The 55,928-nt window shown below is 70.6% G+C and carries 54 protein-coding genes, 1 pseudogene and 1 riboswitch (1 of these 56 running past the window's edge); of the genes and pseudogenes, 22 read left to right on the top strand and 33 right to left on the bottom strand.

Annotated elements, in window-relative coordinates; genetic code table 11:
* Both nhaR and VFY73_RS22950 read left to right on the top strand, forming a co-directional pair.
* On the top strand, positions 1-240 hold the final stretch of the coding sequence (nhaR, locus tag VFY73_RS22955) for a transcriptional activator NhaR (RefSeq protein ID WP_329723163.1). It extends 657 nt beyond the left edge of the window; only the last 240 of its 897 coding nucleotides appear in the window; its start codon lies off the left edge, out of view; its stop codon occupies positions 238-240.
* A 32-nt stretch (positions 241-272) separates the two neighbouring features.
* Complete coding sequence (locus VFY73_RS22950; protein ID WP_329723161.1) at positions 273-2,558, top strand: helicase-related protein; 2,286 nt, start codon at positions 273-275, stop codon at positions 2,556-2,558.
* A gap of 37 nt (positions 2,559-2,595) precedes the next feature.
* On the opposite strand, the gene fabB is transcribed toward VFY73_RS22950, so the two are convergent.
* From fabB to VFY73_RS22930, 4 genes are all read right to left on the bottom strand, one after another.
* Positions 2,596-3,810, bottom strand: a complete 1,215-nt coding sequence (gene fabB / locus VFY73_RS22945; RefSeq protein ID WP_329723159.1) for a beta-ketoacyl-ACP synthase I — start codon at positions 3,808-3,810, stop codon at positions 2,596-2,598.
* Complete coding sequence (gene fabA, locus VFY73_RS22940; protein WP_329723157.1) at positions 3,810-4,382, bottom strand: 3-hydroxyacyl-[acyl-carrier-protein] dehydratase FabA; 573 nt, start codon at positions 4,380-4,382, stop codon at positions 3,810-3,812. Before fabA ends, fabB begins: the two co-directional genes overlap by 1 nt.
* A 118-nt stretch (positions 4,383-4,500) precedes the next feature.
* Positions 4,501-5,724, bottom strand: coding sequence for a PepSY-associated TM helix domain-containing protein (locus tag VFY73_RS22935; protein ID WP_329723155.1), 1,224 nt, complete (start codon positions 5,722-5,724; stop codon positions 4,501-4,503).
* Between the two features lie 25 nt (positions 5,725-5,749).
* Positions 5,750-7,906 carry a TonB-dependent siderophore receptor gene (locus tag VFY73_RS22930; protein ID WP_329723153.1) on the bottom strand — a complete coding sequence of 719 codons (2,157 nt, stop codon included), beginning with the start codon at positions 7,904-7,906 and terminating at the stop codon, positions 5,750-5,752.
* A gap of 796 nt (positions 7,907-8,702) precedes the next feature.
* Here VFY73_RS22930 and hemP point away from each other — a divergent pair.
* The 19 genes from hemP (at position 8,703) to VFY73_RS22835 (ending at position 25,030) form a co-directional block, all read left to right on the top strand.
* The gene (gene hemP, locus VFY73_RS22925; RefSeq protein ID WP_329723151.1) at positions 8,703-8,903 is read left to right on the top strand and encodes a hemin uptake protein HemP; all 201 of its coding nucleotides are present in this window, start codon (positions 8,703-8,705) and stop codon (positions 8,901-8,903) included.
* 94 nt (positions 8,904-8,997) lie between these two features.
* Positions 8,998-10,281, top strand: a complete 1,284-nt coding sequence (locus VFY73_RS22920; protein ID WP_329723149.1) for a DUF2325 domain-containing protein — start codon at positions 8,998-9,000, stop codon at positions 10,279-10,281.
* Positions 10,278-10,919 carry a DUF3501 family protein gene (locus VFY73_RS22915; protein ID WP_329723147.1) on the top strand — a complete coding sequence of 214 codons (642 nt, stop codon included), beginning with the start codon at positions 10,278-10,280 and terminating at the stop codon, positions 10,917-10,919. Before VFY73_RS22920 ends, VFY73_RS22915 begins: the two co-directional genes overlap by 4 nt.
* 139 nt (positions 10,920-11,058) lie before the next feature.
* The gene (locus VFY73_RS22910; RefSeq protein WP_329723145.1) at positions 11,059-13,272 is read left to right on the top strand and encodes a TonB-dependent hemoglobin/transferrin/lactoferrin family receptor; all 2,214 of its coding nucleotides are present in this window, start codon (positions 11,059-11,061) and stop codon (positions 13,270-13,272) included.
* A 14-nt stretch (positions 13,273-13,286) separates the two neighbouring features.
* Entirely contained in the window at positions 13,287-14,405 is a 1,119-nt protein-coding gene (locus tag VFY73_RS22905) for a hemin-degrading factor (RefSeq protein WP_329723143.1), read from the top strand.
* On the top strand, positions 14,402-15,262 hold the full coding sequence (locus VFY73_RS22900; RefSeq protein ID WP_329723141.1) for a heme/hemin ABC transporter substrate-binding protein: 861 nt from the start codon (positions 14,402-14,404) through the stop codon (positions 15,260-15,262). Before VFY73_RS22905 ends, VFY73_RS22900 begins: the two co-directional genes overlap by 4 nt.
* The gene (locus tag VFY73_RS22895) at positions 15,259-16,317 is read left to right on the top strand and encodes an iron ABC transporter permease (protein ID WP_329723139.1); all 1,059 of its coding nucleotides are present in this window, start codon (positions 15,259-15,261) and stop codon (positions 16,315-16,317) included. Before VFY73_RS22900 ends, VFY73_RS22895 begins: the two co-directional genes overlap by 4 nt.
* 9 nt (positions 16,318-16,326) lie before the next feature.
* Positions 16,327-17,166 (top strand): ATP-binding cassette domain-containing protein, encoded by an 840-nt coding sequence (locus VFY73_RS22890; protein ID WP_329723137.1) that lies wholly within the window; start codon positions 16,327-16,329, stop codon positions 17,164-17,166.
* Complete coding sequence (locus VFY73_RS22885; RefSeq protein WP_329723135.1) at positions 17,163-17,993, top strand: ChaN family lipoprotein; 831 nt, start codon at positions 17,163-17,165, stop codon at positions 17,991-17,993. The genes VFY73_RS22890 and VFY73_RS22885 overlap by 4 nt, the downstream gene beginning before the upstream one ends.
* 203 nt (positions 17,994-18,196) lie before the next feature.
* Positions 18,197-18,679 (top strand): GNAT family N-acetyltransferase, encoded by a 483-nt coding sequence (locus VFY73_RS22880; RefSeq protein WP_329723133.1) that lies wholly within the window; start codon positions 18,197-18,199, stop codon positions 18,677-18,679.
* Positions 18,676-19,203, top strand: coding sequence for a GNAT family N-acetyltransferase (locus VFY73_RS22875; RefSeq protein WP_329723131.1), 528 nt, complete (start codon positions 18,676-18,678; stop codon positions 19,201-19,203). Before VFY73_RS22880 ends, VFY73_RS22875 begins: the two co-directional genes overlap by 4 nt.
* A 43-nt stretch (positions 19,204-19,246) precedes the next feature.
* Positions 19,247-19,807 carry a GNAT family N-acetyltransferase gene (locus tag VFY73_RS22870; RefSeq protein ID WP_329723129.1) on the top strand — a complete coding sequence of 187 codons (561 nt, stop codon included), beginning with the start codon at positions 19,247-19,249 and terminating at the stop codon, positions 19,805-19,807.
* Positions 19,804-20,874, top strand: a complete 1,071-nt coding sequence (locus VFY73_RS22865) for a DUF2157 domain-containing protein (protein WP_414654514.1) — start codon at positions 19,804-19,806, stop codon at positions 20,872-20,874. The genes VFY73_RS22870 and VFY73_RS22865 overlap by 4 nt, the downstream gene beginning before the upstream one ends.
* A gap of 5 nt (positions 20,875-20,879) precedes the next feature.
* A complete protein-coding gene (locus tag VFY73_RS22860; protein ID WP_329723125.1) occupies positions 20,880-21,308 on the top strand; it encodes a GFA family protein in 429 nt (142 codons plus the stop codon).
* Entirely contained in the window at positions 21,308-22,573 is a 1,266-nt protein-coding gene (locus VFY73_RS22855) for an amidohydrolase family protein (protein WP_329723123.1), read from the top strand. The genes VFY73_RS22860 and VFY73_RS22855 overlap by 1 nt, the downstream gene beginning before the upstream one ends.
* Before the next feature lie 170 nt (positions 22,574-22,743).
* Entirely contained in the window at positions 22,744-23,178 is a 435-nt protein-coding gene (locus VFY73_RS22850; protein ID WP_329723121.1) for a YeeE/YedE family protein, read from the top strand.
* A 9-nt stretch (positions 23,179-23,187) separates the two neighbouring features.
* Positions 23,188-23,610: a DUF6691 family protein gene (locus tag VFY73_RS22845; protein ID WP_329723119.1), complete on the top strand. Its 423-nt coding sequence runs from the start codon at positions 23,188-23,190 to the stop codon at positions 23,608-23,610.
* Positions 23,607-24,290 carry a phytanoyl-CoA dioxygenase family protein gene (locus VFY73_RS22840; protein ID WP_329723117.1) on the top strand — a complete coding sequence of 228 codons (684 nt, stop codon included), beginning with the start codon at positions 23,607-23,609 and terminating at the stop codon, positions 24,288-24,290. The genes VFY73_RS22845 and VFY73_RS22840 overlap by 4 nt, the downstream gene beginning before the upstream one ends.
* Before the next feature lie 11 nt (positions 24,291-24,301).
* Positions 24,302-25,030: an alpha/beta fold hydrolase gene (locus VFY73_RS22835; RefSeq protein WP_329723115.1), complete on the top strand. Its 729-nt coding sequence runs from the start codon at positions 24,302-24,304 to the stop codon at positions 25,028-25,030.
* A gap of 51 nt (positions 25,031-25,081) precedes the next feature.
* On the opposite strand, the gene VFY73_RS22830 is transcribed toward VFY73_RS22835, so the two are convergent.
* From VFY73_RS22830 to VFY73_RS22745, 18 genes are all read right to left on the bottom strand, one after another.
* Positions 25,082-25,666, bottom strand: coding sequence for a histidine phosphatase family protein (locus VFY73_RS22830; RefSeq protein WP_329723114.1), 585 nt, complete (start codon positions 25,664-25,666; stop codon positions 25,082-25,084).
* The gene (cobS, locus tag VFY73_RS22825) at positions 25,663-26,490 is read right to left on the bottom strand and encodes an adenosylcobinamide-GDP ribazoletransferase (RefSeq protein WP_329723112.1); all 828 of its coding nucleotides are present in this window, start codon (positions 26,488-26,490) and stop codon (positions 25,663-25,665) included. Before cobS ends, VFY73_RS22830 begins: the two co-directional genes overlap by 4 nt.
* On the bottom strand, positions 26,487-27,530 hold the full coding sequence (gene cobT / locus VFY73_RS22820) for a nicotinate-nucleotide--dimethylbenzimidazole phosphoribosyltransferase (protein WP_329723110.1): 1,044 nt from the start codon (positions 27,528-27,530) through the stop codon (positions 26,487-26,489). The genes cobS and cobT overlap by 4 nt, the downstream gene beginning before the upstream one ends.
* Positions 27,531-27,539: 9 nt before the next feature.
* On the bottom strand, positions 27,540-28,385 hold the full coding sequence (locus VFY73_RS22815; protein WP_329723108.1) for a cobalamin-binding protein: 846 nt from the start codon (positions 28,383-28,385) through the stop codon (positions 27,540-27,542).
* Between the two features lie 33 nt (positions 28,386-28,418).
* The gene (locus VFY73_RS22810; RefSeq protein WP_329723106.1) at positions 28,419-29,909 is read right to left on the bottom strand and encodes a cobyric acid synthase; all 1,491 of its coding nucleotides are present in this window, start codon (positions 29,907-29,909) and stop codon (positions 28,419-28,421) included.
* The gene (locus VFY73_RS22805; RefSeq protein ID WP_329723104.1) at positions 29,906-30,985 is read right to left on the bottom strand and encodes an aminotransferase class I/II-fold pyridoxal phosphate-dependent enzyme; all 1,080 of its coding nucleotides are present in this window, start codon (positions 30,983-30,985) and stop codon (positions 29,906-29,908) included. The genes VFY73_RS22810 and VFY73_RS22805 overlap by 4 nt, the downstream gene beginning before the upstream one ends.
* Positions 30,982-31,902, bottom strand: a complete 921-nt coding sequence (cbiB, locus tag VFY73_RS22800) for an adenosylcobinamide-phosphate synthase CbiB (protein ID WP_329723102.1) — start codon at positions 31,900-31,902, stop codon at positions 30,982-30,984. Before cbiB ends, VFY73_RS22805 begins: the two co-directional genes overlap by 4 nt.
* The gene (locus VFY73_RS22795; protein WP_329723100.1) at positions 31,899-32,597 is read right to left on the bottom strand and encodes an adenosine nucleotide hydrolase; all 699 of its coding nucleotides are present in this window, start codon (positions 32,595-32,597) and stop codon (positions 31,899-31,901) included. The genes cbiB and VFY73_RS22795 overlap by 4 nt, the downstream gene beginning before the upstream one ends.
* 129 nt (positions 32,598-32,726) lie before the next feature.
* The gene (gene cobO, locus VFY73_RS22790) at positions 32,727-33,296 is read right to left on the bottom strand and encodes a cob(I)yrinic acid a,c-diamide adenosyltransferase (protein WP_329723098.1); all 570 of its coding nucleotides are present in this window, start codon (positions 33,294-33,296) and stop codon (positions 32,727-32,729) included.
* Between the two features lie 14 nt (positions 33,297-33,310).
* Positions 33,311-34,087, bottom strand: a complete 777-nt coding sequence (locus VFY73_RS22785; RefSeq protein ID WP_329723096.1) for an ABC transporter ATP-binding protein — start codon at positions 34,085-34,087, stop codon at positions 33,311-33,313.
* A complete protein-coding gene (locus VFY73_RS22780) occupies positions 34,084-35,067 on the bottom strand; it encodes an iron ABC transporter permease (RefSeq protein ID WP_329723190.1) in 984 nt (327 codons plus the stop codon). The genes VFY73_RS22785 and VFY73_RS22780 overlap by 4 nt, the downstream gene beginning before the upstream one ends.
* A 74-nt stretch (positions 35,068-35,141) precedes the next feature.
* Positions 35,142-36,029 carry a helical backbone metal receptor gene (locus tag VFY73_RS22775; protein ID WP_329723094.1) on the bottom strand — a complete coding sequence of 296 codons (888 nt, stop codon included), beginning with the start codon at positions 36,027-36,029 and terminating at the stop codon, positions 35,142-35,144.
* Complete coding sequence (locus tag VFY73_RS22770) at positions 36,026-36,580, bottom strand: bifunctional adenosylcobinamide kinase/adenosylcobinamide-phosphate guanylyltransferase (protein ID WP_329723092.1); 555 nt, start codon at positions 36,578-36,580, stop codon at positions 36,026-36,028. Before VFY73_RS22770 ends, VFY73_RS22775 begins: the two co-directional genes overlap by 4 nt.
* A gap of 21 nt (positions 36,581-36,601) precedes the next feature.
* Positions 36,602-38,491: a TonB-dependent receptor domain-containing protein gene (locus VFY73_RS22765; RefSeq protein ID WP_329723090.1), complete on the bottom strand. Its 1,890-nt coding sequence runs from the start codon at positions 38,489-38,491 to the stop codon at positions 36,602-36,604.
* 125 nt (positions 38,492-38,616) lie between these two features.
* Positions 38,617-38,870: riboswitch (cobalamin riboswitch) on the bottom strand.
* 33 nt (positions 38,871-38,903) lie between these two features.
* Positions 38,904-39,998, bottom strand: a complete 1,095-nt coding sequence (locus VFY73_RS22760; RefSeq protein WP_329723088.1) for a DUF1513 domain-containing protein — start codon at positions 39,996-39,998, stop codon at positions 38,904-38,906.
* A gap of 11 nt (positions 39,999-40,009) precedes the next feature.
* Positions 40,010-41,185 (bottom strand): imelysin family protein, encoded by a 1,176-nt coding sequence (locus VFY73_RS22755; RefSeq protein ID WP_329723086.1) that lies wholly within the window; start codon positions 41,183-41,185, stop codon positions 40,010-40,012.
* Positions 41,185-42,723: a di-heme oxidoredictase family protein gene (locus VFY73_RS22750; RefSeq protein WP_414654513.1), complete on the bottom strand. Its 1,539-nt coding sequence runs from the start codon at positions 42,721-42,723 to the stop codon at positions 41,185-41,187. Before VFY73_RS22750 ends, VFY73_RS22755 begins: the two co-directional genes overlap by 1 nt.
* An 8-nt stretch (positions 42,724-42,731) precedes the next feature.
* A complete protein-coding gene (locus VFY73_RS22745; protein ID WP_329723084.1) occupies positions 42,732-43,910 on the bottom strand; it encodes an imelysin family protein in 1,179 nt (392 codons plus the stop codon).
* Positions 43,911-44,047: 137 nt separating this feature from the next.
* Here VFY73_RS22745 and VFY73_RS22740 point away from each other — a divergent pair, with 137 nt between their 5' ends.
* Entirely contained in the window at positions 44,048-45,592 is a 1,545-nt protein-coding gene (locus VFY73_RS22740) for a carbohydrate porin (protein ID WP_329723082.1), read from the top strand.
* On the opposite strand, the gene VFY73_RS22735 is transcribed toward VFY73_RS22740, so the two are convergent.
* The 11 genes and pseudogenes from VFY73_RS22735 to VFY73_RS22685 all read right to left on the bottom strand — a co-directional run.
* The gene (locus VFY73_RS22735; RefSeq protein ID WP_329723080.1) at positions 45,589-46,794 is read right to left on the bottom strand and encodes an 8-amino-7-oxononanoate synthase; all 1,206 of its coding nucleotides are present in this window, start codon (positions 46,792-46,794) and stop codon (positions 45,589-45,591) included. The genes VFY73_RS22740 and VFY73_RS22735 overlap by 4 nt on opposite strands.
* Entirely contained in the window at positions 46,791-47,468 is a 678-nt protein-coding gene (gene bioD / locus VFY73_RS22730) for a dethiobiotin synthase (RefSeq protein ID WP_329723078.1), read from the bottom strand. The genes VFY73_RS22735 and bioD overlap by 4 nt, the downstream gene beginning before the upstream one ends.
* Positions 47,458-48,909: an aminotransferase class III-fold pyridoxal phosphate-dependent enzyme gene (locus VFY73_RS22725; RefSeq protein ID WP_329723076.1), complete on the bottom strand. Its 1,452-nt coding sequence runs from the start codon at positions 48,907-48,909 to the stop codon at positions 47,458-47,460. The genes bioD and VFY73_RS22725 overlap by 11 nt, the downstream gene beginning before the upstream one ends.
* Positions 48,910-48,924: 15 nt before the next feature.
* Positions 48,925-49,434 (bottom strand): DUF1993 domain-containing protein, encoded by a 510-nt coding sequence (locus VFY73_RS22720; protein WP_329723074.1) that lies wholly within the window; start codon positions 49,432-49,434, stop codon positions 48,925-48,927.
* Positions 49,435-49,448: 14 nt separating this feature from the next.
* Entirely contained in the window at positions 49,449-49,850 is a 402-nt protein-coding gene (panD, locus tag VFY73_RS22715; RefSeq protein ID WP_329723072.1) for an aspartate 1-decarboxylase, read from the bottom strand.
* Between the two features lie 32 nt (positions 49,851-49,882).
* On the bottom strand, positions 49,883-50,848 hold the full coding sequence (locus VFY73_RS22710) for a pyridoxal-phosphate dependent enzyme (protein ID WP_414654512.1): 966 nt from the start codon (positions 50,846-50,848) through the stop codon (positions 49,883-49,885).
* Entirely contained in the window at positions 50,826-51,851 is a 1,026-nt protein-coding gene (bioB, locus tag VFY73_RS22705; protein ID WP_329723070.1) for a biotin synthase BioB, read from the bottom strand. Before bioB ends, VFY73_RS22710 begins: the two co-directional genes overlap by 23 nt.
* Before the next feature lie 14 nt (positions 51,852-51,865).
* The gene (gene panC / locus VFY73_RS22700; RefSeq protein WP_329723068.1) at positions 51,866-52,705 is read right to left on the bottom strand and encodes a pantoate--beta-alanine ligase; all 840 of its coding nucleotides are present in this window, start codon (positions 52,703-52,705) and stop codon (positions 51,866-51,868) included.
* 7 nt (positions 52,706-52,712) lie between these two features.
* A complete protein-coding gene (gene panB, locus VFY73_RS22695) occupies positions 52,713-53,588 on the bottom strand; it encodes a 3-methyl-2-oxobutanoate hydroxymethyltransferase (protein ID WP_329723066.1) in 876 nt (291 codons plus the stop codon).
* Positions 53,589-53,707: 119 nt separating this feature from the next.
* Complete coding sequence (locus tag VFY73_RS22690; RefSeq protein ID WP_329723064.1) at positions 53,708-54,868, bottom strand: hypothetical protein; 1,161 nt, start codon at positions 54,866-54,868, stop codon at positions 53,708-53,710.
* Between the two features lie 155 nt (positions 54,869-55,023).
* Positions 55,024-55,928, bottom strand: a pseudogene (locus VFY73_RS22685) (hypothetical protein); the annotation flags it as partial.

Below are 55,928 nucleotides of genomic sequence, written 5' to 3'. Positions count from 1 at the left end.
GTGATCGGCGAGTTCGACGACGCGGCGCTGATGAAGGCCTTCGGCGGCGAGGGCCGCGGCGTCTTCATGACGCCGACGGTGCTGGAGTCGGAAACCTCGGCCCAGTATGGCGTGCGGGTGGTCGGTCGGACGTCCGACCTGGTGGAAGAGTTCTATGCGGTGACTGTCGAACGCCAGATCTCGCACCCCTGCATCGCAGCCATCACCGAGCGCGCGCCCGACCAACTGGTCGGCCGCTGACCGGTGCATTGCGGTTACCCTGCCAACCCTACATGCCCAAGACTTCCCACCCCGCGACGCCGAACGGCGCGCCTGGGCCGGCTCACAAGCCCGGCCAGCCTTCGCTGACCCTGCCGAACGCCCGCCACGCCTCGCGCCTGCCGCCCCACATCGGCAAGGCCGAGTTCAACCGCATCCGCCAGGCCGCGTACGCGCTGCCGCAGGTGGTGAAACCGGCCGACTACCTGGCCGAGAACAGCCCCGATTTCGAACAGCACCTGGACAAGCTCGGGCTGATCCTGCTGCAAAAGGCCGCTGCGGGCCAACGCCCGAGCCGGTGGATCGAGCCGGCGCTGCTCGATGCGGCGCTGGCGCACCTGGACGCCGTCGGCACCGGCCCGCAGGCGCGGCCGCTGATGATCGAGCGGGCCACCGCGCTGGAGGCGGCGGCCGTGACACGCCGCGCCGGCCAGTGGTCGCGGCTGATCCGCCATGCGCTGACGGTGCCGAGCAACGGTTGGCGCGTGCCGGTGCTGTTTCGGGTACCGGTCGATCCCGACATCGTCTGGAATTTCTACCGCACAGGCGACGAAGCGGCGCTGCACGCCGCACTGGGCCCGCCGGCGCACTATCCGCACGCGCCCGAGCTGGTGGCGCACATCGAGTCCCTGGTCGAGCGCAGCCGCTCGCTGAACGCGGCGGAGCTCGAATCGCTGCTGCCGCGTCTGCAGGCCGAGTGCAGCGGCCCGCAGGCCCTGGTGACGAACCCGCAGGCGCTGGACGAGTTGAAGGCCGCCTGCAGCCGCGCGCAAGACCGCTGGGAGCACCAGGTCGCCGAGGCCGACACGTTGGCCCGGCTGAACAGCGAGCTGGCCTTCCAGGGCTACCCCGACACCTTCGAGAAGGCGCGCCGCCTGCAACGCAGCGTCACGTTGTACGTCGGCCCGCCGAACAGCGGCAAGACCCACGCCGCCTTCGAACGCCTGTCCCAGGCGCTGGACGGCGCCTACCTCGCGCCGCTGCGCCTGCTGGCACTGGAAGGGCGTGACCGTCTGGTCGCGCGCGGCGTGCCCTGCTCGCTGTTGACCGGCGAAGAGAACGTGCCCGCACCGCAGTCACGCGTCGTCTCCAGCACGATCGAGATGGTCAACACCGCCGCGCCGATCGACGTGGCGGTGATCGACGAAGCGCAGATGATCTTCGACTCGTCGCGCGGCTGGGCCTGGACGCAAGCCATCGTCGCCGTGCCGGCCAACGAGGTGATCATCATCTGCTCGTCCTACGCCGTGGCGGCGATCGAGCGGCTGCTGGGCCTGTGTGGTGAACGCTGCAGCATCAGGCGCTTCGAGCGCAAGCAGCATGTCGAGCGCCTCGCGCATCCGGTACCGCTGTCGCAGCTGAAGAAGGGTGACGCGGTCGTCGCGTTCAGCCGGCGCGACGTGCTGATGCTGCGTGACCAGATCGCGGCGGACGGCCACCCGGTGTCGGTGATCTACGGCGCACTGCCGCCGGAGGTCCGCCGGCGCGAGGCCGAACGCTTTGCACAGGGCGAATCACACATCCTCGTCGCAACCGATGCGATTGGCATGGGCCTGAACCTGCCGATCCAGCGCGTGCTGTTCAGCACGATGAACAAGTTCGACGGCGTCGCCGACCGCGAACTGAACGAGTCGGAGGTGCACCAGATCGCCGGCCGCGCCGGGCGCTACGGCATCCACGAAGAAGGGTTCGTCGGCGTGCTGAAGGAAGCCGAACCGACGGCGGCGCGCGTGCTGAAGGAACTGCTGCCGAAGCAGCCGCGCGCGCCACGCGACTTCAAGGCGCCTGTGGCGCCGAACGGCTGGCACGTCGAAACAATCGCCACACGCCTGGACAAGACGCGGCTGCGCGAGGTGCTGGGCGTGTTCGTCGATCAACTCAAGCTCGACGATGCCCACTTCGCGGTGGCCGAGCTGGACGCGATGCTGGAGCTGGCGGAGCGCCTGGACGACAGCGCCGGGCGCTTGAGCCTGCGCGAACGCTTCATCTACGCCCAGGCCCCGGTCGACACGCGCACCGAAGGCCAGGTGCAGGAGTTTCTCGACTGGAGCCACCAGCACGCGCGCCATGGCCGTGTCAACGCACCGTGGTTCCTGCAAGACGTCGACGGCCACAGCCGGCTCGACGCGATGGAGCAGGCGTTGCGCGCCTGCACACTGTGGCTCTGGCTGGACCTGCGTTTCCCCGGCGTCTATGGCCACGTCGACGAGGTGCACGCACTGCGTGCCGCCCTGAACGATGGCATCGAGCGCCAGCTCAAGGGCAAGCGGCCGCTGGCGCAGCGGCGCGGGCGGCGCTGAGCGGCGGCGTTAGCTGCGACCGTCGCTCACAACGGCACTAGCCCGCGAACTTCGAGAACACCAACGTCGCGTTGGTACCGCCAAAGCCGAAGCTGTTCGACATCACGGTGTTGACCGGGCCGTCGAGCCGCTGGCGCAGGATCGGCAGGCCTTCGGCCGCCGGGTCGAGGTTCTCGATGTGGGCCGAGGCGGCGAGGAAACCGTTCTGCAGCATCAGCAGTGAGTAGATCGCCTCTTGCGCGCCAGCGGCGCCGAGCGAGTGGCCAGACAGCGACTTGGTCGAGCTGATGTGCGGCACCTGGTCGCCGAACACCTGGCGCACCGCGCCCAGTTCGGCCAGGTCGCCGACCGGCGTCGAAGTGCCGTGGGCGTTGATGTAGTCGATCGGCGTCTTCACCGTCATCATCGCCTGCTGCATGCAGCGCACCGCCCCTTCACCGGACGGCGCCACCATGTCGTGGCCGTCCGAGGTGGCACCGAAGCCTACCAGCTCGGCAATGATGTTCGCGCCGCGGGCCCGCGCATGGTCGAGCGCTTCGAGCACCAGCATGCCGCCGCCGCCGGCGATGACGAAACCGTCGCGCGAGACGTCGAACGCGCGCGACGCACGGTCGGCCTGGTCGTTGTAGCTGCTGCTCATCGCACCCATCGCGTCGAACAACAGCGACAGCTCCCAGCTCTCTTCTTCACCTCCGCCGGCGAAGACGATGTCCTGCTGGCCCCAGGCGATCAGCTGCGCGGCGTGGCCCACGCAATGCGCGCTGGTCGCGCAGGCCGAGGTGATCGAGTAGTTGACGCCCTTGATGCCGAACGGCGTGGCCAGGCATGCCGACACCGTGCTGCCCATCGTGCGGGTGACCATGAACGGCCCGACGCGCTTGATACCTTTGGCACGCAGCGTGTCGGCCGCCCACACTTGGTTGAAGCTGGACGCACCGCCCGAGCCGGCGACCAGGCCGGTGCGCGGGTTCGACACCTGCTCCGGCGTCAGGCCGGCCTGCTCGATGGCTTGCTGCATCGACAGGAACGAGTACGCCGCCGCGTCGCCCATGAAGCGCAGCGTGCGGCGGTCGATCGCGGCCTCGAGGTCGATCGATGGCCTGCCGCTGACCTGCGAGCGCATGCCCCGCTCGGCATAGGTCGGGTTGAATTTCAGACCCGAGCGGCCTTCGCGCAGGCTCTCGGTGACCTCGGCGGCGTTGTTGCCCAGGCTGGACACAATGCCGGTACCGGTGACGACGACACGGCGCATCAGAAATCTTCCGTCGAAGTGAACAGGCCCACCTTCAGGTCGGTGGCCGAATAAATCTCGCGGCCATCGGCAAACATGTGGCCGTCCGCAATGCCCATGACCAGTTTGCGCTCGATCACGCGCTTGAGGTCCAGACGGTAGGTCACTTTCTTGACCGTGGGCAAGACCTGGCCATAGAACTTGACCTCACCGGAACCGAGCGCACGGCCACGCCCCGGGTTGCCGCGCCAGCCGAGCCAGAAGCCGACCAGCTGCCACAGCGCGTCCAGTCCCAGGCAACCGGGCATCACCGGGTCGCCTTCGAAGTGGCAGGCGAAGAACCAGAGGTCGGGGTGGATGTCCAGCTCGGCCTCGATCAGGCCCTTGCCGTGCACGCCGCCGTTGTCGTCGATGCGGACGATGCGGTCCATCATCAGCATGTTGGGCAGCGGCAGGCGCGCGTTGCCGGGGCCGAAGAGCTCACCACGACCACAGGCCAGCAGCTCGTCGCGGCTGTAGCTGTGGCGACCCTGGTCGCGCTGGCTGAGTCGTGGGGCGCTGTTGGCGGCGGAAGTCGTTTCGTTGGACTGCATGTTCGCTGGGCTCGTCGGGGGTGCCGGGGCCACGGCCAAACAAGGCCGGGCTGGGCGACAGGAGCAAACCCGCCGCCCGGCATGAACCCGCGATTGTGCCCGCCCCGCGGCCGGACAGTTATGACGTCGCCGTCATCGGCCTTGGGGAGATGTCGACCTCCGATGGGCGGGCCGCGACGCGCGCCCGCGCCACCCGCTTCTTCCACCACAGGTAGACGCCAGTGGCGCTGAAGACGGCAATCACCACGCCCATCAAGGACATCAACACCCGGCCGGGCAGCCCGATGATGCGACCCGAATGCAACGGGAACATGCTCTGCATGAAGATGTCGCCGGCGCTGCCGGTGCCGGGCACGCTGTCGCCGGCCGGTTGGCCACTGCGTGCGTCGTAGTACAGCCACGGGTTGCCCAGGCCCCCGTCGCCATGATCGAAGCCGGGCCGGAAGAAGCCCACCCCCCATAGACCCAGGTCCGGCGACAGGAAGACCGCGCCAGCCGGCGCGGTCCAACCGCGGCGCTGCGCCTCGGCCTCGGCCGCCGCGACGATCGCCGGGCGCCCCACCAGCGGCTCGATCGGCCGCGCCGCCGGCGTTCGGCTGGCGAATGGCGTGGGCGACAGCGTCGAGAACCACGACACCACCGGCCGCATCACCTGGTTGTTCAAGTTCATCGCCACCGATGTGACAGCGATCATCAGCACCAGCAGGAACAGCCACACGCCGCCCGAGCGGTGCAGGTCGAACACCAGCCGGTGGCCGCCCGCTGCCCAGCGGAAGGCGAACGAGCGCTTCCACTGCGACGGGCTGGGGAACGAAATCCACAGCGCGATCAGGGTGTCGGCCACCCAGGCGATCGCGATCAGCCCCATCAGCCAGATGCCCCATTCGATGCCGTGGCTTTGAGGCAGATGCATCGAGTAGTGCAGCTTGTACAGAAACGGTAACAGGTTCTCGCGGCTGAGCGACACGGCGCCCCATTCACGCCGTCCCTGGACGTCGCCGGTGGCCGGGTCGAGCGCGATCTGGTTGTAGCCCAGCGTGTGCAACTGGCCGGCCGTCGCGTCCCAGCGCGGCGCCACGAAGGCGACGAAGGCGTGTCCGGGCTCGACCGCCAGCGGGTGGTAGGTCACCTGGGCCTTGGGATCGGCCGCCTCGATGCGCGCCACCAGTTCGGCCACCGGCAATGCCGGGCCGTCGCTGCGGGCCTCGTACAACACCGGGTTCAGCCACGCATCGAGCTCGTGATCCCACGAGATCAGCGCACCCGTGGCGCCGGCGATGAACAGGAACAGCGCGGCCGAGAGGCCGAACCAGCGGTGCAGTCGAACAAGCCAGGTGCGCATCACGGCTCCTCCATCGATGCTCGGGTCAGAACTTCCAGTCCACCGAGACGCTCGCACTGCGCGGCGCGCCGTAGTAGCTCTGGCTCCAGTACAGGCTGGTGAGGTACTTCTGGTTGGTGACGTTCTCGAGGTTCAGCGTGGCGCTCCACTGCTTGTTGAACTCGTAGCGGGCCATCAGGTCGAGCAAGGCGTAGGCGTCCTGGCGCGTGCGCACGGGTCCGTCGTCACGGTAGATCCCGGACTGCCAGCTGAGCGACGCGCCCAGCTTCAGCGCGTCGAGCGCCTGCCACGAGCCGGCCACGCGCAGCAACTGGCGCGGGATGAAGGTGCGCGTGGCCTCGCCCTGCGCGTCCTCGACTTCCAGCCAGGTGTAGCCGGCGGTCAGCTTCACGTCCGGCGTGATCGCGCCGGCCAGCTCCAGCTCGACGCCATGGCTGCGGGTGTCCACGCCTTTGTAGGCCGAGAACGGGATGTCGTTCGGGTCGTTTGGGTCGTCCACCGTGCGGTCGAACGAGGCCAGGTTGTCCTGGCGCGACTTGAACAGCGCCGCCGTGCCCAGCAGCTTCTTGTCCAGCCATTCGGCCTTCAGGCCCAGCTCGAGGTTGGAGCCGCGGGCCGGATCGAGGCGGTTGCGGTCGACGCGCAGCTCGGTCTGCGGCAGGAAGATGCCCGCGTAGCTGCCATAGGCCGAGAGCGTCGGCATCAGGTCATAGACCACGCCGAGGTAAGGCGTCACCTTGTTCTCGCTCTTGGCGCGCGGTGCGCCGTAGCTCACGCCCTCGCTGTCGATCCAAGTGGCATTGGCGCCGAGCAGCACCTGCCAGGCATCGGCCGGGCGCAACCGCACGGCGCCGTACAAGCTCTGCTGGCGGTCGATGAAGCTGCTGCCGTCGATGGCGGCGTCGAAGACGGGAATCGGGTAGTCGCCGTCCCAGGTGGCCAGGTCGGGCAATAGGGTGCCGATGCCGCGACCATAGTGCGAGACCGCCTGCAGGCCGGAACGCGAGGCGCTGGCACCCAGCACCAGCTCGTGCTTGCGACCCCAGAGCTCGAACGGCCCGTTCACCCGCAGGTCGACGATGTTCTGCAGGTTGTCCTGGTCGTACAGCGACGGATAGGCCTTGGTGCCGGCGCCGGTCACCGCATCGGGTTCGCCATACACGTAGAACAGCCGCCCCTGCGAGCTGATCGACTTGTGCGTCAGCGCGCCGCGCAGGTTCCAGCCGTTGGCGAACTGGTGCTGCAGTTCGACGAAGGTCTGGCCCAGGTCGGCGTTCCAGTAGGTCCAGGCCGGTGCGGTGTTGACCGAGACGTCGTAGTCGGTCGGCTGGCCCGCGCTGTCCCACAGCGGCAGCGCGCCCCAGTTGTTGCCCTTGGGCCGGTTGGCCTGCTGGACATGGCCAGCCGTCAGCAGCATGTTGTCGCCCAGGTCGGCCTCGACGATGCCCGAGAACACGGCCTTCTTCAGGTGGTAGCGGTCGAGGTGCGAATCCTTGTCCTCCACCGCCAGCACGACGCGGCCACGCACGCTGCCGGCCTCGTTCAGCGGGCTGGCGATGTCGGCATCGACACGCTTCTGGTTCCACGACCCGAGCAGCAGCCCGGCCGAAGCCTGGAACGCGGCCGTCGGCCGCTTGCGCACGAAGTTGATCGTCGCGGATGGGTTGCCGGTGCTGGCCAGCAGGCCGGTGGCCCCGCGGATCACTTCGACACGCTCGTAGATCGCCGTGTCGAGATCACCGTCGACGAGGCCATAGGTCATCGGCGTGCCGATGCCATCGACCTGGAAGTTGACGATGTCGAAACCGCGCGCGCTGTAGTAGGTGCGATCGGTCTCCACCTTCTCGACGATCACGCCCGGGCTCATCGCCAGCACATCGTTGACGCTGTTGAGCTTGAAGTCGTCCATCACGCTGCGCGTCAACACACTGACCGACTGCGGCGTCTCGCGCAGCGACAAGTCCAACCCGGTCGCCGAACGGCTGGCGCGGGCGCGGTAGGCGTCGCCATCCTGCTCCTGCTCCGTCTGGCCCGTGACGACGATGCGCTGCAGCGTCGTGCTCTTCGCCTCGGCTTCACTGGCTGGCGGGGCGGCCTGGGCCCCGGCCAGGGTGGGCACGGCGAGCCAGGCACTGAGCACGGCCAAACGCAGTGGATGGGGTCGGAACGGCAGGGAAATCACAGCGGAGGGTCCTCGAACAGGGAATCGGAAACGGGGTCGGGGTTGGAGTCGGCGCCCGAGCCGCGTAGGTTGGCGGCGCGGGCCAGCCAGCCCGCCAGGCGGACGGACGGCCGCGGGCGACCGGGCTCGGCCGGGGCGCAGCAAGCGCAGGCCAGGCGCGCACGGTGCGACGGCCGGGAGACCTGGCGCCTGGCGTGTGGCGCGAATGCCGCGGGCGGTGAGGTGACATGCGGGTGGCTCAGGCAAGCAGGCCGGCCGGCCCCTGGGGCGCCGCGAGGACGGGACGCGCAGGCAGCGCCACCGACGCGCCGCCAAGCACCGCTGCATGAAGGCAGCGGCCGTCAGGGCGTCGGGACACAACGGGGGTTGGCAGCCCACGCAGCAGAGCGTGGCTCGCCGAAAGCAGTGGGCCTCTGGGCGCGGACCCGGCGTCGGCGCCGTCACGAGACCCCGACGATGGCCGGTGCCGGCAACGCCTCGGTAGGAAAGCGGCGCAAGCCAGGGGGCGCCAGCGGCATCGCCCGGCCCGCCCGCGCAGCAGGCGGGCGCTCATCGCGCATCCCGCCCGCAAAGTTGGTCGCCCATGGCGGCCCTCGCGGAGTTCAGGTGGTTGGAAGTCCCTGGCGCGCGGTGGCTGGCTGTGGGTGCCGGCCGATTGTAATAGGAACGATTCTCATTTCAATAGATACAGGAAACGTTTACCAACGACTTGCCGTGGCGTTGGTGCGGCCCTATTCCGTATCCCAGAAGTGGTCTATTTCTCGCAAATGAGAATCGCTCGTATTACGATGAGCGAATGATGACATCCATCCCGCCCGCACCTCCGGGCACGCCAACCACCCCGGTGCCCACCAGCATCCCGCTGCCTGCGCCCACCGGGCCCCAATGGCGCAGCGAGGAACTGCTCGCCGGCAGCGATGAAGCGCTGATCAGCCACGGCGATCAGGTCTACCGCCTGCGTCGCACGGGGACCGGCAAGCTGATCCTCACCAAGTAAGCCCCGCGCCTTTGGGCGCCATTTCCCGCCCCTGCCACGCACCAGCCAGCGTTTCGCCAGCCCCGTGCATGCCTCTTGACCGAAAGGCCAGCGCATGCCCACCACGCCCGCGGCGGATGCCGTGCCCATGGATCTGGCCGCAGCCTGCGGCTGCCGTGCCCCTGCCCTGAATCTGGCTTCCGAAACCCGCGGCTCGCGCCGTCGGCGCTTGTGGGAGCTGAGCCGCCACGCCCATTGCCCGGTCGTCGGTGTGTGCCTGCCGATGGCCGCGGTGCGCCGCCTGGTCGACAAGGTGCTGGGCGGTCACGCCGTCGCGAGCGACTACGAGCTGCACTGCGGCGTCAATGGCGAATGCCGCCAGCGCGGCGCGATCGCCGAGGCGTTGCAAAAGGAGCTCGACCACCGCTACGCCGTCGCGCTGCGCGCCACCCGTGCACTGAAGACCACCGAGGCGCTGGCCGCCTGGTGGGCCGGCCAGACGGTCGGGCGCGACGTGCCCGGCGCGCTGTGGGCCACGCTGACCCATCCACGTTGTGACGCCACGCTGGAAGAGTCGGTGCTGGCCGACATCCACATGATCCAGCACCAGAACGGCGCCGCCGACCGCGCCGACCTGGCCAAGCTGAACGCACTGCTGTCGGAAAACGAAGTGCTGGCGCGTGAACTCGGCGCGGCGCAACAGCGCTGCGTGCAGCAGGCTGCCGATCACGCGCGCAAGCAGGATGCGCAGAACGCCGCGCTGGTGCGGGCCCGAGCCGAGCTGGTGGGTCGCGACACGATGCTGGCCGCGCTGCAGGAAGATCTGCAGGCGCTCGAAGCCGCGGTGCCGGCGCTGCGCAGCCGCGACGAGCTGACGCGCCAGGTCGCGCAGCAGATCGAGCGTATCCAGGACCTGGAGCGCGCCCTGCTGAAGGCCCGCCATGAGCTCGAACGCGAACGCCACCGCGCCAGCGAAGCGCTGGCCACACTGCATGCCGTCCAGCTCGACCCACGGCCGCAGCTGACGCTGGCGGACGACGCCGGCACCATCGACTCCACACCGCCACTGAGCGACCGCTCGGTGCTCTGCGTTGGCGGCCGCGCCGCCAGCCTGCCCGTCTACCGCCGGCTGGTCGAAGACGTCGGCGGACGCTTCATGCACCACGACGGTGGCGAAGAAGACAACGTCGCGCGGCTGGACACCACGCTGGCCGCCGCCGATCTGGTGATCTGCCAGACCGGCTGCATCAGCCACAACGCCTACTGGCGCGTGAAAGACCATTGCAAACGCACCGGCAAACGCTGCGTGTTCGTCGACAACCCCAGCAGCGCCAGCCTGCGCCGCGCACTGGCCGACCTGACACCCACGCTGCACCCGACCGACGAGGTGCAGCCATGATCGACGCCGCCGACCTGATGACGCTGCAGGCCTACAGCCTGCACCGGCACGAACACCGCCAGCGCCTGATCGCGCACCGCCGCCAGCGCACGCTGGCGCTCGGCCCGCACCTGCGGCTGCAGTTCGAAGACGAACTCACGGTGCGCCACCACATCCAGGAGGTGCTGTGGGTCGACCGCAGCGCCGACGACGAAGAGGCTGTGCGCGAAGAGATCACCACCTACGCCCACCTGGTTCCCAACGGCGCGCAGTGGAAAGCCACGCTGATGATCGAGCTGCCCGACGCGGCCGAACGCGAGCAGCTGATGCCGCTGCTGAACGAGGCGGTATGGGCGATCTATGTCGAGCTGCGGGGCCAGGCGCGCGTCGTCGCGTCGGTCAACGACGATCTGCCGTGCCGCCACCTCGACCGCCCGAGCGGCGTGCACTTTCTGCGTTTCCAGCTCGACCCGCTGTTCCGCGCCGCCCTCGCGCGCGGCGGCGAGGCAACGATCGGTTGCACCCATCCGCGCTACCACTGGCGCCGCGTGATCCCGCGCGCGACGCTGGCCAGCCTGATGCGTGAACTGGTGCTGCCCGGCCGCCCTGCACCCGAACCTTCCACCGCGCATTCCGCGCTGCTTTGCCAGCCTGGTTGAGCCGTTCCCTTTTCCAAACCCTCGGGGCCATCGCCCCGGTTCAGCACAACGCCAGCTTCGTCGCCAGCCCGTGCCCTTTTTGTGACGAGCCCGACGTTCGATGTTGTCGTACCACCCGCGCCGCGCGTGCGCCCTGCCCTTGTCCGCCTCCTTCGCCTTCAGCCTGCTGGCCCTCGGCCTCGCGCTGGCCTACCCGGTTCATGCCCAAACCCCCGCGCAGATCGGCGCCCCGCGCGAACAAGCGCCGCTGCCACCGGTCAGCGTCACGGCCACCCGCACCGAGCGCGCACTCGACGAAGTGGCGGCCACCGTCACCGCCCATGACCATGAAGCGATCGAGGGGCGCGGCGCACGCGACCTGAAGGACCTGCTCGACGACGAGGTCGACCTCTCGGTGCGCGCCGCACAGCCGCGCCTGAGCGCCAGTTCCTCCACCGGCCGGCCCGGCAACGAGGGCCTGAACATTCGCGGCCTCGAAGGCAACCAGGTGCTGTTGCTGGTCGACGGCGTGCGACTGCCCAGCGCGTTCAGCTTCGGCCCGTTCGCCACCGGCCGACTCGACTTCATCGATGTCGACACGCTGGCATCGGCCGAGGTGCTGCGCGGCCCGAGCTCGTCGCAGTACGGCAGCGACGGCTTGGCGGGCGCGCTGGCGCTGCGCACGCTGCGCGCGAGCGACCTGCTGACCGACGGCAAGACGCTGGCGGGCTTCGTCAAGCTCGGCACCCATTCGGTCGACCGTTCGATCAACGCCACCGCCGCGCTGGCGATGGGCGGCACGCCGCTGCAGGGCCTGCTGCTCGTCAGCCACCGCCGTGGCCACGAGACCGACAACCAGGGCGACAACGACAGCCGCTTCAGCGACCGCACATCACCCAACCCGCTGGATCACGACGCGACCAGCCTGCTCGGTTCGCTGAGCTACCAGCCGAACCCACAGCACAGCTTCGAGGCCACGCTCGACGCGCGCCGTCGTGATCAGCACATCGACGTGCTGACCGCCGTCGCCGAAGTGCCCGAGCCGCCGTCGCAGACCAACCCGTTCGGGAACCAGACCGTCAGCCTGGTGACTGACGACGAGGTCCGGCGGCAGCGGCTGAGCCTCTCGCACCGGTACGCGAACGCCCACGCACCATGGCTCACCGAGTGGCGCACCCAGCTGTACGCCCAGCGCGCCGAGGTCACGCAGTTCCACACCGAAGAGCGCGCGTTCTCGCCTGACCGCACCCGCGACAACCGCTTCGAGGAGCGCAGCATCGGCCTGTCGACCCTGGGTGTCGCGCTGCTGCGCGGCGGTCTGCCGCAGCGCCTGAGCTTCGGCCTGGATCTCGCGCAATCGAACATCGAAGGCGAGCGTGACGGTACGGTGCCCCCCTTCGGCGAGACCTTCCCGAGCAAGCCGTTCCCCGATACGCGCTACCGCACCGTCGGCGCCTTCGTGCAGAGCGAGATCGACACCGAGTCGTTCACGTTCATTCCCGCGCTGCGCTTCGACAAGTTCAGCCTGGTGCCAACTTCATCTTCTGGCTTCGGTGGCGAGACGGTGTCGCTCGGCGACCAGGCGGTGACGCCGAGGCTGGGGGCCATCTGGCGCCTCTCGCTGGTCTTCGCGCCGTATGCGCAATGGGCACTGGGCTTTCGTGCGCCGCAGCCGGACCAGGTCAACAACGGGTTCAGCAACCCGGCCTCGGGCTACACGTCGATCGGCAACCCCGACCTGAAGCCCGAGCATGCGCGCAGCATCGAGATCGGCGCCCGCGGCCAGCTCGACACGCTGCACTGGCAGGTCGCACTGTTCGACAACCGCTACCGCGACTTCATCAGCCAGCAGATGGTCGGCGGCAGCTTCACGCCGAACGACCCGGCGGTGTTCCAGTACGTCAACCTGACCGACGCACGCATCCGCGGCGGCGAGCTGCGGCTGCGGTGGAAACCCAGCGGCCCCTGGAGCGGCGAGTTCGCCATGGCCCGCACGCAAGGTCAGAGCGATGTCGGCGGCGAGCGTGAGCCGCTGGACACGGTGAACCCGCTGCGTGCCCGCTTCGCGCTGCGCTACGACGCCGGTGCGTGGAACGTGATGGCCCAGTGGCAGCACGCCGACGGCAAGGCCGCCAAAGACGTGCCGAGCGCCAGCCGTGCCACCCAGTTCCTGCCGCGCGATGCCGACGTGGTCGACCTGTTCGCCAGCTGGCGCCTGAACCCGACCTGGTCGCTGCGCGGTGCGCTGCTGAACGTCTTCGACGAGACCTACTGGCGTTGGTCGGACGTGCGCGGGTTGTCCGACGGCCCGTCCACCCTCGCTTACAGCGCCCCCGGCCGCAGCGTGCAGCTCGCGCTGCGCGCCGACTTTTGAAAGGACCATCCGAGATGAACGCCCTGCTCGACCCCATCGGTGACACGTCGGCCGATGCCCACGCCCGCCTGCGCCGCGCCTTCGCCGAGGGGCGCCAACCGCCGGCACGACGCCATCGCGACATCGCCGACGATCTGGGCGTCGGCGAAGGTGAATTGATCGCCGCCCATGCGACGGCCTTCGACCTCGACGAATCCCCGTTGCGCGCGCAACGCCTGCGCGCCGAGTGGCCCATGATCATGCAGGCGCTGGAAAGCCTGGGCGACGTGACGGCGCTGACGCGCAACGCCTCGTGCGTGCACGAGAAGGTCGGCACCTACCGCGGCGCAAGTGTCGATGGCGCCGTCGGCCTGGTGCTCGGCGGCGCGATCGACCTGCGTGTGTTCTACGCCCACTGGGCCCACGGCTTCGCGGTGCGCGAGCACACGCCGCGAGGCTTGCAGTGCAGCCTGCAGTTCTTCGACGCGCACGGCACCGCGATCCACAAAGTCTTCCTGCGCGACGTGGACAGCCGGGCCGCCTACGACCGACTGGTCGAGCAGTTCGCCGACAACGAGGCCACCGAACCGGGCATCGCGCCGAAGCCTGAGCTGGCAACCAGGGCCGAGACGCCCGATGCCGAGGTCGATGTCACCGCCTTCCAGGCCGCCTGGGCGGCGCTGCGCGACACGCACGAGTTCTTCGGCCTGCTGCGCCGCCACGGCCTCAGCCGCACCCAGGCGCTGCGCCTGGCCTCGCCCGAGTTCGCGCAGGCGGTGGAGCCCGGCACGGCGCAAGAGCTGCTGCTGCGCGCCGCGCAACAGGGCCTGCCGATCATGGTCTTCGTCGGCAACCCCGGCATGATCCAGATCCACAGCGGCCCGGTGCGCCGCGTCGAACTGATGGGCCCCTGGCTGAACGTGCTGGACCCGGGCTTCAACCTGCACCTGCGCGAAGACCATATCACCAGCGCCTGGCTGGTGCGCAAGCCGACCGTCGACGGGCTCGTCAGCTCGTTGGAGTTGTTCGACGCGGCCGGCCGCACGATTGCGATGTTCTTCGGCGAGCGCAAGCCCGGCCAGGCCGAGCGCTGCGAATGGCGGGAGCTGCTGGCCAGCCTGGCGGACGACGCCAGCGCACGGTGCACGCCATGATCACGCGGCGCCATCTCGTCCAAGGTGTCGGGCTCGCGTTCGCCGCGCCCTGGGGCCGGGCCGCCGCGCCGGCCACGCGTGTCGTCAGCATCGGCGGTGCGGTCACCGAGACGGTCTATGCGCTCGGCGCGCAGGGCCTGCTCGTCGGCGTCGACACGACTTCGCTGTACCCGGCCGCTGCCCGCGCGCTGCCCAATGTCGGCTACGCGCGTTCGTTGTCGGCCGAGGGCGTGTTGTCGCTGGCACCGACGCTGGTGGTCGCCGGCGAAGAGGCCGGCCCGCCGGCGGTGCTGCGCCAACTCGAAGCGGCCAAGGTGCCGGTCCAGGTGCTGGCGGCAGACCACAGCGTGGCCGGTGTGGCCGAGCGCACACGACAGCTCGCGGCGCTGCTGGGCCGCGAAGACGCCGGCCGCGCGCTGGCCGCGCAATTGCAGCGCGACGCGCAGGCCGCGTCGGCCAAGGTGGCGGCGCTGTCCGGGCCGGCGCCGCGCGTACTGTTCATCCTGGCGCATTCGATGAGCCAGGTCCGCGTGGCCGGCCAGCGCACCGCGGCCGACGCGATGCTGCGCCTGGCCGGCGCGACCAACGCGCTGAGTGGTTTCGACGGCTACAAGCCGCTGAACCCGGAGGCCGCGATCGCCGCCGCGCCGGACGTGCTGCTGGTCACCAACCAGGGCCTCGAAGCGGCCGGCGGCATCGACGGTCTGTTGCGCGCTCCGGGCCTGGCCGCCACGCCGGCCGGCCGCGCACGCCGCGTGGCCAGCCTGGACGCGTTGTGGCTGCTCGGCTTCGGCCCGCGCCTGCCGTCGGCAATGACGACGCTGGCCGAAGCGCTGCGCGGCGGCGCGGCACGATGACCCCGTTGCACACCCTGGTCCGGTTGCCGCGCGATCAGGGCTGGCCGCTGGGTGCCGGCACCGCCGTGCTGGCCTTGGTGCTGGTGCTGCTCGCCGGCACGGTGCAGCTCGGCGCCGTGCCTGTCAATGCTGCCGACTGGGTAGCCCCTTGGCGCGTCGAGACGATGAGCGGGGGCGCCCAGGTGCTGTGGCAGCTGCGGGTGCCGAGGGCGCTGTTGGCGCTCGGTGTCGGCGCCGGGTTGGGCCTGGCCGGCACGCTGGCGCAAGGCCTGTTTCGCAACCCGATGGCCGACCCCGGGCTGCTCGGCATCACCAGCGGTGGGGCCTGTGCCGCAGCGCTGGTGCTGACGCTGTTCGCCGGCGCGCACACCCCCGTGCCCGAGGTGTGGCGGCCCTGGGTGCTGCCGGCCGCGGCGCTGGCCGGCGGTCTCACCGTCTGCTTCGGGCTGGACCGTCTGGCGCGCTGGCTGACACCCGGCTCGGTCGCCGGCCTGCTGTTGACCGGCCTGGCGCTGAACGCGCTGACGATGGCGGTGGTGGGCTTGTGCAGTTTCCTCGCCACCGACGAGCAGTTGCGCAGCCTGAACTTCTGGACCCTCGGCTCGCTGGCCGGTGGCCACTGGGGCGTCGTGGTCGTGCTCGGCGCGGTGCTGGTGCTGGCGCTGCCCGCCAGCTTGCACCTGTCCAACGGCCTGAACGCGCTGGCGCTGGGCGAGGCGGCGGCCGGTCATGTCGGGTTGGACGTGGCACGGTTGCGTGCGCAGGTGATCGCGCTGGTCGCACTGCTGTGCGGCCTGTCGGTGGCCTGGTGCGGCGTGATCGGCTTCATCGGGTTGATGGCGCCGCACCTGGCGCGCCTGCTGGTCGGTGCCGACCAGCGCCGCCTGCTGCCGCTGGCCGCCGGCCTGGGCGGCGCCTTGCTGCTGGCGGCCGACACGGTGGCCCGCACGATCGCGCTGCCGGCCGAAATCCCGGTCGGCATCTTCACGGCGCTGCTGGGCGCGCCGCTGTTCCTGGCCATGCTGCGCGGCGCTGCGCGCAGCGGCACGACCTGACCTCTCACGATGCTCGCTGACACCCTGCCCAGCACCACCGGCACACCCATCGTCGCCACCCCATTGCTCGCGCTGCGCCGCGCCGAGCCAAGCCAGGGCGCGCGTCGCTTCGGGCCCTTCGACGCCGAGCTACAGGCCGGCGAACGGATCGCGGTGCTGGGCCCCAGCGGCGCCGGCAAGTCGACGCTGCTGCGGCTGATGGCCGGCGAGCTCGCGCCCGGCACCGGCCAGGTGCTGGTCGACGGCCGGCCGCTCGGCGCCTGGCCACGTGCCGAGCTGGCGCAACGCCGTGCCGTGTTGCCGCAATCGCATGCGGTGGCTTTCGGGTTGCCGGTCGCGCTGGTCGTCGGCCTGGGCCGCCTCGCGCGGGAGCCGGACCCGGCCCGACCCCAGATCGTGCGCGATGCGCTGCGGGCGGCCTGCGCGGCGCACCTGCATGGGCGCCGTTTCGACAGCCTGTCCGGCGGCGAGCAGGCCCGGGTGCAATTGGCCCGCGTGCTGGCGCAGCTGTGGGACGTCAACCGAGGGCTGCTGCTGGTCGACGAACCGTTGGCCGCGCTGGACCCGGCCCTGCAGCTGGAGCTGATGGACACCTTGCAGGCCTACGCCCACGCCCGCGGCCATGCGCTGGTCGCCGTGCTGCACGACCTGGGCCAGGCGCTGTCGTCGTTCGATCGTCTCTGGCTGGTGCGCGATGGCCACCTGATCGACGACACGCAGCCCGCCGGACTGGCCGCCCTGCCGGCGTTGGAGCGGCTGTATGGTGTCGGCCTGCACGGCGTGCCGCTGCCCGATGGCAGCATTGCGGTCGCGCCGCGCCGCAGCGCCGGTACCCGCCAACGCCCATGAAGACCTCACGGACCCTGTCGCGCCTGTTGCTGGCCCTGGCCCTTGCCGGCTGCGCGCATCCCCCACCCACGCTGCCGCCCGGCTTGGCCGACGCACGCTTCGTGCTGCTGGGTGAGGTGCACGACAACCCGCGTCACCATCGCCTGCGCGCCGAATGGCTGCAGGCCCTGCTGGCCGATGGCCGGCCGACGCGGGTGGTGTTCGAACAGCTCGATGCGACACGCGACGCCGCGCTGAACGATGCCCGCAATGCCACGCCCGCCGACAGCCACGCGATCGCCCTGGCCGGCGGGCTGGACGGCAAGGCCTGGCGCTGGCCGCTGCACCAGCCGCTGTTCGACGCGGCACTGGCCGGCCGGGCCGAGCTCGCCGGCGGCAACCTGCCGCGCGAGCGCATCCGCGCCGTGGTGCGTGAAGGCTCGGTGCCAGCCGGTCTGCGCCCACTGCTCGACGCGCCTGGCTGGACCGCTCAGCAACAGCGCGACGCCGAAGCCGACATCGCGCAAGGCCATTGCGGCGCGCTGCCGGCAGCGCAGATCGCACCAATGGCCCTGGCGCAGCGTGTGCGCGACGCCCGCATGGCCCAGGCGATGCTGGCCGCGCCAGCCGGCAGCCGCGTCGTCCTGATCGCTGGCAATGGTCACGTGCGACGCGACCGCGGGGTGCCGCACTACCTGCGCGCCGCTGGCGTGCCGAACTCGGCCATTGTTGCGGTCGCGTTGGTCGAAGAGGGGGACAACCCGTCCGTGGGTGCTTACGATCAGCTGCAGCAGACGGTGCGCGAACCGCGGCCCGACCCCTGCGAAGCCTTCAAACAGGGCGGTTGAACCCCTAAGGTGGAGGGCAGCCGGTGGCGGCGCGTTGCCAGAGCCGGCGCCAGCGTCTAGTATCGCGCCGGCGTCTTCACGCTAACGTCCGATTCGGGCGCACCCCATGAGCCGTTGTTCGCTGCTGGCAGCGGGCCGGGTCCAGGTCGAGCGATTTGCAGACGCCGGCCCATGCACCCGCCCCGACCGCCCGAGACAGCCGAATGATCCCCGCGATCCACATCACCGAACTGTTCGACGAGCGCCTGCAGGATGCCCGGGCCTTTCTGCGCCGGCAGGGCCGGTTGCCGGCTGATTTTGCGCAACCGCCATGTCGCTACTGGGCCGCCTGCGACAGCGACCAGATCGTCGGCACCATCGGTCTCGAATGGCAGGGCGCAGCCGGTCTGGTGCGGCTGGCGTTCGTGCGGCCCAGCCACCGTTCGCGCAGGCTGGGCCTGGCGCTCTACCACCGGCTTGCCTCGGACGCGCTGTGCATGGGCTTGACCGAGCTCTACCTGTTCAGCACCGGTGCCGGGGGCTACTGGCGGCGGCTGGGCTTCGCCAGCTGCCCGGTGGCCGAGGCAGCCGGCAAGCTGGCCAACACGCCGCAGGTGCGCGACCACACCGCGCGCAACACGCTGCACCATGAACAGGCCTTTCATCGCAGCCTGCTGACGCGACGCATGGAGGCGGCGCCCGCATGACAAACGGCAACGGGGCCCGGCTGAGCTTCAGGCCGCTGCGAGCCGACGACCTGCCGCTGCTGCACGGGTGGCTGGCGCGGCCGCATGTGCGGCAATGGTGGGGCGAACCATCGTCGCTGGCCGAGCTGGCCGAAGACTTCTTGCCGAAGGCGAACGACCAATCCGGCACGCGAGGCTTCATCGCCTTGCGCGGCGGCGAGTCGATCGGCTTCATCCAGCGCTACGTGGTGATGGGCTCGGGCGATGGCTGGTGGGAAGACGAGGCCGACCCCGGCGCCCGCGGCATCGACCAGTTCCTGGCCCACGCCGATCAACTCGGCCAAGGCCTGGGCAGCGCGATGGTGCGGGCCTTCGTCGCGCAGCTGTTCGAGGACCCGGCGGTCAGCAAGGTCCAGACCGATCCGTCGCCGGACAACGAGCGTGCGATCCGCTGCTACTGCCGGGCCGGCTTCGAGCCGCTGGGCGAAGTCGCCACGCCGGACGGACCGGCCTTGCTGATGGTCTGCCGGCGGCCACCGCGATGACATGCCTTGCCGTCATCGGCGGTGTTGGCATGATGCCGCCTTGATGACCATCACGAGACTGACCCCGGCCGACGCCGAAACCTACCGCACGCTGATGCTGCAAGGCTATGCGCTGCACCCCGAAGCCTTCACCGCCAGCGTGGCCGAGCGCGGCCCGCTGCCGATCAGCTGGTGGCACCAGCGGTTGCAGCCCGGCGCCGACGCGCGCGAGAGGGTGCTGGGCGCCTGGATGGGCGGCGAGCTGGCCGGCGTCGCCGGCTTGTCATTCGAGGCGCGTGAACGTTCGCGCCACAAGGCCACGCTGTTCGGCATGTACGTGCCGCAGCAACACCGTCAACGCGGGCTGGGCCGGCAGCTGGTGCAAGCGGTGCTGGCCGAGGCAGCGCAGCGGCCCGACACGCTGCTGGTGCAGTTGACGGTCACCGCCGGCAATGCGGCGGCGCAGTCCCTGTACGCCGCCTGCGGCTTCGTGCCGTTCGGCACCGAGCCGTTCGCGGTCCAGCTGGGCACGGGCTTCGTCGACAAGGTCCACATGTGGTGTGACCTGGGCAAGCGGCCGGGCTGGTCTTCTTCGAACAGCGCCCCCCATACAACGAAGGGATGACCGTGCAGATCACACCCACGCTGCTCGACGACGCCGCTCGACGCGGCCTGCTGAGCACCGAGCAAGCCCAGGCGCTGTGGGCCTTTCTGGCCGAGCATGAGCGCGAACGCGGCCACGACACGCCCAGCTTCAAGGCTGCCCACATCCTGTACTACCTCGGCGGCCTGATCGCGATCGGCGCGATGACGCTGTTCATGACGCTGGGCTGGGAGACCTTCGGCGGCGGCGGCCTGCTGGTCGTGTCGATCGTTTACGGCGTGGCCGCGCTGCTGCTCACCGAATACCTGCTCGAGCGCCAGCACCTCACGCTGCCGGCCGGCATCACCGCCGTGCTGGCCGTGGTGATGGTGCCGCTCGCCGTCTACGGCGCACAGAACGCACTGGGCTTCTGGGCCGACGGCAGCCATGCGGGTGCCTACCGCGACTACCACCGCTACATCGACTGGCGCTGGCTGGTGATGGAGTTCGCGACGCTGGCCGCCGCGGCCATCGCGCTGTGGCGCTACCGGCTGCCCTTCCTCGTGATGCCGGTCGCGGTGACGCTGTGGTACATGAGCATGGACCTGACACCGCTGCTGCTGGGCGCCGATGACACGAGCTTCTTCTCCGATCTCGGCCGGTTCGTCTCGCTGTGGTTTGGCCTCGCGATGACGCTGCTGGCCTTCTGGGTCGACCTGCGCTCGCGCCACACCAAGGACTTCGCGTTCTGGCTCTACATCTTCGGTGTGCTGACCTTCTGGGGCGCCTTGAGCAGCATGGACTCGGGCAGCGAGTTCGGCAAGCTCATCTACTGCGCGATCAACGTGTTGATGATCGCGATCGGCGCCGCGCTGTCGCGCCGCATCTTCGCAGTCGTCGGCGGCCTGGGGTTGGCGGGTTACCTCGGCCACCTGTCGTACTCGGTCTTCAAGGACAGCCTGCTGTTCCCGTTGGCCTTGACGGCCATTGGCCTGGCGGTGGTCGCTGTGGGCATTTACTGGCAGCGCCACGAAGCGGCGATCGGCCGGCGGCTGCGCAGCAGCCTGCCGGCGCCGATGCGCGAGCTGGTCGAACAACGAAGGGGCTGACGGCGATGATCCGAGGTTCGTGTTTGTGCGGTCAGGTGCGCTATCAACTCGATGGCGCACCGCAGTTCATCAACCACTGCCATTGCTCGATGTGCCGCAAGGTGCACGGCGCGGCTTTCGGCAGCTTCCTGCATGCCGACGGCGCCGGCTTTCGCTGGACCGCCGGCGAGGAGCTGGTGAAGACCTACGAATCATCGCCGGGCAACCTGCGGGCGTTCTGCACCGGCTGCGGGTCGAACATGCCGGTGCTCGAGGACGAGGGCTCGCATGTGATCATCCCGGCCGGCGGGCTGGACGACGACCCCGGCGTGCGGCCAGTCGTGCACATCCACGTCGCCTCGAAGGCATCGTGGTCGACGATTGGTGACGGGCTGCCGCAGTTCGACGCGTTCCCGCCCGACGAGTTCGGGGCGCCCTACACGAAGGAAGACTGATGCACGCCTGGCTGAAGCAGACCATTCGGGTGCTGGCCAGCGCCTGGCTGTGCGCCGCGAGCATGCCGGCAATCGCGGACGAACTGGCGATCGTCGGCGCGCGCCTCTACACGGCACCGGATGCGGCGGCAATCGAACGTGGCACGGTGCTGGTGCGCGACGGCCGCATCGCCGCGGTCGGCCCGACGGCCGACATCGCCGTGCCGCGGGGCGCGGCGGTGGTCGACGCCCAGGGGGCAGTGCTGACAGCCGGCTTCTGGAACAGCCACGTGCACCTGCTGCCGCCACCGTTGCGCGATGCACGGCGGGCCACCGCGCCCGAGTTGGACGCCGCGCTGCAGGCGATGCTGACGCGCTGGGGCTTCACCGCCGTGTTCGACATTGGCTCGCTGCCGGGCGGGGCACGCGCGTTGCGCCGCCGCATCGATACCGGCGAGGTGGCCGGCCCGATGATCCTGACGACCGACGCGCTGTTCTTCCCCGAGGGCGGCACGCCGATCTATGTGCGCGAGTTGTTCCAGCAACTCAACGTGCCGAGCATGGAGGTGGCCAGCGCCGCGCAGGCGCAGTCCCGCGCGCGCCTGCAATTGGCCGACGGCGCCGATGGCGTGAAGATGATGGCCGGCGCCATCGTCGGTGGCCCGGTCGGCGTGCTGCCGATGGACCGGACGATCGCCGCCGCACTGGTCGACGAGGCCCACCGGCAGCACAAGCCTGCCTTTGCCCACCCGACGACGCTGCAGGGGCTGGACATCTCGATCACGAGTGGTGTCGACGTGCTGGCCCACCCAACGCCGACGGAGGGCCCGTGGAGCCCCGAGCTGGTCAAGCGCCTGACCGATCGCCGCATGGCGCTGACGCCGACGCTGACCCTGATCGAGATCGAGCTGAAGAACGACAGCGCACCACCGGACGTCGTGCAGCGCTTCGTCGCGGCCGGCCAGCAACAGGTAGGCGCCTTCGCCCGCGCCGGTGGCCAGGTGCTGTTCGGCACCGACGTCGGCTACATCGAGTGGTTCGACACGCGGCGCGAATACGAGCTCATGGCCGGTGCCGGGCTCGACTGGCGGGCGATTCTCGCCAGCCTGACGACCGCGCCGGCCGAGCGCTTCGGCCACGCCGCACGCAAGGGCCGAATCGCTGTCGGAATGGACGCGGACCTGGTGTTGCTGCGGCGCGACCCGGCCACCGATCCGGCTGCGTTCGCCGACGTGAAGACCACGTGGCGCGCGGGTCGCGTGATCTACGACGCGCGCGCCCGCTGACGCTTCGCTCGAGGCGGCGGTGGGCGACTCCACGCACAATTCGACCAGGCCCTCGCGACACCTGTCCTGCCATCGGCATCGCGCCCACCGCCTGCCACGCAGGCATGATCTCGCCAACTATGGCCACCCAGGCCGCCACGTGGTGCAACCCCTCCCGATCCGACGACGCCATGACCATCGACTGGAACGCATTCACCCCCGGGCCCGCATTCGCCGGCGGGGCGCTGATCGGCATCGCGGCGGCGATGCTCGTGCTGCTCAACGGCCGCCTCGCCGGCGTCAGCGGTGTGCTCGGTGGGCTGCTCGCGCCGGTTCGAGGCGACATCGCCTGGCGGGTCGCCTTCGTCGGCGGGCTCATCGCCGCTCCGGTGCTGTACCAGTGGGCCTGGGGGCCGGTCCACAGCCAGATCGACGCCGGTTTCGGCACGCTGGCCGCAGCAGGCCTGCTGGTCGGCATCGGCACCCGCTACGGCTCAGGCTGCACCAGCGGCCATGGCGTGTGCGGCCTGTCGCGGCTGTCGCTGCGCTCGCTGGTCGCGACGCTGACCTTCATGGCGGCCGGCTTCGCGACAGTCTTCCTGATGCGCCATCTCCTGGCCGGCTGAGGCACTGTCATGGTCGCGATGCTCGCTGCCCTGCTCGCTGGCGTGGTCTTCGGCTGGGGCCTGCTGGTCTCCGGCATGGCCCAACCCGCCAAGGTGCTCGCGTTCCTGGACCTGGCCGGAGCCTGGGACCCGTCGCTGATGCTGGTGATGGCCGGCGCCATCGCAGTGGCGTCACCGGCGTTTGCGCTCGCCCGCCGACGCCGCTCGTCGCTGCTCGACCTGGAGACGAAGCTGCCCGCGACCGGCCGCATCGACCGCCGCCTGATCGGGGGCAGCCTGCTGTTCGGCATCGGCTGGGGCCTGGTCGGCCTGTGCCCGGGTCCGGCGCTGGTGGCGTTGGGCACCGGTCAAGCCCAGGCCCTGGTGTTCGCGCTGGCGATGCTGGCGGGCATGGGGGTTTTCGAGTGGCTCGAACGCCGCGCGGCCCGATGACATCGCCAACGCCTGACGACTTCCACCGAGACGGCTTCGTTGCGCTGCGCGGCGTGCTGCCGCACGACGAGTGCGAGGCCGTCGCGCAGAGGCTGGGCCTGAGCGGCAGCGGCAGTGCCGGCACCCGCTGCCTGCTGTCGCATGCCTGGTGCGCCGCACTGGCGCAGCGGCTGGGCGGACAGGCGTCGATCGCACCGCACCTGCCCCGCGGTGCCAAGGCGGTGCAGTGCACCTACTTCGAGAAGTCGAGCACCCGCAACTGGCTGGTACCGGTCCACCAGGACCTGAGCATCCCGGTCGCGGCGCGGGTCGACGCACCGGGCTGGCGCGGCTGGTCCGAAAAGGAAGGCAGCCTCTTTGTGCTGGCGCCGGTACAGGTGCTGGAACAACTCGTCGCGGTGCGGGTGCATCTGGACGAATGCCGTGCGATCGACGGGCCGCTGCGCGTCGTGCCCGGCAGCCATCGGCGGGGTCTGCTGGCCGATGACGAAGCCTCGCGCCTGCGGGCCAGCTCGACGGAGGTCGTCTGCGAAGCCGACCCGGGCGACGCACTGCTGCTGCGTCCGCTGCTGCTGCATGCCTCGTCCAAGGCCAGCGGTCGCAGCCGGCGCCGTGTGCTGCACTTCCTGTTCGGCCCACCCGAGCTGCCGCAGGGTCTGCACTGGCAGCACGCGGTGTGACACCGGCCACGTTGACCAGCACCGGGGTGCCACCCGCCGCGCGGCGCACGACCCACCTGGTGCTCCTGCCGGGCATGGACGGCACCGGCCAGTTGTTCGCACCCTTGGCGGCGGCGCTGGGCCCCGCATTCACGCTGCAGATCGTGCGCTACCCGGTCGATCGGCCGGCGGGCTACGCGGACCTGGTGTCGATGGCGCGGTCCGAGCTGCCACGGGACCGGCCCTACGTGCTGCTCGGCGAGTCGTTCTCGGGGCCGATCGCCGTCACGCTGGCGGCCGAAGCGCCGGTGGGCTTGAAGGCGCTCGTGCTGTGCTGCAGCTTCGTGCGCTCCCCTCACCCCTGGATGGCCTGGCTGCGGCCGCTGGTGGGGTGGCTGCCGGTAAAGGCGCTGCCGGTGCGTGTGCTGGCCTGGTCACTGTTCGGCCGGGCGTCGAATGCGGCCTGGCGGTCGACCCTGACCCGGATCCTGGCGCCGGTATCGCCTGCCGTGATGCGGGCACGGCTGCGCGCCGTGCTGGCCGTCGACGTCTCCCCCGCATGGGCGCAGGTCGCGGCGCCCACGCTGTGCCTGACGGCGGCCGAAGATCGCCTGGTGCCCGCCGCGGCGACCCGCTGGCTGACATCGCTGAGGCCGGGTGTGCAGGTCGTCGACCTGCCCGGGCCGCACGGCCTGCTGCAGGTTGCACCGCACGGCGCGGCCCGGGCGATCCAGGCCTTCGTGTCGTCACTGGCCAAGTAGAACGCGCACCCGCAGCGGAACGGCGGCCGGGGCCGGAGCACCCACCCAGGTTCAAGGCCCGGCCGGGTTGTCTTCTGCAGCGCGCAGCACCATGCACTCGCCATAGTGCGGCGCTGGCGGCCAATAGGCGGCGCGTGGCGCACGGCCGTCCGGATGCTGCTGTTGCCAATGCCGCGCCAGCAGCCAGCCCCCGTGGGTGACAACGCAGTGGGCGTCGGCCGGCCGCCAGGCAGCGGCACGTTCCAGCAGTTGCACGAGCGGCTCGCCGCCGCCGGGTGCATGACGGTGAAAGTCCGCGCACCAGGCGTCGATCTCGCTGACGGCGATCATCGGCCAAGGCTGGCCGTCCCAGGCGCCGAAATCGACTTCGATCAGGGCCGTGTCGATGCGGTGCACCCAGCCCCAGTGTCTCAGCCAGCGCCCGACCGCGGCGCAGCGTCGCAAGGGCGACGTGGCCACGATGCGCGGCAGGTGGTGAAGGCGTGCCCATCGGCGGATGCGGTGCGCCAGGCGCTTGGCGCGACGAGGGTCGATGGGTAAGTCGGTGCGGGCACCGATACAGCGGCCTTCGGCACCGTGCGGACGCGGATGGCGCCAGGCGTAGACCAGCGCCGGCGCATCGGCCGCCGTCGTCATGACGACCCGACGCGGGCGACCAGCACCAACAGCACCGCCAGCTCGGTGAGTTGTTCGGTGGCGCCAAGCGTGTCGCCGGTGTAGCCGCCGAGGCGGCGCGTCAGCCAACGCTGCATCACCACCACCATCAGCACCGTCGCAGCCAGCGCTGCGGCCAGGCGGCCCGCTGGCAGCGCCATGCTCGCCAGGGTGGCCGCCACCAGGGACCAGGCCAGCGTCCAGCCAAGCTCGATGCGGCCGACCGACTGCGCCAGCGGCTTGGCCTTGGCGTGCTCTGCATCGCCGGCATACGGCAGCCAAGCCATTAGCAACACCGCCGCACTGCGGCCCCAAGCAGCCGAAAGCACCAGCGCCGCGACGGCCAACCCGGTGTCGCGTGCGATCAGCTCGGCCCACAGCACCGCGCGGCCGGCCAGCGCCAGCACCAGGGCCGCGGCGCCATAACTGCCGATGCGCGAGTCCTTCATGATCTGCAGTGCGCGCTCGCGCGAGACCGCGCCTCCCAGCGCGTCGAAGCTGTCAGCCAGGCCGTCTTCGTGGAAGGCGCCGGTCAGCGCCAACGAGGCTGCCAGCGCGATCAGCGCCGCCACCATCGGCGGCCACCCCCACGCTGCGCCGGCCAGGACGAGCGCACCGAAGGCGCCGACCAGGCCGCCGACGAGCGTGAAATGCCGCGCCGACTGGTTGAGCCAGTCGGGCTGGTAGCCGACCCAGCGCGGCGCCGGCATCCGTGTCAGGAATTGCAGCGCGACGAAGACCAGGCGCAGTTGATGCTGCAGCTGGTCGCGCACGGTCGCCGCGGCGCCGATGGGCGCAGGCGTCATGCCGCGCCGTCGCGGTCGCTGACACCCGCTGTTTCGAAGCTGGCCATCTCGGCCAGCAGGCGGCATGACGATTCGATCAACGGCCAGGCCAGCGCCGCGCCGGAGCCTTCGCCCAGGCGCAGCCCCAAGTCGAGCAGCGGCCAGGCGCCCAGCTGCACCAGCCAGCGGGCATGGCCGCTTTCGGCCGAGGCATGGGCGAAGACGCAGCGCTGCAGCACCGCCGGCGCCAGCGCCGCGGCCACCGCCACCGCGGCGGTCGTGATGAAGCCGTCGACGACGATCAGCCGGCGCTGCTGTGCGGCTTGCAGCACCGCACCGGTCATCGTCGCGATCTCCAGCCCACCGAGTGCGGCCAGCGCTTCCAGCGGCGTCTGCGCGTAGGCGTTGGCCTGCAGCGCCTGCGCCAGCACCGCGAGCTTGCGCGCCAGACCGGCGTCGTCGAGCCCGGTGCCGCGGCCGACGCAATCGGCCAGCGGTTGGCCGGTCAGGCGCGCCATCAGCAGGCTGGCTGCCGAGGTGTTGCCGATGCCCATTTCGCCCAGCAGCAACACGTTGCCGGGCAGGTCACGCACCAGCGCGGCGCCGTGCGCCATTGCCAGTTCACGCTGGGTCGCGCTCATCGCCGGGCCGAGGCTCACGTCGTCCGAGCCGGGGGCGACCTTGGCCACCACCAGCCCGGGCCGCGGCGCGAACTCGTGCCGCACGCCGCAGTCGACCACCGTCAGCGCCAGGCCATGCTGGCGCGCCAGCACCGACACCGCGGCGCCGCCGGCGAGGAAGTTCTCGACCATCTGCCAGGTCACGTCGCTCGGGTAGGCCGACACGCCACGCGCGGCGATGCCGTGGTCGGCTGCAAACACGACCAGCTGCGGGGCTTCCAGGTGCGGGTTGTCACGTCCCTGAACCAGCGCCAGCTGCAACGCCATCGATTCGAGCCGGCCCAGCGAACCCAGCGGCTTGGTCTTGCGGTCGATGCGGTGCTGGACACGACGCGCCAGGGTGTCGTCGTGGATGTCGGCAATGTCGAAGGTCAGGCTCATGGTGTGGTGTCAGGCGTTGGTCGGGTGGATGGCCGGCAAGCGGGCATGCGCCGCCCAATCGGCGAACAGGCGGTGCAGCTGTTGCAGGCCGTCGGTCAGCGCGGCCGGGCCGGGCTGCAGGATGTCGCAGGATTTGATCTCGTGCAGCCGGCTGTCACGCACCGCCGGCACGTCGCGCCAGCCTTCACGTGCGGCCACGTGCTCGGGCCGGAACTTCTTGCCGCACCACGAGCCGACGATCACGTCGGGTGCGCGGCGTGCCGGCTCCAGCGCGTCGGCGACGACGCGGTCGCGGCCCATGCGCTGCTGCGCCAGCTCGGGGAACACATCGTCGCCGCCGGCCAGGCCGATCAGTTCGGAGACCCACTGGATGGCGCTGATCTTCGGCTCGTCCCATTCTTCGAAGTACACGCGCGGCCGGCGTGGCCAGCCCTGCGCCACGGCGGCCAGCGCGTCGGTGCGCTGCTGCCAGTCGGCGATCCAGGCCTCGGCCTTGGCGTGTGCGCCGACCAGGCCGGCCACCAGCCGCATCGTGCCCAGGATCTCGGCCACGCTGCGCTGGTTGGTGATGAAGACGTTCAGGCCGGCGCGGATCAGCTTGTCGGCCAGCGCCGCCTGCATGTCCGAGAAGCCGATCACGAGGTCGGGCTCGAGCGCGACGATCTTGTCGATCTTGCCGTCGAGAAAGGCCGAAACGCGGGGCTTCTCCTCACGTGCGCGGCGCGGCCGCACGGTGTAGCCGGAAATGCCGACGATGCGCTGTTCCTCGCCCAGCAGGTACAGCCACTCGGTGGTCTCTTCGGTCAGGCAGACGATGCGTTGGGGGCCGGCGTTCGGGCCGATGGGCTGGCTCATCAAGTCAACAACTCAAGGGGTCGGATCAATCGCTCAAACAGAACTCAGCAGCTGCTGCAGCGCAGCGGGCGCGAAATGGGTTTCGACCATGTCGGCCAGCACGTCGAAGCTGTCATCCAGGCTGCGCACCTGGGCGCCGAACAGCGCTCGCAGCACGCTGGCCGATTCGAACAGGCCGTGCAACGTGGTGCCCAGCACCGGGCCTGCCTGCCACGCCAACGTGCGGCCGTCGACATCGTGCAGCACCGCGTGGCCGGTGGCGTCGCCCACCGGGCGCGTCACGCCATGGCGGATCTGGTAGCCCGACAACGTGACACCGCCGAGCGGCGCCCAATGACCACCGGGCGCTTCGAAACGAGCGCGCGTGCGCTCGACCTGCTTCGGCGCTTCGTAGTGCGTGGCCAGCGGCAACAGGCCGAGGCCGGGCCAGTTGCCAGCCTCGCCATCGACACCGGCCGGATCGGCCAGCGACTGGCCCAGCATCTGCAGGCCGCCGCACACGCCCAGCAACGGGCGGCCCGAGGCCGCATGCAGTCGCACCATGCGGTCCAGCCCCTGGCGGCGCAGCCACGTCAGGTCGCTGCTGACCTGCTTGGAGCCCGGCAGCACGATCCAGTGCGCACCGTGCAGGTCGGCCACGCTGCGCGCCCAGACCACCCGCAGCCCCGGCACCTGGCGCAGCGGCTGGAACTCGTCGAGGTTGCTGACATGCGGGTAGGCAACGATCGCGACCACGCGCGGTTCGGCCGCGCCTGCCGCCGCAGCCGTCGGCGCATGGTCGAACACGCCGTCCTCATCGGGCAGGCCATGGTCGCGCCGCATCGGCAAGGTGCCGATCGTCGGCACGCCGGTCAGGCGCTGCAGGTCGGCCGGCCCGGGCGCCAGCAGCGACGCATCGCCGCGGAACTTGTTCAGCACGAAACCGCTGAGCGTGGGCTTGAGGTCTTCGGGCAGCAACGCCCAGGTGCCGTGCAGGTGGGCAAAGGCGCCGCCACGGTCGATGTCGGCCACCAGCAGGCTGCGCAGGCTGCCGGCGTCGCGTGCCCAGCGCGCCGTGCCGAGGTTGACGTAGTCGTTGGCTGCGAGGTTGATCTCGGCCGGTGAGCCGGCCCCTTCGATCACCAGCAGCTCGTGTTGGCTGCGCAGGCGCTGGAAGCTGTCGTGTGCGGCCAGCGCCAACTGGTTGCTGCGTTCACGCCAGGGCATGCGCGACAGGCACGGCGCCACGTTGCCGTGCAGCACCACCTGGCTGGCAGTGTCGCGCTCTGGCTTGAGCAACACCGGATTCATGTCGACTGTCGGCGCAATGCGCGCAGCCAAGGCCTGGAAATACTGGGCAGCGCCGATCTCGCCGAAGCCGGACTGCGCACCCGCGACGACGCGCGCGTTGTTGCTCATGTTCTGCGCCTTGAACGGCGCGACATCGATGCCGCGCCGCGCCGCCCAGCGGCACAAGGCGGTCGCGAGCAGACTCTTGCCGGCACCGCTGGAGCAGCCCCAGACCATGATCGCGCGTGGCTTCATGCATTGCCTTTCGTCGAGCGGGGGGAGGAAGAAACCGGTTGGCGCAAGGCGCCGATGGCCTCGGCCAGCGCGCACAGCGCATCCGGCGGCATCGCATTCAGCCTGACCCAGCCGGGCAGGCCGAACGAGCTGGTGTCGCGCACCGCGATGTCGCGCTCGCGCAGCGCATCGACGGTGACGCCGGGCGGCAGCTGGGCGCAGACGAATGGCGTGACGCTGGGCCAGACCACCGCGCCGGCATCCTGCAACACCGCCAGCAGTTGCTCCTTCCAGCCGCGCAAGGTGTCGCGCTGGCGGGCGAGCCAGTGTTGCGCGCCGTCGCTGACCCAGGTTTCCAGCATCGCCACTGCATGGGCACCCAGCGGCCAGGAGGGCTCCGCCGCCACCAGCGCCTCGACCCAATCGGCGCCGGGCGCCCGGCCCTCACGCGGGGCAATGGCATACGCCCCGCGCACGCCGGGCAGGCCTAACGCCTTGTTCGGACTGATCAGCTCGAACACCGCGTCCCGCGCGGCGCCAGCCCAGGTGCCTCGGCCGTGCAGGCGCAGCGGCGCGTAGGCCGCGTCGAGCACCGTCGTGCACTGGCCCAGGTCGGCCGGCGGCGGTGCATCCAGGCCCAAGGGGCTGGACGGGTCGCAGCACCAGCGCAGCGTCGGCCGCTGGCCGGCGCGCGGGCCCTCCTGGCCACTGATGCACAGCGTACGACCGTGCGCCCGCGCCGCCGCAGCGTAGTCGCCGTAGGCCTGCTCCGGCACCACCACGGGCCCTGGAGCCAGGCGCGCGCCGACGACGGTGATCCGCTGGATGAACTCGCTCGCGCTGGCCGCCGGCAGGATGCGCGCCGGTGCGACGCCGTGCCAGGCCGCCAGCCGTTCGCGCAGCCGCTGGTAGCTCGGGTCGGGGTAGCGGGTCGCGTCGACCTGGCGCAGCGCCGCATCGGCGGCAGGGCACGGCCCGGCGGCGTTGGCGTTGGTCGAGAAGTCCCAGCGCGCGGCGCCGCGCGCATCGGGGCCGCCATGCGGGCGCACTGGCGTGCGGGCGAGCATCGGGGCAGCGGGTGCGCGCGATGGGCTCATGACCACAGGCTCCGCGCACACCACAACAGCGTGGCGCCCGCAGCCGCCGTCACCGCAGCGCGGCCGGCGACATCCAGCGCCTGCACCACGTGCGATTCGCCGGGCACCGCGCCTGCGGGATGCAGCAAGTAGATTCCCGTCTTGCCGAGGCGAACGTTCAGGCGCATGGCCATCGCCCCCATCGCCCAGCCGCCATTGGGCGACGGCGTGCGCGCGGCCTCGGTCCGCAGTGCGCGCCAGGCCGCCGGCACCAGCGTGGGCCACAGCAAGACGGCGGTCAGCCGGGCCGGCCACCACGACAACAGGTCATCGGCCCGTGCGGCCCACTTGCCGGCCCATTCATAGCGGCCGCGGTAGCCCCACATCGCATCGGCGGTGTTGGCAAAGCGGTAGACCACCGCGCCGGGCAAGCCGGCGACCGCGAACCAGGCCAGCGGCGCGATGACCGAGTCATTGAGGTTTTCAGCCAAGGTTTCGATCGCAGTTTCTCGAATCTGGACGTCGCCAAAATCATTCACGTCGCGGCTGACCAGCCGTGATAGACGTTGACGTGCGGGGTTCAGGCCGCCACGCATCAAGGCGTTCTCGACGGCGGCCACTTCGTCGCGCAGCATGCGCCACGCAAAGCAGGGTTTGAGCAACAGGCCCAACAGCAGCAGGGCCACCCATCCGGGGCTGTGGTTGAGCAACGACAGCTGGACCCACCACGCCGCCGCACCAAGCGCCGTTGCGATCACCAGCCAGGCGATCGCGCCGGCGACGAAGGCGGCCGCGGGTGACCAGGTACTGAACCTGTGGCCCATCGGACCGAGCAGCAAACCTAACCACGCGACTGGATGAAACCGATTACGCGGCTCACCGAACGCGGCATCCAGGCCCCAGGCCAGCGGCAGCGCCAGGGCGATGGCCCAGTTCATGTGCGCATCATCAGCACCGGCGCCTGAAACACCAATTCAGTTGGTGACAACGGTGGTTGTGATGCAACACGGCGCCGCACGCCGCCGGCCAGCACCAGGGGCCGCGCAAAACCAGGTCCGTCCCAGACAAAACTGTGGAACTCGCCGTCTTCGCCGCAGGGGCAGACCCCGGCAGGCAGGCGCGCCAGAAAGGCCTCGTCGTAGTCGACGCCGCAATGGCTCTCGTCGAGCCATCGCGTGTCGACACAGACGATGCGGGCGCGAATGCCACGCGCGATGATTTCGCGCGCAACCGCATCGCGCGACAGGCCCCACAGTGGAAACACCGCTTGCAGTCCGGCGCGTTCACAGGCCGGCTCGAGCCAGTCGCGGTGGGCCTGCAGGTCGATGTCGCCAAACACCATGTGCGTGTGCCCCGCGGCACGCAGCAGCGCCAGTTGTGCGGCGAAGCCACTGCCGTAGTCGCCGGGGCCGACGACGGCCGGCTGCCACGTGCCGCCGAGCACCGCGACCTGCGCCGCGATCAGCTCGCGCGGCAACGCATGGCTCTTGCTGAGGTCGTCGGTGTCGAGCATGGTCAGGAACGTGCACACATCCAGACCGGCCTCGCGTGCACGCAGCAGCGCGAGGCACGAGTCCTTGCCGGCGCTCCAGCTGACCGCAGTCTTCAACGGTGTGCTTGGGGCAGTTGTCATCTCAGTTGCTCCGTCAGACTGCCGAGGTTGTGGCGGCAGGGCGGCGGCGGTGCCCCCGTTCCCTGGGCCACCCGCCACGCGCGACCCCTTGGCAGATGGACTGCAACACAGCCACGTCGCAGCTTCACTTCAGTCCTCGATGCCACGCTGCGCTGGCACGCCGGCCGCGAAGTGGTGCTTGACCAAAGTCATCTCCGTCACCGTGTCGGCCACATCGATCAGCTCCTGCGGCGCATTGCGGCCGGTCAGCACGACGTGCACGTTGGCCGGCCGCTCGCGCAACGCGGCCAGCACGGGATCCAGCGGCAGCCAGCCGTAACGCAGCGGGTACATGATCTCGTCCAGCACGACCAGGAAATGCTCGCCGGCGCGGATCGTGGCTTCGGCCCGCGCCCAGCCTTCGCGGGCCAGCTGGGCCGAGTGCTCCAGGTCCTTGCTTTTCCAGCTGAAGCCGTCGCCCAGGCCTTCGATCGGCACGCCGAGCTGCTCGAACAGCCGGTGTTCGCCGAAGCGCGCGCTCGGCACCTTCATGAACTGGTAGATCTTGACCGGCTTGCCGCGGCCATGGGCCCGCAGCGCCAGGCCGAAGGCTGCCGTGCTCTTGCCCTTGCCGTCGCCGGTGTGGACGATGACCAGGCCGCGCCGTTCGCCGTCGGGCTTGTCGCTGCCGCGTTCTGTCGGGGGTGTTTCGATCTGCATGGGTGGCTCGTCGTTCAGTCGTCCAGCCGCGGCAAGGCCACCGGCCGGCCGCTGCGCGTGGTGTCGATGTGGATCGCGTGGTCGAAGCTGGCTTCCAGCGCCGCGTGCAAGGCCGGGTCACCTGGCACGCCGTCGGCCTGCAGCGTGCCGTCGCGCAGCACCAGCACGCGGTCTGCGCGCAATGCCAACGTCAGGTCGTGCAACACGCTGACCAGGGTGTGGGTGGCAGCCAAGCGACGCATCAGCAGGGCCAGTGCCACCTGGTGCGGCGGATCGAGGTGGGTGGTCGGCTCGTCGAGCAGCAGCGCCGGCGCGCCGGTGGCGAGCGCACGCGCCAGCAGCACCCGCTGGCGCTCGCCACCGGACAGTGCATGCAGGCGCCGCACGCCCCAGGCTTCGCACTCGGTGGCGCGCATCGCCGCATCGACCGCCGCTTCGTCGGCCGCGGTCGGGGCGGCGAACAGGCCGAGGTGAGCCAGGCGACCGAGCTGCACGGTTTCGCGCGCGGTCAGCTCGCCGGTCACCGCGCTGGTCTGGGCCAGCCAGGCAATGCGGCGGGCACGCTCGCGCGGTGGCAAGCCCAGCAGCGGCTGCCGGCCCAGCTCGACCCGCCCACTCTGTGGCGGCAGCAACCCGGCCAACGTGCGCAGCAACGTCGACTTGCCGGCGCCGTTTGGGCCGACGATCGCCGTCCAGCCGCGCTGCAGGCGGCACGACACGTCGCGCAGCACCGGGCGGCCACCCAGTTGCACGCTCAGGCCCTGCGCGCTGAGGCTGTCGTGGTGGTTCATTCGCTGGTCCGCCGTTTCAGCAGCCGCATCAGGTAACCGCCGCCGATGACGGCCGTCAACACGCCCACCGGCAATTCTTGGGGCGCGATCAGGCTGCGCGCCAGCACATCGGCCGCGAGCAGCAACACGCCGCCCATCGCTGCACTGGCCAGCAGCGTGAAGGCCTGCGGTGCCGGTGCGTGGCGGCGCACCAGGTGCGGCGCAACCAGGCCGACGAAGGCGACCAGCCCAGCCTGCGACACCGCCAGCCCGGTGGCCAGCGCCAACAGCCCGACCAGCACCAGGCGGATGCGTGGCAGGTCCAGCCCTAAGCTGGCGGCGCTGTCCTCGCCCAGCGTCAACGCATCCAGCGCGCGCGCATAGCGGTGCGCCAACGGCAGCGCAACCGCCATGCCGGCGACCAGCACCCCAACACTGCTCCAGCCCAGGAAGCCCGTGCTGCCGAGCATGAAGCTTTGTTTGCCGCGCAGCGCCTCGGGCGACGCGGTGGTGACCAGGTCGCTGACAGCGCCCAGCACCACCGCCACCACCACACCAGACAACAGCAATCGCATCGGCGCATGAGCACCACGCGCCAGCATCAAGGTCAGCAGCAAGCCGCCGAGCGCGCCGACGAACGCCGCAAGCACCATGCCCAGGCGCGCCAGCCACTGCGCCGTCGCCAGGCCGATGCTGAGGCCGCCCAGCGAGGCACCGGCCAGCAGCAGCACCACCGCCAGGCCGGCGCCGGCCGCGGTGCCCAGCAGGTACGGGTCGGCCAGCGGATTGCGGAACAGGCCTTGCGCGATCGCACCGGCCAGGCCCAGCAACGCGCCGACGCCCCATGCCCCCAGCGTGCGCGGCACGCGGATCTGGCCCAGGATCAGCATCGCCTGGTCACCCTGCGCATCGGCCACCAGCGCCGACCATGACAGTCCGGAAGGGCCGGCCGCGAGGCCCAGCAGCGCAAGGCCGACGGCCAGCCCCCACAGCGTCATCATCAGCCGGCGCCGGCGGGTCGCATCGGCGTGTGCTGGTGTGGCGACCGCGTCCGCAGCGGGCACGAGCGTGGCGCTCACCTGGTTTCCTTTGCGGCGCCGGGCAACCCGGCCACACAATCGGCCAGCGCAGCGGCCGCCTCGCCCATGCGAGGCCCGGGACGGATCAGCAATTCGTAGCGCTCGGCGGTGAAGCCGCAGGCCTGTTGCGGCAGGGCCTTCAGCGCTCGCCAGCCGGGCCGGTCGGCCATCGACTGCAGCGCCTGCTGCGATGCGATGACGATGTCGGGCTGCGCCCGCACGACGTACTCGGGGTTCAGGCGCGGGAACGGCTCCAGCTCGGGCGGCACGATGTTGCCCAGGCCCAGCTTGACCAGCGTCTGGCCGATGAACGACGCCGCGCCGGCGGCGTAGGGATCTGACGCGACCTCGAAATACACCTTCTGCCCGCGGTGCGCCGCGGGCACGCGGGCCGCTGCGCGGTGGAACTCGGCCTCGATGCCGTGCCACGTGCGCTCGCCTTCCGCCGGCGTGCCCAGCAACTGGGCGACCAAGCCGAGCGATCGCCGCACGTCGGCATGGGTCTGCGACTCGACCAGCACCACGCGCACTCCCAGGCTTTGCAGGCGCTCGGTGACGCGCACCGACTTCGCCGCCAGCACCACGTCGGGCTTCAGCGCGACGATGCGCTCGACCTGCGCGTCTTCGAGCCCGCCCAGGCGCGGCAGGTGCTTGATGCTGTCGGGCCAGTTCGAGTAGCGATCGACCCCGACCAGCCGCGCGCAACCACCGAGGGCGCAGACGCTTTCGGTCAGCGATGGCAGCAGCGTGACGATGCGTTGCGGCGGCGCGGTCAGGCGGTGCTCGGCACCGCCGTCGTCGCGCAGCACGATCGGCGCCGCGGCCACGCCGGCGGCCAGCCACCCGCCGATCAACGCCGCGAGAAGACCGCGACGAACCGTCATGGCCGTTTCACCGGCATCTCGATGCCAGCGACCATCAGCGTCACGCTGACGCACACCAACGCGACACGCTGGTGCAGCTGGCCCAGCGAATCGACGAACTGGCGTCCTTCGGCGCTCAGCGGCGCGAGGCCCAGCGAGATCTCGTTCGAGACCAGCACGACCGGGCCCGGCGCGGCACGCAGCGCGTCGCACAGCGCAGCCTGCCGCGCCAGCCAGGCCGCATCCCCCAGCGCCGGGCCGGACAGCGGCATGCGCAGTTGCGTCAACCACAAGGTCAGGCAATCGACCACCAGCAACCGACGCGGCGCGCTGTACTCGCGCAGCGCCTGCGGCAGCGCATAAGGCACCTCCAGCGTTGCCAGTTTGGGCACACGCCGCGCACGATCGACCTGGTGACGCGCGATGCGTTGCTGCATCTCCACGTCGCCCGGCAGCGCCGTCGCGATCAGGCAGGCCTCGCGTGCCGCGCTCTGGTCCAGCCAGTCGGCCGCGCGCTGCTCGGCACAGCGCGACTTGCCGCTTTTCTGGCCGCCGAGGATCAGCTCATGCATGGTGGGTTGGTGTCGATGCGGTCAGCGGCGCGCCGACCAATCCCAGCGCACGCCAAGCCAGCCTTGGCGACCCGGGGCCTGGTAGTCGCGCGCGGGATGCACGGTCTCGTCGGTGGCGTTGAGCACCTTGGCTTCCAGCGTCCAGCCCGGGGCAAACTGCCACTGGGCCTTCAGGTCCACCGTGGTGTCGGCCGGCAGTTGGTAGCCGTCGCCGCCCTCGGGCCGTTGACCGACGTACAAGACCGAGGCGCCCCATCGCCAGTCGCCCTGCACCCAGTCGGCGCTCACGCTGTACTGCTGAGCCGCGCGGCGGATCAGCCGCTCGCCGGTGGATGCGTTCTTCGCGTCAACGAAGTCGGCCAGCGCGCGGAACTGCCAGTCGCGCCATTGAGCACCGCCGTTCAACGTCAGGCCTTGCAGGCGAGCGCGCGAGATGTTGGCCGCACAGCCGTAGTCGTACATCGGGTCTGGCGGGCACACGCTGCGGTCGCCACCAAAGTCCACCTCTTGGAAGCCGATCAGATCGCGAACCCGGTTCTGCCACACGGTCGCGGAGACATCAAAGCCCGACCACTGTCCGTCGATGCCCAGTTCGATGCTGCGCCCCTGCTCGGGCCGAATGCTGAACTCGCCATTGCCCGGCGGTACGCCGTAATACGGGTAGTACAGATCGTTGAAGCTGGGCGCACGGAACGATGTCCCGGCCAGCGCGCGGACTCGCCACCCCGCAGCGATAGCGACCGAGCCCCCGAGGCGCCCGGTCGTGACCTCATCGTAGGCCGAGTTCTGGTCGCGCCGGAGATCGGCCTGCAGCTGCACCGGCCCCAGCGTGCCAAGGTAGGCCAGGACCAGCGCATGGTTGTCACGCTTCTCGTCCTGCACGAACGCGGAAGAATGGGCCTTCTCCGTCAGGCCTTCGTACGCCACCGTCAGGCTCTGGCCGGCCTCGGGGCGCCATGTCAGCTGCGCGTCGAATTGAGCGCGGCGTGTGCGGTACTGGTCGATCGTGGTGCCACCACTGCGCAGGTCGCTTTCTTGTGTCGATGCACGCAGCGTGCTGGTCCACGCGCTGCCCCACTCTGCGTGATAGTCGAGCGCCGCACTGTGCGTATCCAGCTTGCCGTGGAAGTCCGGCGATGCGTCGGTCGTGAAGTCGGGCAGATACTCGGTGGCGTCGTAACGTGCGTCGAGCTTGCTGCTGATCACACTGAAGCCGAGCCGGTGACCCGCGGCCGGGCGCCAACCGAGTTGCGCGGTGCCGGTGGTGCGGCGCGAGCCATCGCGATCGGGGTTGTAGCGGTGATAGCGGTCGTCGGGCAGCACGTTCGACACGCCATCAAGCTGTTCGTGGGCCACTGACATCGCGGCGTCGACTTCGCCAAATCGCCCGTTGGCGGCGGCGCTGCCTTCGGCAGCACCGTAGCTGCCTGCCGCCACGCGGAGGCTGGCCTGCGGCGCACCCTCGCCGCGGCGGGTGAAGATCTGGATCACGCCACCGGCGCCGTCGGCCCCATACAGACTGGACGCCGGGCCTCGCAACACTTCGATGTGGTCGATCGAGGCCAGACTCAGCGATTCGAATTCGGCTTGGCCCAGCGTGGCCGAGCCCACACGCACGCCATCGACCAGTACCAGCGTGCCGCTGGTGGCCATGCCACGGATGAACACGTTGGCAGAAGCGCCGGGGCCGCCAGTGCGCGACATCTGCAGGCCGGCATGGCGGCGCAGCAGGTCCTCGACCGAATCGGCGGTGGAGTGGCGGATCTGCTCGGCGTCGATCAGCACCAGATCGCCGGCCAGGCGGTCGGCGGCGGTCGGTTCTCGTGCGCCGGTGACGACGATGCGATCACCGGCGGCGGCATCGGCGACCACCACGGCGGTGGTGATCTGGGCGGAAGAAAGCGCAGGCATGGCACAAGCCAGCGCCAGGGCGGCGCACTGCCGGGGTCGCAAGGAGGACATGGGGGAACGAACGTACTGCAGGCGTGCATGCCGGCTTCCCCGCCGGCTCGCACTTCACAGCGCACCGCATCGAGCGGCGCGCCACCTTGTTGGCCGGTATCCGGGCTGGCGGCGTTGTCCCGTGAACCCTTCCCAGACGCACGGCAGGCATCCAGTGGGTGTGTGTCACGGGCAGAGGGTCGAACGATCCTCTTGCCGCTTACCGTTGCGGGGGCAGCGCAGGTTGGGGTGTTGTCGTCCTGTTGTCAGTTGACGCGACCCGCCCTGCTTCCCGTTGAACTGCGCCGGCCGGAGGGCCGGTGCGAGCACCAACGGGCGGGATGATACCGGACTGCCTCAAGATGGGGCAGCTCCGGCCGCCTCAGAGGATCAGCGCGTGGTTGTCGGGTTTGCAGCCGGGCGGCAAGGCCATCGGCCGGTCGACCCAGGCGCGGTCGGCACCTAACGCGCAAGTGGTGCCCTCTGGCGCCGCCGCCGCCAGCGCACAGGCTTCGGCCAGCGGCACCGCCGCCAGCCAGCCGCCGCGCAGCGACCAGCCCAGCAACGCGCCCGTGCGCGACGCACTGAGCACGAAGCCTTCCGCGGTCGCGGCAATGTCGCCGGCATAACCCGCGCCAACCGTCGGCTGGTCGTCCGGCGGCGCGATCACGCGCAAGGCCTGACCGTCGAACAAGGCCAGCAGCGGCGCGCAGCCACGCTGCGTCGGGTCGTCGTGCTCGGCTTGCAGCGCGATGCCCAGCGTGCGGCTCGGCGCATGCCACGCCAGGTGGCGCAGCGACAGCCTGGGGTCGGCCAACCGCCACGGGCCGCGGCGCCGCCCGCTGCGCAGGTCGAAGACGACCAGCGACGAGTCCATCGCCGGCAGGTTCTGCTTTGCACGGCCGGTCTCGGGCCGCGTCGGCACGCCGCCGTTGGCGACGAACAGCTGATCGCCGACGCGCAACAGCTGATGGGTGTCGGTGCCGCCGGTCGGCCACTCCTCGCGCAGCGCCAGCGTCTCGGGGTCGCGCAGCGCCACGCAGCCCGCGCCATCGTCGTGCGTCTGTTCGCTGCTGTAGAGCACGCGGCCATCGGCAGACGGCAGTACGTGGCCGCTGAAGTGACGGCCCGGTTCGGCCCAGGCCTCACGCCGCAATTGACCGTCGGCCGACCAGCGCTGCAGCCACAGGCCGGGCCGGCGCGCGACAGTCAGCAGATCACCCGATGGCATCGGTGCGAGGCCGTGCGCCCGCGTCGGCACGATCCGCCGCACCGCGACCTCGAACCCTTCGTCGGCCTGTTGCCAGATGCCGATGCATTGCGTGCGCTCGGCGCCCGGTGCGGCACCGGCTTCGCTCCACGCCAACGCGAGTCGCCACGGCTTGGCGGGCGCGGCGGCAGCGAATGCGACCGCACCGGGGAAGACCCCGGCCGCAGCCAGCGCCTGCAGCCAGCGGCGTCGGCGAAGATCGGTCACCGGCGCCTCGTTCAATCGCCGTCGTCGGCAGAAAACTCGAGCTGGATCTGCAGCTGCGTCGAGACCTCGCGCGCGATCGTGTGGGTCACGAAGTCGACGCGCTTGGCAGCGTCCAGCAGTTGCGCGCTGGGCGTGGCGGGGGTTGCGCCCTGCAGTGCGGCGTCGGCCAGGGCGGTGTCGCGCGCCAGGGCATCGGCCGATGCGGCAAGGCCGCGGGCGCGCAGGTAGCTGGTCAGTGACACCAGGCCGTCAGGCGCGCCGGCACCGCCGGCAGTCGGCACGCGCAGTGCCAGCCAACGCTCACGCCAGGCCAGTGCGGTCTGGCCGCTGGCGGCACGCGGCGCCTGCTCCATGCCCCAGCTGCGCACCGGCATTTCGAGGTCGCGCCAGCGCATGCGGCCCATGCCGGCCAGCCACTGGTTGACATAGGTGTTGAACCAGGCCGCTGCCTGCTCGGCGCTGCGGGTCGCGGCGGCTTCGCCGGCGTAGGCCAGCGCCAGCTCGCGCGCTTCGTCGCGCAGGTCGCGCGCCAGCACCACCAGGTAGGCGCAAGCCGGCGTGCGCGGCGCGGCCGGCTTCTTCCACAGCAGGTACTCCATCGCCGGCAAGCCGCGGGCCTGGGCGCCGACGCGGTCCATCGCCCACTCGCGGGCCCACGAAGGACCGCTCCCGGGCGAGCCTGTCCCCCTCGGAGGGCGACCGGTCGCATCGCGATCGGTCTGGGGGCCGTCGTTCGCAATCGGGTTGGCGATCACCTTGTCCAGTGCCGCCGGCCGCATCGGCTGGAAATCGAGCCGCGTGTCGCTGTGGCGTTCGAGCAGCGGGCCGATCTGCACCGCCGACAGCCGCGTCCACGAGGCCATCGCCTGCACCCAGGCCTGGCGCGCGGCGTCGAGCGCCGGGTCGCGGGTGGTGGGTGTCGGGTTCTGCGCGCCGCTGGCGCACCAGGCCTGCGCGCGGTCGACCAGTGCATCGCCATCGCCGCCGAAGCGTCGCGCCGCCGGCGCGTACCAGGCCTTCAGCAGACCTTCGACCAGCACGCTGGTCTGCGGATGGGCCAGCGGCAGCGCCGCCGAGGCGCCGGACGCAGCCTGCGCCGGCGCCGAAGCCGCTTGCGCCAGGACGCCGGCCGAAGCAGCAGTGCAGCACCCCGCGAACGCAGCGCGCGCAACAAGGCTCGTCAACATCACAGCGACTCCACGAACTTGACCAGTGCCGCGCGCTCGGCGCCACTCATTTTCAGCACCCGCTGCTTCGAGGCCTCTGCCTCGCCGCCATGCCACAGCACTGCTTCAAGCACGCCGTTCGCGCGCCCGTCGTGCAGCAGCCGCTGGTGGCCGTTGACATCGCGTATCAGGCCGATGCCCCACAGCGGCGGGGTCTTCCACTGGCGCCCGTTGGCCTGACCGTCCGGGCGACCGTCGGCCAGACCGGGGCCCATGTCGTGCAGCAGCAGGTCGGTGTAGGGATAGATCTTCTGTCCCGCCACCTTCGGGCTGGACAGTGCCGGGAACGGCGCGCCGGCCGTGACATAACTCGGCCGATGGCAGACCGCGCACTGTGCCGACTGGAACAGCTTCTGGCCTCGCAGCACCTCGGGCTCGCGCGCATCGCGGCGCGCAGGCGGTGCCAGCGTCGACTCGTAGAACACCACGTGCGACAGCGTCGTATCGTCGATCTCGGGGCCTTCGCCACCGCCCTTTGTCTGGCCGCCGTGCGGTGACGCCAGGCAGTCGGCCTGCGCCGCGGTACAGGCTTCCTTCGGGAAGACGCGCGAGGTGATGCCCATGTCGCCGAGAAAGGCGCCGGCCGTCTGGTGCACCAGCGTCGGCACGTTGGCCTTCCAGCCGAAACGGCCCACGCGCATCTCGCCGGACCAGATGTCGCTGACGTGGTTGGCGCGGCCCTTGATCGGGCCGCTCATCTCGCGCTGGGCCGTTTCGTTGGCCAGGATGTCGCCTTCGGCGATCGCGTCGATCAGGCCGACCCCAGGCAGCTGCGGTGCGATGCGCGGGCTCAGCAGCGTGCCCTTCTGCATCGGGCCGTAAGCCAGGCGGGCGAAGCTGTAGTGCGGCGCCTGCAGCGTGTAGCGCGTGCCATCGGCAAAGCGACCAGTGACCGGCTTCAGGCGAATGCGCACCTCGCCTTCGGGCTTGACGCCGCCGACCGCACGGTTGTTGAACTGGTCGCCGTAGACAGGCTCCGGTGCCGTGGCCATCGGGCCCTCGCCCTCAAGGGAGTGACGGGCCGCTCCCGAGCTCCCTTGACCCCCGCGGGGGGCCTGACGCGCAGCGTCAGGTTTGGGGGCCTCGTCCACCGGTACCGAGATGCGCACCAGCAAGCCAATCGGCTGCTCGTTCAGGCCGCGCTTGAAGTCCGGCGGTGCACCGCGACCATCCTGGTCGTGGCAGCCGCCACAGGAGCGGGCAATGAAGTGCGGCCCCAACCCGTCGCGCGCGGTGGTCGACGCCGGTGCCTCGACCCAGTTGCGGCGGAAGAACGAGTTGCCGACCGCAAAGCGCTGGCGCTCCTCGTCGTCGAGGTTGGCGAACGGGAACGAAAACGCGTTCCTGCCGACGGCCGGCACGGTCGTGCTGCCACCGGTCTGCTCCCCCAGCGCGTCGACCGCGGCCTCGGATTCGTCGGCCAGCGCCCAGCCCAAGCCGGCGCCAAGCGCCAGCATCAGGCCCGCCGCGGTGGCATGGCGGGCTGGTCGGGACAGCATCGTTGGCCTCACTTGGTGCGGGTCAGGCGGGTCACGCCGATGGCGGCGGCGGCTTGCGGCAGATCCTTCGATTGCTGGATCAGCGCGTTGATGACAGCCTGCACGCGCTTGCGGCCGGCGGCGTCCTTGCCGCCGACGATCTCGCGGTCGAACGGGGGCTGGATCGCGTTCGCGGCGACCACCGACGCGGCGATGTCGCGCGTGGTCTTCTCAGCCAGCGCGTTGTCGGCCGCAGCGACCAGCGCCTGCAGCGACGGGCCCTGCAGCGTGCTGCCGTCGCGACGGGCGAAGCGGCCGAGCCAGACATTCTGGATGCCCGTCGCGTTGAGCACGACATCGCGGTGAGTGTTGTCCGAGAAGCACGAGTGCTCGTCTTCCTGGTCCTGCGTGTTCATCGCCACTTCGAGGCGCTCGCCGGCCAGCTCGCCGCGGGTCAGCGAGCCGATGCCGACGACCATCTTGCGGATCGCCTCCAGCCCCTCGGTCTCGAAGCGCGAGCGGTAGTTGGTCGCACCGGGCGTCCAGGCACCGACGAGGTAGCGCAGGTCGTCGATCAGCAGCTCGGTGACCGTCAGCAGGTACAGGCGGCGGCGGTCGGCGTTGGGCGCCTTGCCGTCGACGAAATCCTCGAACGAACGATCGCCCGGGCCGTTGTCGTTGAGATCCTGGCCCCAGAGCAGGAACTCGATCGCGTGCCAGCCGGTGGCGATGTTCTCTTCGCCGCCCTTCTCGTTCAGCTTGGCCAGGCCGGACTTGGTGATCGTGACCTTGCGGTTGGCGATGAGGCCACTGCCGGCCTTGCCTTTGACGTAGTCGACGTAGGACTCGTCCATCGGCCACGCGTTGATGCGGCCTTCGGGTCCTTCGTCGTCGTCGATCGGGCCGGCATAGAAACGGAAGGCCTCGGTCGGGCCGTACCACTCGCGGGCGGCACGCCAGGCGTCACGCGCGGCCTTCAGCCGTTCGGCGCTGGGCCTGGCGGTGAACTCCTTGATGGCTTGCTGCATCTCGAGCGCGGCGGCCAGCGTATCTTCATAGCCCGCCGACACGCTGGCGGCATAGTGTTTGGCCACCGCTTCGGCGGTCACCGTCTGGGCCTGCGCACCCAGCGGCAGCAGCACCCCTGCCCACAGCGGCAGCGCCACCACCAGGCGCCGGGTGTGGCGCAGCCAATTCGGTCGATTCATTGCGGCTCCTCAAATGCGCAACGGCCTGCGAAGTGCGCCCTTCGCACCACCAACCGTCGCCCATAAACGATTTTCCCCGTATCATAAACGCGAACAACTCGCATTTGCATTAAAGAGTCGCTGAGGAGAACGTGAAAGTGGACCACCCGTTTGTGACAGCCCCGCGCGAGCGCACCCTGAACGTCCGTCCGCGGGCCTGGCAGCCACGGGCAATCGCCCTGGCGCTGGCCGCCGCCAGCCTGTGCGGCGGCGCGCAAGCCGCCGACAAGAAGAAGGCCGAGCCGGTCACCGCCGAGCAGTTGCAACAGCTGATGCAGCGCATGCAGCAGCTGGAGCAGCGCAACTCAGAGCTGGAACAACAGGTGAAGGCGCTGGCCGCCAGGCCGTCGCCCGCCACGCCGGCGACGGCCGCGGCCCCGGGGGCCAGCGGCACGCCGGCGCCGGGTGGCGACTGGGGCCAGCAACGCCTCGTCGCGGTCGAACAGCAGGTCAAGGCACTGACCAAGCCGGTGCAGCCCGACACCGACGATGAACTGACTGTCGAGACCAGCCTGGTCGCCGTCGGCCAGCAGGTCGGCAGCAAAGGTTCTGACAGCGGCCATTCCCAAGGCCGGCTGAACTACCGCGGCGATGTCGAGGTGAGCGTGCCGCTGGGCACGCTGCGCGCGCTGGGCGAGGCCCGCTTCACCGGCTTCGGCCACCTGCGCTTCGGCCAGGGCAGCGGCGTGGCGCTGCGGCCCACGCACACGGCCACCGTCAACTCGGTGCCGTTCGAGGCCGGCGCCGGCTCCGACGAGACCTACGCCATCATCGGGCAGGCCTGGGGCCAGCTCGAATGGGACCTGGGCGCCGGCCGCTTCAACGACCTGCCGAGCAACCGCGTCGAGCTGAACCTCGGCAAGATCGACATCTTCGGCTTCTTCGACCAGAACGCGGTCGCTGGCGACGAGGGTGCGCAGTTCCTGAACAACGTGTTCGTGCACAACCCGCTGCTCGACTCGGGCGGCGACATCGCGGCCGATGCCTATGGCTTCGCGCCGGGCCTGCGCGTGGCCTACATCGACGAAGGTGAAGACCGCGGCTGGGGCTGGGCGGCGTCGCTCGGTGTGTTCGGCTCGGGCGGTGGCGCGAACTTCAGCGCCGGCCCGCGCCGACCGCTGGTGATCGGCCAGGTCGAGTTCTCGCCCAAGCAGATCAACGGCGAGCCACGCGGCACCTACCGCCTTTACGCCTGGACCAACGGCCAGACGACCGACCTGAGCGGCGAAGCGGCGCAACGCCACAGCGGCTACGGCCTCTCGGTCGATCAGAGGATCGGCCGCGAATGGAATTTGTTCGGCCGCTGGGGCCACCGCACCTCGGGCGACGGCGCGTTCGACAAGGCCCTGACCTTCGGCTTCGAGCACGGCGGCCGTGCCTGGGGCCGCGGCAACGACTCGATCGGCCTGGCGGCTGGCTTCGTCCGCACCAGCAGCGCGTGGGCGAACGCGACATCGCTCGATCCGACGCTGGTCGGCTTCGCCGCGGACGGCAACGAACAGATCCTCGAGGCCTACTACCGCTGGAAGCTCAGCGACCACCTCGAGTTGACGCCTGACCTGCAATGGATCCGCCGTGCCGGCGGCAACGGTGACGCGCCGAGCTTCATGGCGGTGGGGTTGCGGGCCGCGGTCGGGTTCTAAGCGACCCGCGCCAGCGACCGCAGCGCACGCACCAGCAGGTCGACCTCGTCGGCCTGGTGCGCCGCGCTCAGCGCGATCCGCAGCCGCGCGCTGCCCACCGGCACGGTCGGCGGGCGGATGGCCGGCACCCACAGGCCGGCGTCCTGCAACCCGGCCATCACGCGCAATGACGCGGCGTTGTCGCCAATGACCAGCGGCTGGATCGCGGTGGCCGATGGCATCAGGGTCCAGCCGGCGGCATCGACCGCCACATCGGCGCCGGGAGCCAGGCCGTCGCGCAGGCGAGCGACCAACGCCTGCAGGTGGCGGCGGCGCCGGTCGCCCTCGTCGCTGGCGACGATGCGCAGCGCGGCGCGCAAGGCTTCGGCCAGCAAGGCTGGCGCCGCGGTCGCGTAGGTGTAGCTGCGGGTCTTCTGCAGCAGCCACTCGACCAGCGTGTCGGGGCCGGCCACGAAGGCACCGGCGACACCGAGCGCCTTGCCCAGCGTGGCCATGTACAGCACGCGCGGCGACGCCTGCGCACCGGTCAGGCCGGCAGCGGCCAACGCACCGCGCCCCTGCGCGCCCAACACGCCAAAACCATGGGCATCGTCGAGCAGCAGCAACGCATCGTGCCGCTCGGACAGCGACAACAGCGTGGAGATGCGCGCCACGTCGCCGTCCATGCTGAAAACCGCGTCGCTGATGATCAGCTTGCGGTGCGCCGGTTCGGCGGCGAGCTGCGCATCGAGCGCATCCAGGTCGCCATGGTCGAAGCGGTGGATCCTGGCCTTGGACAGGCGCGCGCCGTCGATCAGGCAGGCGTGGTTCAGCGCATCGGAAAAGATCGCATCGCCCGCACCGACCAGCGCCGGCACGATGCTGGCATTGGTGGCATAGCCGGCGTAGAAATACAGCGCGCGCGGCAGCTGCACGAACTCGGCGAGTTCCACTTCCAGCGCGGCGTTGGCCGCACTGTAGCCGCTGACCATCGGCGACGCGCCCGAGCCGACACCGTAGGTGTCGACCGCTTCGTGCACCGCCGCCTTCAGCGCCGGGTGGCCGGCCAGGCCAAGATAGTCGTTGCTGCAGAAGGCCAGCATCGAGCGGCCGTTGACCGTCATGCAGGCGCCTGCTTCGGGCACGACGACACGGCGCCGGCGCGTCAGGTGCGCCGCTTCCAGGTCAGCGAGGCGGGTAGCGAATTCGGCAAGCCAGGTCATCTGAATCTTTCGGGTAGGTCGAGTGCGATGCGCGTGGCATCCGGCGCCGCGGACCAGGGCACCACGCCCCACAGCGGCGCCGGGATCCGCGCGCGCAGCGTTGCCAGGTTCTCGTCCGCGCACGCCATGTCGGGGTCGATGTGGTTGGCGACCCAGCCGGCCAGCGACAGCCCATCGGCGCGGATCGCCTCGGCCGTCAACATGGCATGGTTCAGGCAGCCCAGGCGCAGGCCCACCACCAGCAGCACCGGGGCTCTCAGCGCGCGGGCCAGATCGGCCAGCGTCTCGTCGTCGTTGAGCGGCACGCGCCAGCCCCCGGCGCCTTCGACGACCAGCGCGTCGGCCTGCTCCTGCAGCGCCAGCGTCGGCGTCAACAGATCCGCCACCTTGATGACGCGGCCGGCACGGCGCGCGGCCAGGTGCGGCGACAACGGCTCGGGCAGCGCGACCGGGTTGTCGAACTCGGGTGGCACCTTCAGCGTCGACGCCGCGCGCAGCGCGAGGACGTCTTCGCTGACCATCTGGCCTTCGTGCTCGACCAAGCCGGCCGCGACCGGCTTCATGCCGATGACGCGGGCGTGGTGATGTGCCAGGTGGTGCAGCAGGGCAGCGCTGACCAGCGTCTTGCCGACGCCGGTGTCGGTGCCGGTGACAAACAAAGTCCTACACACCATCGACGATGCCCTTGTCCTTCGCTGCGCCCTCGCCTTCTTCGGCCAGCGTCGCGTGCAATGCGGCGAGCGCCCGACGAGCCAGTTGCTCACCCTCGTCTTCATTGATCACGTACGGCGGCATCGCATACAGCGTGTGGCCGATCGGCCGCAGCAGCAGCCCTTGCGCCAGCGCATGGCGTGCATAGCGGCGCGCGAAGTCTGGCAGGCTCGAGGCCACGTCCCACGCGAAGATCATCCCTTGCCGACGCGCGTGACGCACGCGCGGGTGCTGCGTCAACAGCCCGAACTGCGTGGCCAGGCGCTCGGCAGTGACGCGATTCGCGGCGATCACGTTCGTCTGTTCGATCAGGTCCAGCGTCGCCAGCGCCGCGCGGCAGGCCAGCGGGTTGCCGGTGTAGCTGTGCGAATGCAGGAAGCCGCGCGCCACCTCGTCGTCGTAGAAGGCTTCGTAGACCGTGTCGGTCGTCAGCACCGCCGACAGCGGCAAGGTGCCGCCTGTCAGGCCTTTGGACAGGCACAGGAAGTCGGGGCGGATGCCCGCTTGCTCCGTCGACGATCGGCCGCTCCCGAGTCGACGATCCCCCCCGCAGGGCGGCGACGGCTTGGCCGGCTCCTGGGGGCACTGATGCGCGAAAAGCGTGCCGGTGCGGCCGAAGCCGACCGCGATTTCATCGAGCACCAGGTGCACGTGATGCTTGTCGCACAGCTCGCGCAGGCGCTTCAGGTAGAGCGGGTCGTGCATCGCCATGCCGGCGGCGCACTGCACCAGCGGCTCGGCGATCACGGCGGCCGTTTCATGCGCATGTTCGACGAGCCAGGCGTCCAGCGCAGCCGCGGCGCGCTCGGCCACATCAGCCGCAGACTCGCCGGGCCCCGCCTGGCGTGCATCGGGGCTGGCCACGGTCGCGGCCAAGCGCACCAGCGGCGCATAAGCCTCGCGGAACAGCGCGATGTCGGTGACCGCGAGCGCACCCACCGTCTCGCCGTGGTAACCACCGGCGATGCCGACGAAGCGGCACTTCTGCGGCCGGCCGGCATTGCGCCAGTAGTGCGCACTCATCTTCAGCGCGATCTCGGTCGCGCTCGCGCCGTCGCTGCCATAGAACGCATGGCCCAGGCCGGTCAGCGCCGACAGCCGTTCGGACAACTCGACCACCGGCGCGTGCGTGAAACCGGCGAGCATCACATGGTCCAGCGTGTGCAGCTGGTCGATCAACGCCTCGCGGATCGCCGGGTGGTTGTGGCCGAACAGGTTGACCCACCAGGAGCTGATGCCGTCCAGGTAACGCCGGCCTTCGTGGTCGTGCAGCCAGACGCCCTCGGCGCGCGCGACCGGGATCAGCGGCTGCGGGTGTTCGGCCCGCACGTGCAGCTTCATCTGCGTGCACGGGTGCCACACGGCCTTCAGGCTGCGGGCACGCCAGTCGTCGTTCAAAGCCATGCCGGCGTGCTCCGTTCAGGCGACCGCGGTGTAGCGGTGAAAGCCATCGAAGTCGGCCTTGCCCAGTGGCACGCCCTGCTGGCGCAGGATCGCGTAGGCCGCGGTCAGGTGGAAGAAGAAGTTAGGCAAAGCGAACTGGTGCAAGAAGGTCGCACCGTCGAGCTGCAGCATCGCCTCGCCGGCATCGCTGGTGATCTGGCGGGCTTCGGCCTGCGCGAATTGTGCGGGCGTCAGCGATGCGAGCAGCGACAGCACATGGGCCAGCCGCGCACGCAGCCCGGCATGGCCGGCCGGCCAGTCGCCGAACGGCGGCAGCGGCAAGCCAGCCAACGGATATGCCGCACGCAGGGCGAAGTTCGCCGCGATCACGGCCTGGGTCTCGAACGGCAGCATGTCGTCCGCCAGGCGGGCGCCCAGCACCGCCGGCGTCGCGTGCGCTTCGGCCAGATCCAGCCACCCGCCCAGCCGACCGAGGTAGCGCTGGAACACCGGCACCGAGGCCCTGTACAGCGGGCTGTCCGACACGGTCGCCGCCAGCGTCAGGCCTCGTCCACGTCCACACCGGCCTGAGGGCCGGCGGGCTCGTGGCGCAGTTCCTTCAGGCGGTTGCCGGCGTCGACGAACACCAGGTTCGGCACATGCTCGTCGACCTTGTCGTCGTGCACCGACGCGAAGGCCGCGATGATGACCAGGTCACCGACGCTCGCGCGGCGCGCCGCCGAGCCGTTGAGCGAGATCACACCACTGCCGCTCGGCGACGAGATCGCATAGGTGATGAAGCGCTCGCCGTTGGTGACGTTCCAGATGTGCACCTGCTCGTTCGGGCGGATGCCGCTGGCGTCCAGCAGGTCCTGGTCGATGCCGCAGGAGCCTTCGTAGTGCAGCTCGCAGTGGGTGACCGTGGCGCGGTGGATCTTGGCGTGCAAGAAGGTCTTGAACATGGCAGTGCGGCCCTCGGGGCCGGGTCAATGAATCAACGGAGTTGGTTGGCCCAGGCCAGCAGCTGGGCCGCCGTGGCGGTGGCGCCGCCGCAGACGATGACCAGCAGGTCGTCGCCGGCTGTCTTCAACTCGGCGCAGCCGCTGTAGACGGGCGCCAGGGCCGCACCGCAAGCGGGCTCGACGACCAGACGGTGGTCGTCCATGAAACGCACGCAGGCGCGGACCGCGTCGGCGTCGCTGACCACCAGGCTGGTGATGTTGTCCGATTGGGCCAATGCAAAGGCCCGCTCGCAGACCTGCTTGGCGCCCAGCGAGGTCGCGATCGACGTGATCGCGTCCAACGCCACACGCTGGCCGGCCCGCATGCCGGCGTGCAACGACGCGGCGCCTTCGGTCTCCACCGCGAACACCGGCACCTCGGCCATGGCATTGCGCTGCAGCCCCTCGACCACACCACTGAGCAGGCCGCCGCCGCCCGCCGCGAGCACCACGCTGCTCGGGCGCAGGCCGGCCGCTGCCACTTCGTCGATCATCGTCGCGTGGCCCTGCCACAGCAGCGGGTCGTCGAACGGGTGGATGAAGGCATCGCTCGGCGTCAGCATCGACTGGGCGTGGGCATTCGCTTCCTGCCACGTGTCGCCATGCACCGTGACCTCGGCCCCTTCTGCGGCCAGCAGCTCCCGCGCGCGCGCCGTGCTGCTGGCCGGCACGACCACCAGGACCGGCACGCCGAGCTTTCGCCCCGCATAGGCCACGGCCAGACCGGCGTTGCCGCCCGACGATGAGATGAAGCGCCGAGCGCCGCGTTCACGGTAGGTCTGGCATGCCAGACCGATGCCACGGATCTTGAATGAACCGGGCGGCTGCAACGCCTCGAGCTTCAACCAGACACGCCGGCCGGCAGCGCGTGACAGCACGGCCGATTCGACCAGCGGGGTGTGCAGGTGCAGGGGCGTCATCGCGCCGACCAACGCGTCAGCCGTGCCCGTGCTGCGCATCGCGCGCATGCAGGCCCAGGCGCGACAGCAACGCACGGTCGCGCTCGACATCGGGGTTGCCGGTGGTCAGCAGCTTGTCGCCGTAGAAGATCGAATTGGCGCCCGCGACGAAGCACATCGCCTGCAGCGCTTCGTCCATCTGTTGGCGGCCGGCCGACAGGCGCACGCGCGCCTTCGGCATCGTGATGCGGGCCACCGCGATCGTGCGAACGAACTCGAACGGATCGATCTTGTCGGTGCCGGCCAGCGGCGTGCCCTCGACCTGCACCAGCTCGTTGATCGGGACCGATTCGGGGTACGGATCGAGGTTGGCCAGTTGGGCGACCAGGCCGGCGCGTTCGGTGCGGCTTTCGCCCATGCCGACGATGCCGCCGCAGCAGACCGACATGCCGGCATTGCGCACGTGCTCCAGCGTGTCCAGCCGCTCCTGGTAGTCGCGTGTCGTGATGACGCGGCCGTAGGCCTCGGGCGCGGTGTCCAGGTTGTGGTTGTAATAGTCCAGCCCGGCGGTCTTCAGCGTCTGGGCCTGGTCTTCGCTCAGCATGCCCAGCGTGCAGCAGGCTTCGAGGCCGATCGACTTGACCTCGCGCACCAGCTCGGCCACTTTTTCGACGTCGCGGTCTTTCGGCGCGCGCCACGCGGCGCCCATGCAAAAGCGCGTCGCACCGGCGGCCTTGGCGGCTTCGGCGGCTTCGCGCACCGCGGTGACCTCCATCAGCTTGCCGGCCTCGACACCGGTGTCGTAGTGCACCGACTGCGGGCAGTAGCCGCAGTCTTCCGGGCAGCCGCCGGTCTTGATCGACAGCAGCGTGGCCAGCTCGACCTCGCTCGGGTCGAAGTGTTCGCGGTGCACGGTCTGCGCGCGGTAGATCAGCTCGGGCAGCGGCAGCGCGAACAGTGCCTCGATCTCGGCCACCGGCCAGCGCACGGCCGCGGCAGCAGGCGCAACGGCCTTCGGGCGGTGCAGGACGATAGGTTGTTCGGTGGCCAGGTTCGCGCTCATGGTCGTGGTCTCGGTCAGCATTCGATGTTGTCGATCAGGCGCGTCGCGCCCAGGCGGGCCGCCCCGAGGGCGACCAAAGGCTCGCGGCCCAGGCGCTCGGCCTCGCTCGGCGGCATCAGATCGATGCGGCGGCGCAGCGTCAGGTAGTCCGGCACCCAGCCGCGGGTGCGCAGGGCGTCCATCGCCTCCTGTTCCAGCTCCGCCAGTGTGACGTCGCCATCGCGGGCGCGGTCGGCCAGATTGCGCAAAGCTTGCGGCAGCGCAATCGCCTCGGTGCGTTCGGCCTCGCCCAGGTATCCATTGCGCGACGACAGCGCCAGGCCGTCGTCGGCGCGCACCGTCGCGGCACCGACCACCTCGACCGGCAGCGCGAACTGGCGCGCCATCTCGGTGATGACCTTCAGCTGCTGGTAGTCCTTCTGCCCGAACACGGCCACATTCGGCTGCACGCACTGGAACAGCTTCAGAACCACCGTGCAGACGCCGGTGAAGAAGCCGGGGCGGAACTCGCCTTCCAGGATGTCGGCCAGCGCAGGCGGCGGTGCAACCTTGTAGACCTGGGGCTCGGGGTACAGCTCGGCCTCGTCGGGCGCGAAGACGAAGTTGCAACCGGCACCGGTCAGCAGCTCGACATCGCGCGCCAAGGTGCGCGGGTAGCGGTCGAAGTCTTCGTGCGGCAGGAACTGCAGCCGGTTGACGAAGATGCTGGCGACCACCGGGCCGCCCCAGCGCTTGGCCTCGCGCACCAACGACAGATGGCCTTCGTGCAGGTTGCCCATCGTCGGCACGAACACCGTCTGGTTCTGGCGGGCCAAGGTGCGCCGCAGTTCGGCAATGGAATGGATAACTTGCATGAGAGGGTCAGTAACCGTGCACGGCTTCGTCGGGGAAGCTGCCGTCTTTCACGGCGGCCACGTAGGCGGCCACGGATTGAGCAATCGACAGGCCGGGCGCATCGGCCGCGCTGCCCGGGGCGCGGGTGAAGTCGCGCACGAAGCGCGGCCGCTTGCCACCGGTGCCGCCGGTCAGGCCCAACAGGTCGTGCAGCACCAGCACCTGGCCGGTGGTGCCGGCGCCGGCGCCGATGCCGATCGTCATCAGCTGCGGCAACTCGGTGCTGATGCGTCGCGCCACGGCCGAGGGCACCAGCTCCAGCACCAGGAAGGCGGCGCCGGCCTGCGCCAGCGCGGTGGCGTCATCGAGCAGCACCTTGGCGGCCGCGTCGTCGCGGCCTTGCACCCGGTAGCCGCCGATCGCGTGCACGCGCTGCGGCGTCAGCCCCAGGTGGGCACAGACGGGGATGCCGCGCTCGGTCAGGAAGCGCACCGTGTCGGCGGTGTAGCCGCCTCCTTCGAGCTTGACCATCTGCGCGCCGGCGCGCATCAGCGTGGCAGCGGAAGCAAACGCCTGCTCGGGGCTGGCTTCGTAGGTGCCGAACGGCAGGTCGGTGACCAGGAAGGCGCTGCGCTTGCCCTGCGCCACGGCCCGCGTGTGGTACGCCATCTGCTCCAGCGTGACCGGCAAGGTGCTGGCCTCGCCCTGGATCACGTTGCCCAGCGAATCGCCGACCAACAGGATGTCGACGCCGGCTTCGTCCAGCACGCGCGCGAAGGTGGCGTCGTAACAGGTCAGCATCGCCAGCTTCTCGCCGCGAGCGCTGGCTTCGCGCAGGCGAGGCAAGGTCCACGCGGGGCGCGCGGCGCTGGCATCGGGGGCGGGCTGGGGATGAACGCTCATGGCAGGGGGATCGGGAGTTGAACGGGTGCTGCGCTGCAGCACGGGGCGGATTCTGCCTGTAACTGCCAGTGCCTGGGGAAAACCCGCGAGTTACAGGCACGGAGCCCGCGCAGAACGGCTCAAGGCTGTTCGGTGACCTTCAGCGTGATGCCACGTGCCGCCAGGCGCTTGGCGATGCGTTCGGCCTCGGCCTGATCGCCCACCGGGCCGATCGACAGCGCATCGCCCTCGGGCGTGCCGACCACATCCATGCGCAGGCGCCCGCCGGTCTGGCCCATCGCTTCGAGCGCCGACTGCAGCTTGGTCGCCTGGGTTTGCAGCACCGTCGCGTCGCGCAACGGCGGGCCGACCAGGCGGAACTGGTCGGGCCCGGTCGCTGCCCGCGGGTCACCGCTGTCGGCCGACAGGCCACTGCCCACACGGGGGCCTTTGCCGGGGGTGTCGGTCGCCTTCGGCACCGGCAGGATGTCGTCGGGGCCCGGCGTCGGCGCAGCGGCCACCGGGCCGATGTTGCCCGGCAGCGGCACAGGGGCGTCCGGCCGCGCAGAGACTCGGCCACGAGGCGGGCTCCCGCCCTCGGGCCGGCTCGACTCGGCCTGGCGTGGCGCTTCGGCCACTGGCGGCAGGGTCAGCCCGCCGCCACGGCCCGACGGCCACATCTGCTTCAACCCCCAGCCGACCACCAACAACGGCATCATCAAGACCAAGCCCGCCAGCACCAACCGCGGCCGGCTGGACAGGCGGTGGCCGATCACGCCGCCCAGCTCGACCTCGGCCGAGCGGCCGATCAGCAACCGCAAAGGCGGCTTCTTCTTGCCACGCTTGAGGGCCACCGTCAGCAGGTGGATCGGCTCGGATTTCGACGCATCCCAGCCCTTGGCCACCGGCACCTGGCGCAGCGGCCATTCCGGCGCCCCGGGCCGCTCGCGCCAGCCCTGGGCCAACGCCAGCGCCACCACCTTGCTGCGCGACAGGCCGGGGATCAGCGACAGGTCGTCGAACATCGGGAAGCGTGGCGGGCCGTCCTGGCCTTCTGGCGGCGCCGGTGAGAACGGCAGGCTGACCACGCCATAACCCCCCAGTTGGCGGCGGTTGATGCGACGCGCCAACGGGTGGCGGTTGTGCCAGGCCACGACCTGGGCCGACAGCACCCGCCGAGGCGAAGGCAGGCCATGGCTGCGCCCGGCCTGCGGCGCGCGTGCCGGCACGTGCGCGCGCGCCGCCGCCGACCGCGCGTGTCGGGTGCGCTTGCGTACGGGGGCTTCCAGCGTTTCGCTCATGGCTCAAAGGTTCGGTGCCCGCGCAAAGGGCACCCGCATTCTTCCGGCCGCCGACGCGCACGGCAACGGGGCCGTATTGACCTTGTTTCGAATCGAGTGGTCCGTCGCGGTGTCGACCTCTCCCGCGTGGGCTAGGCCCGCCCTGCTGGCGGCGCTCAGAACTCGAGCCACTTCATCGGCACCCCGCGGCGCGCCAGCACTTCGGCCAAGCGCTCCGCATCGGCCTGCGTCGGCAACGGCCAGATCGTGACGACGTAGCCTTCCGGCGAGGGCATGATTTGTGCCTGAAGATTGCCGATCGCCGGGCCCAACAGCTTGTGGACCTGCGCCAATGTCGCCTCGGCGCCGGCACGTTTCTTCGACGGCAGTGATACCAGCGCGTAGTGCGGCCCGGCCGGGATGACCACGCTGGCGGCCGGGGCAGGCGCCGGCGCAGCGGCGGACGCAGACGCGCCGCCGCGCAGTGTCGGCATCGGCAACAGCTTGGGCGGCGGCACCGAACCTGGCACCGGCACGGCTGCTGCCGGCGGCGGGCCGGACAGGCTCGGTGCCGGCACCGCCAGGGCTGCCGAGGCCGGTGCCTTGGCTACCGATGCGGCGGGCATCGCCAACACCGCCGACGCCTCCCGCACGGCGGACGGCGCGGCCGGCGAGGACGCCGCGCGCGGCGCGGACATGGTCGGCAGCGCGGAAGCCGCGGCCGGCGGCGCCGGATGGGCCGGCGTGATCGCCGACGCCGGGATCGACGCCGCAGTCGCCGCCGAGGTCACCGCGGCCGCAGTGGCAGAAGGGGCCATGGCGGCCGATGACGCCGGCATCGACGCGGCCGGCACCGGCGCGCGCCCCGACCACTTGGCACGCAACCCCCATCCCGCCGCCCCCAGGGCCAGCGCCAGCCCGACGAGCGCCGCCGTCACCCTGGCACGGCTCAGGGGACGCGGCCCCCAGATCGCCGAACCTTCGGGTGCGATCAGCAAGCGGCGCGGCTGGGCCCCCGGTGCCACCGGCTCGGTGACCGCCGCGGTCAGCAGGTAACGGGTTTCGGGCGCCGGCTCGGCCG

The organism is Ideonella sp., assembly GCF_036277275.1.
Taxonomy (GTDB): domain Bacteria; phylum Pseudomonadota; class Gammaproteobacteria; order Burkholderiales; family Burkholderiaceae_C; genus Ideonella.
This window is presented reverse-complemented; position numbering and strand designations above follow the sequence as displayed.

Coding starts and splice junctions, on each gene's coding strand:
- VFY73_RS22865 (WP_414654514.1), top strand. CDS start 19,804: ATGACCGTGCAGATCACACCCACGCTGCTCGACGACGCCGCTCGACGC.
- VFY73_RS22750 (WP_414654513.1), bottom strand. CDS start 42,723: ATGCTGTCCCGACCAGCCCGCCATGCCACCGCGGCGGGCCTGATGCTG.
- VFY73_RS22895 (WP_329723139.1), top strand. CDS start 15,259: ATGACCCCGTTGCACACCCTGGTCCGGTTGCCGCGCGATCAGGGCTGG.
- VFY73_RS22745 (WP_329723084.1), bottom strand. CDS start 43,910: ATGAATCGACCGAATTGGCTGCGCCACACCCGGCGCCTGGTGGTGGCG.
- cobO (WP_329723098.1), bottom strand. CDS start 33,296: ATGCAGATCGAAACACCCCCGACAGAACGCGGCAGCGACAAGCCCGAC.
- VFY73_RS22920 (WP_329723149.1), top strand. CDS start 8,998: ATGCCCACCACGCCCGCGGCGGATGCCGTGCCCATGGATCTGGCCGCA.
- VFY73_RS22785 (WP_329723096.1), bottom strand. CDS start 34,087: ATGAACCACCACGACAGCCTCAGCGCGCAGGGCCTGAGCGTGCAACTG.
- VFY73_RS22840 (WP_329723117.1), top strand. CDS start 23,607: ATGACATCGCCAACGCCTGACGACTTCCACCGAGACGGCTTCGTTGCG.
- VFY73_RS22735 (WP_329723080.1), bottom strand. CDS start 46,794: ATGACCTGGCTTGCCGAATTCGCTACCCGCCTCGCTGACCTGGAAGCG.
- VFY73_RS22950 (WP_329723161.1), top strand. CDS start 273: ATGCCCAAGACTTCCCACCCCGCGACGCCGAACGGCGCGCCTGGGCCG.
- panD (WP_329723072.1), bottom strand. CDS start 49,850: ATGTTCAAGACCTTCTTGCACGCCAAGATCCACCGCGCCACGGTCACC.
- cbiB (WP_329723102.1), bottom strand. CDS start 31,902: ATGAACTGGGCCATCGCCCTGGCGCTGCCGCTGGCCTGGGGCCTGGAT.
- fabA (WP_329723157.1), bottom strand. CDS start 4,382: ATGCAGTCCAACGAAACGACTTCCGCCGCCAACAGCGCCCCACGACTC.
- cobS (WP_329723112.1), bottom strand. CDS start 26,490: ATGACGCCTGCGCCCATCGGCGCCGCGGCGACCGTGCGCGACCAGCTG.
- VFY73_RS22755 (WP_329723086.1), bottom strand. CDS start 41,185: ATGTTGACGAGCCTTGTTGCGCGCGCTGCGTTCGCGGGGTGCTGCACT.
- VFY73_RS22815 (WP_329723108.1), bottom strand. CDS start 28,385: ATGAGCCAGCCCATCGGCCCGAACGCCGGCCCCCAACGCATCGTCTGC.
- VFY73_RS22915 (WP_329723147.1), top strand. CDS start 10,278: ATGATCGACGCCGCCGACCTGATGACGCTGCAGGCCTACAGCCTGCAC.
- hemP (WP_329723151.1), top strand. CDS start 8,703: ATGATGACATCCATCCCGCCCGCACCTCCGGGCACGCCAACCACCCCG.
- VFY73_RS22935 (WP_329723155.1), bottom strand. CDS start 5,724: ATGCGCACCTGGCTTGTTCGACTGCACCGCTGGTTCGGCCTCTCGGCC.
- panC (WP_329723068.1), bottom strand. CDS start 52,705: ATGCAAGTTATCCATTCCATTGCCGAACTGCGGCGCACCTTGGCCCGC.
- VFY73_RS22805 (WP_329723104.1), bottom strand. CDS start 30,985: ATGAGCCCATCGCGCGCACCCGCTGCCCCGATGCTCGCCCGCACGCCA.
- panB (WP_329723066.1), bottom strand. CDS start 53,588: ATGAGCGTTCATCCCCAGCCCGCCCCCGATGCCAGCGCCGCGCGCCCC.
- VFY73_RS22860 (WP_329723125.1), top strand. CDS start 20,880: ATGATCCGAGGTTCGTGTTTGTGCGGTCAGGTGCGCTATCAACTCGAT.
- VFY73_RS22710 (WP_414654512.1), bottom strand. CDS start 50,848: ATGCGCAGCACGGGCACGGCTGACGCGTTGGTCGGCGCGATGACGCCC.
- VFY73_RS22795 (WP_329723100.1), bottom strand. CDS start 32,597: ATGACAACTGCCCCAAGCACACCGTTGAAGACTGCGGTCAGCTGGAGC.
- VFY73_RS22880 (WP_329723133.1), top strand. CDS start 18,197: ATGATCCCCGCGATCCACATCACCGAACTGTTCGACGAGCGCCTGCAG.
- VFY73_RS22900 (WP_329723141.1), top strand. CDS start 14,402: ATGATCACGCGGCGCCATCTCGTCCAAGGTGTCGGGCTCGCGTTCGCC.
- VFY73_RS22830 (WP_329723114.1), bottom strand. CDS start 25,666: ATGACGACGGCGGCCGATGCGCCGGCGCTGGTCTACGCCTGGCGCCAT.
- cobT (WP_329723110.1), bottom strand. CDS start 27,530: ATGAGCCTGACCTTCGACATTGCCGACATCCACGACGACACCCTGGCG.
- VFY73_RS22905 (WP_329723143.1), top strand. CDS start 13,287: ATGAACGCCCTGCTCGACCCCATCGGTGACACGTCGGCCGATGCCCAC.
- VFY73_RS22850 (WP_329723121.1), top strand. CDS start 22,744: ATGACCATCGACTGGAACGCATTCACCCCCGGGCCCGCATTCGCCGGC.
- VFY73_RS22845 (WP_329723119.1), top strand. CDS start 23,188: ATGGTCGCGATGCTCGCTGCCCTGCTCGCTGGCGTGGTCTTCGGCTGG.
- VFY73_RS22870 (WP_329723129.1), top strand. CDS start 19,247: ATGACCATCACGAGACTGACCCCGGCCGACGCCGAAACCTACCGCACG.
- bioD (WP_329723078.1), bottom strand. CDS start 47,468: ATGGTGTGTAGGACTTTGTTTGTCACCGGCACCGACACCGGCGTCGGC.
- VFY73_RS22875 (WP_329723131.1), top strand. CDS start 18,676: ATGACAAACGGCAACGGGGCCCGGCTGAGCTTCAGGCCGCTGCGAGCC.
- VFY73_RS22780 (WP_329723190.1), bottom strand. CDS start 35,067: ATGATGACGCTGTGGGGGCTGGCCGTCGGCCTTGCGCTGCTGGGCCTC.
- VFY73_RS22690 (WP_329723064.1), bottom strand. CDS start 54,868: ATGAGCGAAACGCTGGAAGCCCCCGTACGCAAGCGCACCCGACACGCG.
- VFY73_RS22770 (WP_329723092.1), bottom strand. CDS start 36,580: ATGCATGAGCTGATCCTCGGCGGCCAGAAAAGCGGCAAGTCGCGCTGT.
- fabB (WP_329723159.1), bottom strand. CDS start 3,810: ATGCGCCGTGTCGTCGTCACCGGTACCGGCATTGTGTCCAGCCTGGGC.
- VFY73_RS22890 (WP_329723137.1), top strand. CDS start 16,327: ATGCTCGCTGACACCCTGCCCAGCACCACCGGCACACCCATCGTCGCC.
- VFY73_RS22885 (WP_329723135.1), top strand. CDS start 17,163: ATGAAGACCTCACGGACCCTGTCGCGCCTGTTGCTGGCCCTGGCCCTT.
- VFY73_RS22855 (WP_329723123.1), top strand. CDS start 21,308: ATGCACGCCTGGCTGAAGCAGACCATTCGGGTGCTGGCCAGCGCCTGG.
- bioB (WP_329723070.1), bottom strand. CDS start 51,851: ATGAGCGCGAACCTGGCCACCGAACAACCTATCGTCCTGCACCGCCCG.
- VFY73_RS22775 (WP_329723094.1), bottom strand. CDS start 36,029: ATGACGGTTCGTCGCGGTCTTCTCGCGGCGTTGATCGGCGGGTGGCTG.
- VFY73_RS22765 (WP_329723090.1), bottom strand. CDS start 38,491: ATGCCTGCGCTTTCTTCCGCCCAGATCACCACCGCCGTGGTGGTCGCC.
- VFY73_RS22810 (WP_329723106.1), bottom strand. CDS start 29,909: ATGAAGCCACGCGCGATCATGGTCTGGGGCTGCTCCAGCGGTGCCGGC.
- VFY73_RS22725 (WP_329723076.1), bottom strand. CDS start 48,909: ATGGCTTTGAACGACGACTGGCGTGCCCGCAGCCTGAAGGCCGTGTGG.